The 49,792-nt window shown below is 39.9% G+C and carries 41 protein-coding genes; 15 read left to right on the top strand and 26 right to left on the bottom strand.

Annotated features, from left to right (window positions below; translation table 11 throughout):
- The 16 genes from VGE44_RS11105 to VGE44_RS11030 all read right to left on the bottom strand — a co-directional run.
- A partial coding sequence (locus VGE44_RS11105; protein WP_331078966.1) for an STN domain-containing protein occupies positions 1–922 on the bottom strand: 922 nt, incomplete at its 3' end.
- 115 nt (positions 923–1,037) lie between these two features.
- The gene (locus VGE44_RS11100; protein ID WP_331078964.1) at positions 1,038–2,216 is read right to left on the bottom strand and encodes a FecR family protein; all 1,179 of its coding nucleotides are present in this window, start codon (positions 2,214–2,216) and stop codon (positions 1,038–1,040) included.
- 97 nt (positions 2,217–2,313) lie between these two features.
- Entirely contained in the window at positions 2,314–2,871 is a 558-nt protein-coding gene (locus tag VGE44_RS11095) for an RNA polymerase sigma-70 factor (protein ID WP_331078962.1), read from the bottom strand.
- 139 nt (positions 2,872–3,010) lie between these two features.
- Positions 3,011–4,675, bottom strand: a complete 1,665-nt coding sequence (locus VGE44_RS11090; RefSeq protein WP_331078960.1) for an aminotransferase class V-fold PLP-dependent enzyme — start codon at positions 4,673–4,675, stop codon at positions 3,011–3,013.
- Between the two features lie 54 nt (positions 4,676–4,729).
- On the bottom strand, positions 4,730–6,004 hold the full coding sequence (locus VGE44_RS11085; protein ID WP_331078958.1) for an amidohydrolase/deacetylase family metallohydrolase: 1,275 nt from the start codon (positions 6,002–6,004) through the stop codon (positions 4,730–4,732).
- Positions 6,005–6,359: 355 nt separating this feature from the next.
- Positions 6,360–6,821 carry a RidA family protein gene (locus VGE44_RS11080; RefSeq protein WP_331078956.1) on the bottom strand — a complete coding sequence of 154 codons (462 nt, stop codon included), beginning with the start codon at positions 6,819–6,821 and terminating at the stop codon, positions 6,360–6,362.
- A gap of 144 nt (positions 6,822–6,965) precedes the next feature.
- Entirely contained in the window at positions 6,966–8,618 is a 1,653-nt protein-coding gene (locus VGE44_RS11075; RefSeq protein WP_331078954.1) for a hypothetical protein, read from the bottom strand.
- 37 nt (positions 8,619–8,655) lie between these two features.
- The gene (locus tag VGE44_RS11070) at positions 8,656–9,933 is read right to left on the bottom strand and encodes an amidohydrolase/deacetylase family metallohydrolase (RefSeq protein ID WP_331078952.1); all 1,278 of its coding nucleotides are present in this window, start codon (positions 9,931–9,933) and stop codon (positions 8,656–8,658) included.
- Between the two features lie 31 nt (positions 9,934–9,964).
- Complete coding sequence (locus VGE44_RS11065; RefSeq protein ID WP_331078950.1) at positions 9,965–11,206, bottom strand: amidohydrolase/deacetylase family metallohydrolase; 1,242 nt, start codon at positions 11,204–11,206, stop codon at positions 9,965–9,967.
- Between the two features lie 9 nt (positions 11,207–11,215).
- Positions 11,216–12,250, bottom strand: a complete 1,035-nt coding sequence (locus VGE44_RS11060; RefSeq protein WP_331078948.1) for a PIG-L deacetylase family protein — start codon at positions 12,248–12,250, stop codon at positions 11,216–11,218.
- A gap of 71 nt (positions 12,251–12,321) precedes the next feature.
- Positions 12,322–13,869, bottom strand: coding sequence for a SusD/RagB family nutrient-binding outer membrane lipoprotein (locus VGE44_RS11055; protein ID WP_331078946.1), 1,548 nt, complete (start codon positions 13,867–13,869; stop codon positions 12,322–12,324).
- A gap of 18 nt (positions 13,870–13,887) precedes the next feature.
- Complete coding sequence (locus VGE44_RS11050) at positions 13,888–17,373, bottom strand: SusC/RagA family TonB-linked outer membrane protein (RefSeq protein ID WP_331078944.1); 3,486 nt, start codon at positions 17,371–17,373, stop codon at positions 13,888–13,890.
- A gap of 204 nt (positions 17,374–17,577) precedes the next feature.
- Positions 17,578–18,594, bottom strand: coding sequence for a FecR family protein (locus tag VGE44_RS11045; protein WP_331078942.1), 1,017 nt, complete (start codon positions 18,592–18,594; stop codon positions 17,578–17,580).
- A gap of 115 nt (positions 18,595–18,709) precedes the next feature.
- Positions 18,710–19,285, bottom strand: coding sequence for an RNA polymerase sigma-70 factor (locus tag VGE44_RS11040; protein WP_331078940.1), 576 nt, complete (start codon positions 19,283–19,285; stop codon positions 18,710–18,712).
- A gap of 139 nt (positions 19,286–19,424) precedes the next feature.
- Positions 19,425–19,892: a RidA family protein gene (locus tag VGE44_RS11035; RefSeq protein ID WP_331078938.1), complete on the bottom strand. Its 468-nt coding sequence runs from the start codon at positions 19,890–19,892 to the stop codon at positions 19,425–19,427.
- A gap of 43 nt (positions 19,893–19,935) precedes the next feature.
- Entirely contained in the window at positions 19,936–21,597 is a 1,662-nt protein-coding gene (locus VGE44_RS11030; protein WP_331078936.1) for an aminotransferase class V-fold PLP-dependent enzyme, read from the bottom strand.
- A gap of 353 nt (positions 21,598–21,950) precedes the next feature.
- Here VGE44_RS11030 and VGE44_RS11025 point away from each other — a divergent pair, with 353 nt between their 5' ends.
- A complete protein-coding gene (locus tag VGE44_RS11025; RefSeq protein WP_331078934.1) occupies positions 21,951–23,819 on the top strand; it encodes a DEAD/DEAH box helicase in 1,869 nt (622 codons plus the stop codon).
- 141 nt (positions 23,820–23,960) lie between these two features.
- On the opposite strand, the gene VGE44_RS11020 is transcribed toward VGE44_RS11025, so the two are convergent.
- From VGE44_RS11020 to VGE44_RS11010, 3 genes are all read right to left on the bottom strand, one after another.
- A complete protein-coding gene (locus VGE44_RS11020; protein ID WP_331078932.1) occupies positions 23,961–24,968 on the bottom strand; it encodes an NAD(P)H-dependent glycerol-3-phosphate dehydrogenase in 1,008 nt (335 codons plus the stop codon).
- A 70-nt stretch (positions 24,969–25,038) separates the two neighbouring features.
- Positions 25,039–26,409, bottom strand: a complete 1,371-nt coding sequence (locus tag VGE44_RS11015; RefSeq protein ID WP_331078930.1) for an efflux RND transporter periplasmic adaptor subunit — start codon at positions 26,407–26,409, stop codon at positions 25,039–25,041.
- Positions 26,410–26,438: 29 nt separating this feature from the next.
- Positions 26,439–27,788, bottom strand: coding sequence for a TolC family protein (locus VGE44_RS11010; protein WP_331078928.1), 1,350 nt, complete (start codon positions 27,786–27,788; stop codon positions 26,439–26,441).
- Between the two features lie 100 nt (positions 27,789–27,888).
- Here VGE44_RS11010 and VGE44_RS11005 point away from each other — a divergent pair, with 100 nt between their 5' ends.
- The 6 genes from VGE44_RS11005 (at position 27,889) to queD (ending at position 33,988) form a co-directional block, all read left to right on the top strand.
- Positions 27,889–28,506, top strand: coding sequence for a polysaccharide deacetylase family protein (locus VGE44_RS11005; protein WP_331078926.1), 618 nt, complete (start codon positions 27,889–27,891; stop codon positions 28,504–28,506).
- A 221-nt stretch (positions 28,507–28,727) separates the two neighbouring features.
- Entirely contained in the window at positions 28,728–29,096 is a 369-nt protein-coding gene (locus tag VGE44_RS11000) for a hypothetical protein (protein ID WP_331078924.1), read from the top strand.
- A gap of 174 nt (positions 29,097–29,270) precedes the next feature.
- Positions 29,271–30,092: a FixH family protein gene (locus VGE44_RS10995; protein WP_331078922.1), complete on the top strand. Its 822-nt coding sequence runs from the start codon at positions 29,271–29,273 to the stop codon at positions 30,090–30,092.
- Positions 30,093–30,096: 4 nt separating this feature from the next.
- Positions 30,097–32,121 carry a TonB-dependent receptor domain-containing protein gene (locus VGE44_RS10990; protein WP_331078920.1) on the top strand — a complete coding sequence of 675 codons (2,025 nt, stop codon included), beginning with the start codon at positions 30,097–30,099 and terminating at the stop codon, positions 32,119–32,121.
- A 297-nt stretch (positions 32,122–32,418) separates the two neighbouring features.
- Positions 32,419–33,588 (top strand): beta-ketoacyl synthase N-terminal-like domain-containing protein, encoded by a 1,170-nt coding sequence (locus VGE44_RS10985; protein ID WP_331078918.1) that lies wholly within the window; start codon positions 32,419–32,421, stop codon positions 33,586–33,588.
- Positions 33,589–33,631: 43 nt separating this feature from the next.
- Complete coding sequence (gene queD, locus VGE44_RS10980; protein ID WP_331078916.1) at positions 33,632–33,988, top strand: 6-carboxytetrahydropterin synthase QueD; 357 nt, start codon at positions 33,632–33,634, stop codon at positions 33,986–33,988.
- On the opposite strand, the gene VGE44_RS10975 is transcribed toward queD, so the two are convergent.
- Positions 33,962–34,357, bottom strand: coding sequence for a putative zinc-binding protein (locus VGE44_RS10975; RefSeq protein ID WP_331078914.1), 396 nt, complete (start codon positions 34,355–34,357; stop codon positions 33,962–33,964). The genes queD and VGE44_RS10975 overlap by 27 nt on opposite strands.
- Before the next feature lie 206 nt (positions 34,358–34,563).
- Here VGE44_RS10975 and VGE44_RS10970 point away from each other — a divergent pair, with 206 nt between their 5' ends.
- From VGE44_RS10970 to rlmH, 6 genes are all read left to right on the top strand, one after another.
- Positions 34,564–34,950 (top strand): DUF302 domain-containing protein, encoded by a 387-nt coding sequence (locus VGE44_RS10970; protein WP_331078912.1) that lies wholly within the window; start codon positions 34,564–34,566, stop codon positions 34,948–34,950.
- Between the two features lie 12 nt (positions 34,951–34,962).
- Complete coding sequence (locus VGE44_RS10965) at positions 34,963–35,424, top strand: OsmC family protein (protein WP_331078910.1); 462 nt, start codon at positions 34,963–34,965, stop codon at positions 35,422–35,424.
- A 586-nt stretch (positions 35,425–36,010) separates the two neighbouring features.
- A complete protein-coding gene (locus VGE44_RS10960) occupies positions 36,011–38,278 on the top strand; it encodes an aconitate hydratase (protein ID WP_331078908.1) in 2,268 nt (755 codons plus the stop codon).
- Positions 38,279–38,367: 89 nt separating this feature from the next.
- Positions 38,368–39,234 carry an SDR family oxidoreductase gene (locus tag VGE44_RS10955; protein ID WP_331078906.1) on the top strand — a complete coding sequence of 289 codons (867 nt, stop codon included), beginning with the start codon at positions 38,368–38,370 and terminating at the stop codon, positions 39,232–39,234.
- 47 nt (positions 39,235–39,281) lie between these two features.
- Positions 39,282–41,930: a gliding motility-associated C-terminal domain-containing protein gene (locus VGE44_RS10950; RefSeq protein WP_331078904.1), complete on the top strand. Its 2,649-nt coding sequence runs from the start codon at positions 39,282–39,284 to the stop codon at positions 41,928–41,930.
- A gap of 40 nt (positions 41,931–41,970) precedes the next feature.
- Positions 41,971–42,444 (top strand): 23S rRNA (pseudouridine(1915)-N(3))-methyltransferase RlmH, encoded by a 474-nt coding sequence (gene rlmH, locus VGE44_RS10945; RefSeq protein ID WP_331078902.1) that lies wholly within the window; start codon positions 41,971–41,973, stop codon positions 42,442–42,444.
- 230 nt (positions 42,445–42,674) lie between these two features.
- Here the strand turns inward: rlmH and VGE44_RS10940 are convergent, their stop codons facing one another.
- Positions 42,675–43,202 (bottom strand): DUF5606 domain-containing protein, encoded by a 528-nt coding sequence (locus VGE44_RS10940; RefSeq protein WP_331078900.1) that lies wholly within the window; start codon positions 43,200–43,202, stop codon positions 42,675–42,677.
- 92 nt (positions 43,203–43,294) lie between these two features.
- Positions 43,295–43,732 (bottom strand): peptidylprolyl isomerase, encoded by a 438-nt coding sequence (locus tag VGE44_RS10935; RefSeq protein WP_324486520.1) that lies wholly within the window; start codon positions 43,730–43,732, stop codon positions 43,295–43,297.
- A gap of 189 nt (positions 43,733–43,921) precedes the next feature.
- On the opposite strand from VGE44_RS10935, the gene VGE44_RS10930 reads away from it, so the two are divergent.
- A complete protein-coding gene (locus tag VGE44_RS10930; RefSeq protein ID WP_414649325.1) occupies positions 43,922–45,109 on the top strand; it encodes an asparagine synthetase B in 1,188 nt (395 codons plus the stop codon).
- Positions 45,110–45,144: 35 nt separating this feature from the next.
- A complete protein-coding gene (locus tag VGE44_RS18440; protein WP_414649324.1) occupies positions 45,145–45,474 on the top strand; it encodes a four helix bundle protein in 330 nt (109 codons plus the stop codon).
- A gap of 86 nt (positions 45,475–45,560) precedes the next feature.
- On the opposite strand, the gene VGE44_RS10925 is transcribed toward VGE44_RS18440, so the two are convergent.
- From VGE44_RS10925 to VGE44_RS10910, 4 genes are all read right to left on the bottom strand, one after another.
- Positions 45,561–47,567: a putative porin gene (locus VGE44_RS10925; protein ID WP_331078896.1), complete on the bottom strand. Its 2,007-nt coding sequence runs from the start codon at positions 47,565–47,567 to the stop codon at positions 45,561–45,563.
- Positions 47,567–48,382 carry a purine-nucleoside phosphorylase gene (locus VGE44_RS10920; RefSeq protein WP_331078894.1) on the bottom strand — a complete coding sequence of 272 codons (816 nt, stop codon included), beginning with the start codon at positions 48,380–48,382 and terminating at the stop codon, positions 47,567–47,569. The genes VGE44_RS10925 and VGE44_RS10920 overlap by 1 nt, the downstream gene beginning before the upstream one ends.
- Positions 48,354–49,409: a tetraacyldisaccharide 4'-kinase gene (lpxK, locus tag VGE44_RS10915; RefSeq protein WP_331078892.1), complete on the bottom strand. Its 1,056-nt coding sequence runs from the start codon at positions 49,407–49,409 to the stop codon at positions 48,354–48,356. Before lpxK ends, VGE44_RS10920 begins: the two co-directional genes overlap by 29 nt.
- 171 nt (positions 49,410–49,580) lie before the next feature.
- A partial coding sequence (locus tag VGE44_RS10910) for a hypothetical protein (protein ID WP_331078890.1) occupies positions 49,581–49,792 on the bottom strand: 212 nt, incomplete at its 5' end.

Here is a 49,792-nt window from a genome sequence, read left to right as displayed (position 1 = left end):
CCCTGATAATAACGCGACTGGAACCACCCGGACCAGATGACATACCGGTTACGTTTACACCAGCAATCTTACCGCTGAATGCGTTTGCCACGTTGTTCTCTCTTGCCTGGGTAAATTCTTCCCCTTTTACTTCAGTTACTGCATAAGCAAGCGCCTTTTTCTCTCTTGAAATACCCAATGCGGTTACTACTACTTCAGTAAGTGCTGTATTGGCTGCCACAAGTTTAACATTTAAGTTAGTTCTGTTACCTACTGTAACTTCCTGAGTCTGATAACCGATATAGGTAAAGACTAGTACACTATTATTATCGGGCACATTAATGGTAAACCGACCGTCAACATCTGTAGTTGCACCAACAGTAGTACCCTTTAGTTTGATACTCACCCCTGGTAAAGTTTCACCCTGAGCATCAGTAATCTGCCCTTTTACAACAATATCCTTCTCTTCCAACAAGTTTGAAATATCAATCAGATTACTTTCCGGAATCATAACTGACACTGTCTTTTTCAATACCAGTATTGTTTTATTCTTAATACTGAACTCTAAAGGCTGGTCTTTAAATAAGGCAATCAAAACATCAGAAAGATCCTCATTAACAGCATTAATGGTTACTGGCTTTGCTAAACTGATAAGTTCCTTCTGAAAGAAAAATCCATAACCCGTTTGCTTCTTAATTGTTGAAAACACCTTTTCAATCGGAACATTTTCGCCACTGTAAGTAACTTTTTGAGAGTACCCCTCTGCGCGAACATTTAAGATCAAGGCTAAAAGAAAAATGAATGTCAGCTTCATGACAAGGAGAATTGAATTAAATGAAATCAACTGGCTCTTACTATGCGTAATACCGCCAGTGTTTGTCGGCTTTAAGTCTAAAGTGGTGACACGACTTAGATAGCCATCTGTTTTAGTAAATAAATTCATAAATTTGCTTGGTTTGGTGATCAATAATCTATCTCAATATTTTTTATTCGAAGGCCAGACTTTAGCCAGGAGTGCGTCAACACTTCTGGTTTTTTTCTGCCTTCTACATTTCAGTTTAAGGCATAACAACAACCTCCTTCCCTTCAAGTCTAAAGTGAATATTACTTTTCTGAAGTATTTCCAACACTTCTAAAAGTGTCAGATTTGTGGCTATAGCACCTTCAAAATGATGCTCGGGCAATGCCGCCTCATATCTGGCAGTTATACCATACCACCTGCCTAACTGGCGCATGACTGTTTCTATACTCGCATTTTCAAAATAGAAGTATCCATCTTTCCAGGCTACTTCAGCCTGAGTATCCTTTTTTTGTATTTTGATATCCCAGTTAACTTTTGATTGTTCGCCTGGTTTGAGTATTTGAGATTTCTTTGAGTTTAATTCTATTACCCGGACAGCTCCCTCAATCAGGGTAGTGGTAATTGATGGTTCATCAGAGTATGCATTGATATTAAAATGAGTACCAAGCACTTCAACAGTCTGATTTCCGGACCGAACAGAGAATTTTTTATCATCATGTTTCGAAACCTCAAAATAGGCCTCTCCTTTTAACTCAACTTCACGTGAGTTTCCGGAAAAGAACACCGGAAAACGCAGGGAAGAGGCCGAATTCAGCCATACTTTACTCCCATCAGCCAGATTTAATTGAAACTTTCCACCAACAGGTGTTTGAATGGTGTTATAAACTGTTTGAATTTCTCTTCTCTCGCTTACAGTTTGCTCATTTGCAGACTCAGAAAGTGTATATTCAATAATACCTTTCGAATTCTTGTGAATCTTAATTCCTCCCTGATTAATCACAACCCCGTTTTGCGAATCATCCAGGACAATCTTCTTCCCATCAGAAAGCGTAAGAATTGCTTTAATTCCACCTGGCTGAATATCTTTTACTTTTTGCTTTACAGCTACTTTTACAGAAACGGGAGCGGTTTGAATCTGATCCTTCTTAAAATAGAAATACAAGCCACTTACCATAAAAAGGAGAACAGTGGCAGCTGCTGTCAGGAAATAATATCTGCGATAGACCGGTATTTGCCTTTCTGCCAGGTCAGGTAGATCAATTTTTGAAAAAATAAATGATTTCAGATTTTCTTCATCCTCCTGTGGGTCAAAATTCCATTCCGAATCCGCTTTCATTTCAGTTCGATACCACTGAAACAACTTTTCAGTTTCATCGGCTGAAGCAGTGTTATGAAGATACTTTTCAACTAATTTTTGGACTTCTTCTTGTTGCATAGATCACCGATTTAGGCTCATATACTATATAGTGCCATAAGTCGACAAGTACCCTTGCAAAAAATGAAAAAAGATTTAACAGAAAATTTACATGAACTTAAAACAGGAACAAATTCATTGCATTCTTGAGATTCAGACGAATGATCTTCAAGCCTTTTGTGAGATAGCCTTCTACAGTTTTCTTGGAAACACCAAGCTCCATTGAGATTTCAGTAGTAGATAGGCCATAATTACGACTGTAGTTAAATACCATTCTGCAGTTCTCAGGCAGGTCTTCAACCACTTTATTAATATACTCCTGAATAAACCGGGTATCAATTTGCTCCTCAGTGAGAGTGGACAATTCATCCGCAACATTCTGAGATTCTATTTCAAGTCTTCTTTTCTGTTTATAAATTAGCTTAAAAACCGAAAACCTGACAGCGGAACCAAGATAGGTATTGAGGTATTCAATATTCAGTTCGGATTGTCTGGCCCATAATTTGGCAAATATTTCCTGAACAATATCCTGTGATACAGATTTATCCTTACTAAAAGTATAGGCTATTGCGAGCATCTGTTTCCAGTATCTATTATAGATTTCTGTAAATGCTCCCTGGCTACCTTCTTTTAAATACTCGAGTAATTCTTTATCAGATAAGGACTTATAGTTCAAGATACCTTCAATTATATAAGACCAATATAGGAATATTCAATTACATAATGCTCCAAAAAAAAATGACGATTTTAATAAAAATCATCATTTTTTATGTAAAAACATCGTGAATCCTGGCAATTAGGCTTCAAAAAACAGGCTAAATCAAAAAATTACCCCCTTGCGGTCTTCCTTTTGGATAAACAACAGGTTTTCTGACAATTTCAGATTTAGTTCTTTTGGCATTGAATTTTGCCGAGAGAAATTCATGCATATCAATATCTCCTGAAACTATTTCAGCACTAACTATACCTTTAAATGTGGTTTGAATCCTGTCACCGGGAATAACCCAGGTACTTTGCATTTTAATCTCATTTCCTTCAATTGTCCCATTTATTTCGCGCTCCGAAAAATCAGATATGTGCACTCCTGAAAAATAATTCCCATCCTGCTGATCAATAAATAAATGTTGCTTGTCAAGACTGTTATAAAACTGGACTTCCATATCCCATCGTCCCAGCATATTTACGGATGGAGCCTTCATTGGCACAGCGGGTTTCGGACTTCTTTTCCTTGCAATAACCTCCTTTATCCGGGAGGCGGCGGTCTTATCATCTCCGGGAACCATCATGTATCCTACCAAACTGATTCCTGTCAAACCAGGCTCATCCCGATAAATGGCAACCCCAACCCGTGGAAAGGTATTTCCCAATTCTTCAGAAACCTCCTGACCTGTTACATGAAGTTCATCAGGATTCCAGGTTATAAATAAATAAGGAGTTACATGGTGAATCAATTTAGGGTCGGGCATTCTGATACGATAACTAACCCCCTTCACTGTTGCAGCCTGCTTCCCAATATTTTCAAGCCAGCTTACCCAGGTTTGCATCTCCTTTTTATGATCCATCTCTACCCAGGTTTCCACTGCTGCAAGCATGCCGATATGCTCTTCACGGGCCACTTTGTTATCGCGACCAGGACCATGATGCGGGGCTGCAGCCTGCCAGGTAGACATCAAGAGGTCTTTTCTTCCCAAAAGGAGACCGCAACTACCAGGAGCCTTAAGGCCCTTTCCCCCGCTAAAAGCGACAACATCAGCACCTCTCGACAAATGTGCATTGGGAAATGTAAGTATGTGTGCCGCAGCATCCACAAAAACAGGAACATTTAATGGTTTAGCGATTTTTGAAATGATCTCAAGCGGTAAAAATGATTCCTTTTCAGCATCTATATAAATCATGGCTGTCTTCGGACCAATCTTTTTCCGGAGATCTTCTTCATTATCAACTGTAATAATTGTAGCCCCTGTACTTCTGATTGCCTGATCATAAACCGTACGCGAAGCTTTTGGAATAATCACTTCTGTTTTTTCGAATCCCCTTAAATCGGGCATGCGGACTAGCTTCTCTGGATTACCGCCGGATAAGCAGGCAAAAGTACAGAGCTTTATTCCGGCCGCTGCACCAGAAGTTACGAGTCCCCACTCTGCACCCGTCAACTCTGCAAGGCGCTTACCTACTCCCTCTACCAACTCATCCATCTGCACATTGAGGGTTGAAACAGCCTCCATTGCCAGTCGAACTTCCGGTCTGGCTACCGAACCACCCATGATCGTATTCGTACCTTTGCAATTGATAAAAGGTTCAACCCCAATAGACTTTAGAATTTTGTGTCCTCTTTCGGCAAGTTCAGCATCCGGAGTTTTCGAAACTCCGGATAAAAAAGCAAATCCATTTTTACTCTGAGATGCTTCAGTGTCCAATACTGATGCATTTGCTGCAAAAGGGAGCAGGGTCAGACCCTTAATTATATCTCTGCGTTTCATAAATTAAGAATTTTGTCTAAATATTTTCCTGACTAATCAGCATTTACAATAAATCTATTTTGATTCTATTTTTGTGGCTCCGCGTCCATTTAAATCCCATACAATTTTTCCTGCCCGGATGGTAAGCTCTGTTTCCAGTTTTTGACTGCCTTTCAAAACAAAACCATGTGAATCAATAAATCCAAAATCCCCATTTCTAAGATTTAAAACCGCAATGTCGGCTTCCACTCCAATGCTTAAATGTCCCAGTTCAGGTCTTTGAATATACTGTGCAGGATTCCAGGTAGACTTTAAAATAACATCGTTTAGAGACATCCCCATATTGAGGAATTTTGACATGATGTTATTCATATCTTTCATACCTGCATTCATATTTCCAATATGAAGATCGGAACTGATTGAATTCGGATACAGTCCCTGTTTAAGGGAAGGCATCGCCTGAGAGAATACGAAACCGTTACCACCGTGGCCAACATCAAATATCACGCCTCTGTTTTGCGCATTAAAAATATATTGTTTGACCTTTCCATTTTGATCAACCAGCGCTTCCTTGTAGAATGGTGCTGTAGGCGAACGGGTTCCTGCATGGTACATATGGGTTAAAATATCCCCAGGCCTCAGGTGTTTCATCAAAAGTTTCTCAAAAGAGTTTGATGGAGGCATCCCTCTCCAATCGATCATTACAGGTCTTTTTGAAAGCTTTCCGGCCATAACCGCACTATCAACCGGAATTGACTGCAGTCCATTGTAATGAGCTACCTTGAAACCTACAATATCGTCTTTATAGTATTCAGCAAAACGGGCAGCCATCACCGGACTCATGTCTGTTGAATCCTGTTCGTTGGCACCCATCCCATCGCCCACTATATTTAAAAAAGCAAGAACCCGCGTTTTAGACTGATCTATAATATTCTTTTTGAACAGGGGGAATGACCTCCATCCCGAACTTCCTGCATCTACAACTGTAGTAACACCTGCCCTTAAAGTAAATCCATCAGGAGGAAGCGAGTTCGGACCATCCATATAATGCTGCTCCTTATTGGTTCCGGCAAAAACATGAACGTGGATGTCAATCAACCCGGGAGTAACATATAAGCCCTTAACATCTATTACTTTTTTAGCAGAAGAAGCAGCAATATCCGCAGCAACACGAACTACTTTGCCCTGATTAATGGCAAGATCCATTTTCTCATTGATCTTGTTCTTCGGATCGACCAGATGGCCGCCCTTTAGTAAAATATCATAAGTCTGGGCATGCAATACAGTACTAATGCTCAGTAAAATTCCTGTCAGAAAGGGGATGGAAATGCGAACTAATTTTGAATTCATAGATTGATTTTAAGATTATTAAGGTAATTATTTTATAATTCAATCTTTAGCTAGAAATGTAATGAATCAGGTAAGTTACAATTCAAATATCGCTTAAAGGGTTCGGCCTGCTGAAACATTCCAGGCTAAGCATTTAAACAATAATGTTAAGTCATGAAATTTAATTACAATCAACTAATAAACCATCAGCATATAAATCTAAAAAATCACATAGATAAAATTGATTGTTTATTAAAATAACATAGTTAAATCTTATACTAAAGCACCCTATATAAAAACAAATGAACTTTTTAACAAAATAAAATCAGGGCATAATCATTGAGCATTGCCCCCTAATTATGCCCTAATAAATGAATTAGATATAAGCAATTGCATCTATTTCAACTATTGTGTCTCCCGGAATACCGCCTTTTGCAACAGCAACTGTAGTACGAGCGGGAGGCTTACTTCCGAAACGGCCTTTATATACTTCATTCATGCCCTGGTAATCTGCAAAATCATTTAAATAAACATTTACTTTTAAAACCTTCTCCATAGAAGAACCCGCTTTAATAAGCTCATCCTCAATTCGTTTTAATACAATCTCTGTATGATTTTTGATCTCAAATGGGGCTGTGTGTGCTCCTTTTCCGGAAACATAAACCATGTTACCATGCTTTGTATAACTTGAAAATAAGGGTACATCCTGAAACTCAGTTATGCTTCCAACCTCCTTTTCAGGTGATGGGATAGCAGCATTTGCGGCTATACCAAATCCTGTAACACCTACAATAGAGGCAAATAATTTCTTTAATACTGATCTTCTTTCTGTTTTCATTTTTTTAGTTTTGAATGGTTTATAAATCTATTTTAACTTACTCCCTTGCAATAGGAATTTTCTATAAAAGGATGAAAAATTAATTTAAAGCTTTCCGGCAGATTCTTTAGCAATCAAAAATCAAAACAGACTGGCTATCAAGTATTAACTCGACTGTGGACGATGCTTTGGATATTCTATCGGTTTTTTATTCAGGTTTGATTTATGTCTTTTTGCACTAAATTTTGCAGTATTAAACTCATGAAAATCCATTTCCCCGGTCAAAACCCCTGCATTGATATTGCCCTGCATGGTAGTGAGTATTCTATCTCCCGGAATACTATAATTACATAGAATTTTTACCTCGTTACCATCAATACTTCCTGTAAAAGGACGACTTGACAGGTCTGTCTTAAACACCCCGGTAATCCAGTTACCCTCCTGACTATCTATAAATAAATGCTGGGTAACTTTACTGCTGAAATATTCAACTTCCATGTCCCAAAGTCCAACCATATTCATCACCGGGTTTTTCATTTCGGGGATAGCTTTTGGCTGTCTTTTTCTTGAAAGTACCTCATGAATACGATTTGCTGCCACTTTATCATTCCCCGGAATCATCATGTAACCAACAAGAGTAATTCCAGTGAGTCCCGCTTCATCCCTGCCAACCTGAACTGCAATTCTTGGAGCAATTGTACCAAGTTCTTCGGCAACCTCCTCACCAGTAACATGAAGTTGTTCCGGATTCCATCTGATGTGCAGGTATGGAGTAACGTGGTGAATCAGTTCCGGATCAGGCCTGGTGATTGTTGTTTTAACTCCGTTGATAGCTGAGACCTCATTTCCAATGGTTTCAAGCCATGAAACCCAGGTATTCATTTCTTTTACATGATCGAGCGTAACCCATGCTTCCACAGCGGCCAGCATCCCTATATGTTCTTCACGTCCAACCTTATTATCACGTCCAAAACCATGATGCGGAGAATTTACCTGGTGGGCAGACATCAGGAGATCTTTCCTGCCTAAAATTAATCCCGAACAACTTGGTGCTTTGATTCCTTTTCCACCACTATAACCCACCACATCAGCACCCTGAGCCAAATGAACATCAGGAATGGTAAGAATATGTGCTGCTGCATCAACAAATACCGGAACATTTAAAGGTTTCGCAATTTTTGAAACATTTGAGATTGTAAATTCACCTTCAGAGGGTGTCATATAAATCATTGCAGTCCGGGAATTAATACTTCTTTTTAATTCATCAAGACTTTCAACATTGATTACCCTTACGCCGGCATTCCTGACTGCATGGTCATATACATTACGAGAAGACAGGGGAATGATCACTTCAGATTTTGCAAATCCGGTCAGATCAGGAATTCTAAGTAATTTTTCCGGGTCACCACCTGTCAGACAGGCTGCAGTAACCATCTTGATCCCGGCAGCACAGCCCGCGGTTACAATTCCCCACTGGGCACCGGTTAGTTCTCCTAATCTCTTACCTATTCCAAAAGCCAGCTCATCCATCTGGACATTTAACGTAGTTACCGACTCCATCGCTAATTTTACCTCGGGGCGAACTACTGCACCTCCCATAATTGTGTTGGTGCCTTTGCAATTTACAAAAGGCTCAACACCAATAGATTTTAGCAGGCTCTCACCCTTTCTCACCAGCTCTTCATCAATTACTCCGTAAAGATCAGCATGCTCCTGAATTCCGTTTGAACCGAAAGAAAGGTTGTTCAATGGCGAAGCAGCAGCACTTCCGGCAAAAGGCAATAAGGTTAAGCCTTTAATTATTTCTCTTCGTTTCATTCGTTTATTTTTTTGTTTTAAATCGTTAGATTAAATTTTATTTATTAGCCCATCCCCTATTAGCAATCCCGTTTAAATCCCATTCAATTTTACCTGCTCTGAGTGTCAACTCTGTTTCTAGTTTTTGTGTTCCTCTGATGGTGAAGCCATGAGAGTCTATAAATCCAAAATCACCATTTCTTATCTTAAAAACTGCAATATCAGCTTCCGAACCAACACTTAAATGACCAAGCTCTGTTCTTTTAATGTACATAGCGGGATTCCAGGTGGATAGTTTGATCACATCCTTAAGAGAAATTCCCATGTTTAAGAACTTTGACATAATATTTGACATGTCCTTCATGCCGGCATTCATATTTCCAATATGCAAATCTGAACTAATCGAGTTCGGGATAAATCCCTGCTTAAGTGCAGGTATGGCCTGACTGAATACAAAACCATTACCGCCATGGCCAACATCCATCACAATTCCACGTTGCTGTGCACGAAAAACATATGGTCTAACCTTACCATTAGGATCAACAATTGCTTCTTTATACATTGCTGCTGTAGCTCCTGCACCTTTTCCGGCATGGAAATTATGTGTTAAAATATCACCCGGACGAAGATGTTTCATAAACAGTTCCTCGAGAGAGTTTTCTGGTGGCAAACCTCTCCAATCTACCATAACCGGCATATTTGCAAGATTTCCAGCAGCAACTGCACTATCCACAGGAATTGATTGAGGTCCGCCGAAATGCGCTACTTTAAAACCGACAATATCGTTTTTGTAATATTTAGCAAAGGTGGCAGCCATTTTAGGATCCATATCATTCCTGTCCTGCTGGTGTTCACCCATTCCATCGCCAACTATATTCAAAAATGCAAGAACCCTGGTCTTAGACTGGTCGATGATATTCTTCTTGAATAAGGGAAAAGATTTCCATCCTGAACTGCCAGCATCAACAACAGTAGTAACCCCCGCCCTGAATGTAAAACCATCTGGAGGCAGGGAATTCGGCCCGTCCATATATTGCTGCTTCTTATTTGTTCCCGCAAAAACATGAACGTGAATATCAATAAGTCCGGGAGAGATAACCATGCCTCTCACATCCACGACCTTTTTTGCCCTGGCTCCAGGAATATCAGCAGCTACCTGGGAAATCTTCCCATTGCTAATGCCAACATCCATTTTTGCATCAATATTATTTTTGGGATCAATTAATTGACCGCCCTTTAACAGGATATCAATTTCCTGTGCAAATGCAGAATTATAATAACAAGGTAAAATAATAAGAAGAAGTAGAGCTATCGCAAAAATCCTTTTAAAGTTCATATGTGTTTATGTTAAATTTTATTAAAATGTTTTACCATCGGAATTGATTTCCTTCACGAAAGAAATTATTCAAAGGAGTTGCAATTCCATTCAAATCATAGACAATCCTGCCTCCCTTGATGGTCATTTCGCATTCAATTTTTTTATTTCCAGTCATTTTATAACCAGCGGTTTCATAAAAACCAAACTTTCCTTCTCTCAGGCTGAATACAACCAGATCAGCAGTTGCTCCTGGAGAGAGGTGGCCAAGTTCTTCCCGTTTAATTGCCTTTGCCGGACTCCATGTGCTTGCTTTTATAACCTCTTTCAAACTCATTCCCATAGTCAGGAATTTAGACATTACATTCATCATATCCTTCATGAATGCGTTTGTACTTCCTGCTGAAAGATCTGTGCTGATTGTGTTTGGGAAAAACCCGGCCTTCATAGCGGGGATTGCATTTGAATACCTGAATGCAGAACCATGACCAACATCGAAAATTATACCCCGCTTTTGTGCTTCGGGGAAAGATGGTTTAATCAAAGCAGTTTGTTGATCAACAATCATATCCCTGGCATTGATATCTTCAATAATTGTGTAGGTATGCGTATAGATATCACCTGGCCTCATGTGTTTTGTAAATAAGTCTTTAAGGGATGGGTATGGATGATTACGACCACCATCCAGCATGATTGGCATTTTGGCAATATTTCCGGCCTCAACTCCCCGGTCGACCGGCGACCAGTCGGGGCCGACGAAATCAACTTTAAAACCAACGATCTCTTTATTAGCCATTGCAAGCTTTGCAGATTCGGATGCTATTTTATCACCTGTACCCTTTTCGTTTGCACCACCCTTATAATCACCCCCTTTAATATTCAGAAAAGACAGAACACGGGTAGTTGATTTTTCAATAATCTGCTTTTTGAAATTGGCAAAGGATTCATAATCAGAATCTCCTGCATCAACAATGGTTGTAACCCCAACGCGGAAAGTATAGCCATCGGGAAGAGTATAGCCCAGGCGCGAATGAATATCAATTAAGCCCGGTGCTACATACATTCCTGCAGCATCTACAACCTGAGTGGCCTGATCAGCATTAATATTTTTTGCAATTAATGCTACCCTGCCATCATTGAGGGCAACATCCAGCACTTCATCAATATTATTTTTGGGATCAATTACATGAGCGCCCTTGATAATTATACCATAGACTTTACTGCTTTGCTGAGCAGATAATGAAAAAGTGCATAGAAGCAAGGCCAGAACCGAAAGATGTTTTAGTTTAAACATTGTCTGAAATCATTTTTTAAGCGGAACAGCATTTTTAGTTATATAATCATCCTGATTTGAATGAAGAGGGCCTATGTAATGGAATCGTTCAGCCCATTCAAGACCATACTTTTCACCGATTTTTTTATCAGAAGGAGCAAATCTCAATCTGGGAGATTCGATATCCAGCACGAAATGCTTGATATAATTAAAATCAGCAGTCCTGTCGTCATCCCCAAGAATAGGCAGGCTCTTACCCTGTGCAGCCAGCTTTTTCCTGAGTATTGATCCGTTATTTCCGGCCGGACCCTGAGTGACATTTACCATGTTTGATTCAACCTTTTTATCAATATATTTTGAGATATCTACAATTCTATTGACATATTGCGGACCTCTTCTGGTAAAGAAATATCTTTCAGCAACACTATGTGGCTTTACAAGATCCAACTGCTCAGGATAATCGAGATGACTGGCTGCAGGAGTAATAGCAGCTTCGACTGCACGACCAGTTATATAATGATCCGGATTATTTTCATAGGGTGCCCAGGGGTCATAACAAATCACTGTATCGATCTTCAGCATTCTGATTAAGAAGATCATTCTGGCTTTGATTTCCTGAATGTTGTTCTCATCCATATTATGATTCCGGTAATTCAGGTGATAGGTTTTCTTTAAACCCAGGACTCTTGCAACCGCCTCAGTATCAGCTTCATTATTCGCTACTACTTCTCCATAATTTTTTCCGCTTCCGGCGGCATCATCATTGGTGGTTCTGATCAGGTATCCGGTATAACCTTCATCAATTAATTTAGCTACTGTACCTCCTGCAAAAATTGGAATATCATCACAATGCGGCTGAATTACTGCCAAAACCTTACCCTGGTGCGGTTTGCCACTAAGTGGTCTCTCGATTATCACCTCGTCAAAAACCGTTTCATTGTCATTTTTATCAACTGGCTCTTCGCTTATTACTGAATTGCTGTTAATAGCTGCAACAGTAGCTCCCGGGACCAGTAAAGCGCCACTTGTAGCTAGTGTTTTCTCTAAGAAATTTCTTCTTTTCATTAGCTTATTTTTATTGTATTGCATTAAACAATTTCGACAAAATAATATTGATTTCTAATTTATTTTTCGCCCTATTTAACGTCCCACCAAACCCGGTTTGTTAAAATATTATAGTTAGCTCCACCCTGACGTGTCATTGCAGCTATAAAATTTTCACTGTTTGAATTTTGCTCATTTGGACCGATGACCATGCGTCTTGGAATTGTCCCACCTGAGAGGTTACCTGGATAATTCGTTGGAATCAAAGCCGGATATCCGGTACGACGCCAGGTTGAGAACACCTCATATTCATCAATAAAGCAAAGACCTACCCATTTTTGGGTGGATATCTGCTCCAGCTTTTCATTAAATGTACCAGCAGCCTTAAAGGCATTCAATTTTAAATAAGCATCTATCCTGTTATTTGCGATCACACCTGCTGGACCATATAATCCCCATTGTTGTATTCCCGATCTTACACCTCTGTTAAATGAATCTTCAGCACTTCCGGAATACCATCCTCTGATAGCTGCTTCAGCTAGGAGTAAATTACTCTCAGATGCAGTAAACATGAACATAGGTGCATTGTAGCGCAGTAATGTATTAGGATTAGGCTCTGAATAAGTCCCAAAATTTGCGGGTGCAGCATCCCAAACCCCATTTTGCATTCCCGATTGCAAAGCAGTAGCAGTATCTGCCACAAATGCTGTTGTAGGAGAAGCCCGAACCCATACAACTGCCAGAGCATTAAGTCGAGGATCTTTCGTATTCTTCAAATGATCAATCAGTGTCTTTGACAATTTTCCACCTAGCCTGTTATCTACTGCCTGAGGTGTATTATAATCAGCTTCCATTAAGCCTTGTGCAATTGGATTACGATTTGAGATCTGACCTCCTTCAACGTATTGAATTGTGGCCATATCACTGTCATTGATTATAACTCCGCCGGCAATTGCCTTTTTTACCCAGGATTCTGACATTGCAGGATCTATTTTGCTTAACCGCATCGCTAATCTCAACATCAGGGAGTATGCAAATTTCTGCCATTTTGGAATATTACCTGAATAAACCAAATCAGCAGATCCAAATGTGGGTTTAGTTGTATTAAAACTTTTTGCGGCTTCGTCCAATTCCTTTAGCATATCTGAATAAATATCAGATTGCTTGTCATATTTAGGCTTATAAATCTTATCCGATGAACCTTTTCCAGCTTCCTTATAGGGAATATCTCCATACATATCAGTTATACGATGATAAACGAAAGCACGCCATATCCGGGCAACCGCAAGTTTATTGACTAAGTCTCCATTGCCAGAAACCGAACGAATAACTTCCTCAATTTCAAGCCCTTCGTTAATGTAAAAATTCTCAAATAGATTTGATTGCCAACCCAGGTTACCTACATATTTGTCGCCTTGTGCCTGACCAATGTTATAGTTAGCCATGTGCTGCATTGCACCGCCGAGCATAAAATAGTCATATCTGGCTGAGGACAATTGAGCCTTTGTTAATAAAAACTCAGGAACTACACTAGTAGCCGCATTTGGATTCACGTTTAGCTCCTCAAAACCCTTATCACAGGAAATTCCAAATAGCATTATTAAAACAATTGCCGTATTTCTGAAAAAATGATTTTTCATATCCATAAGATTAAATGATTAAAACTTTACCTGTAGATTCAAACCAATACTTCTTGTCCTTGGCAGACCAAAGGCCTCCAAACCCTGAGCATTGTCACTGGTATTACTTGATTCAGGATCGAAATTTTCGGTTTTGCTATATAAAATAAATAAATTTCTTCCCACTGCTGATATGGTGGCAGATTGAAATTTCAATGCACCTATTTTTGAAACTGGAAGCCTGTACCCCAGAATTACCTGACGCAATTTGACAAAGCTTCCGTCATATGCAAACAGACCGGTATAACTCTGCTGAGAATTATAATAATTATCAATCTGAGCAACAGGTACTGTATAAGAATATGGTGCACCTGACGTAGTGACTCCATTCAAAGGAAGTCCACTCTCGCGACCAGGAAGAGTTGATTTAGGTAATCCGAACCGCGATGCATACCAATTTGTATTTGACCAAATTGTATTCCCGAATTTTCCATCCAGGAGAACGCTTAAGGACAGGTTTTTGTATCCAAAGTTATTTGTTAATCCCATAGTGTAGGGCGGTACTCCTACTCCAAGATCAGTCAGAGGACTCACAACTTGAAGATTACTCACGGTATTGAATACTGTTTGACCACTGGCATTTTTCAAATGCAGAAATCCTCTAACCATTCCAAAAGGTTTTCCAACACGATTTTGGATTACGCCACCTGCAACACCTGTACCAACAGTTACCTCAGTTAGTCCTTCAGCAAGTTTCACAATTTCACTGCGGTTATAGGCAAAATTATAACTCACGTCCCAACTAAAATTTTTGCTCTTAATTGGTTTACCGCTAATCAAAAATTCTATCCCCTTATTACTAACTTCTCCAACATTGAGAAGTGCCTCTGTGTAACCACTGGTATTAGGGATAGTTGTTCTTACGATATCATCGGTAGTTTTTCTATTGTAGACTGTAAAATCAAGTCCAAGTCTGTTATTCAAAAGTTGAACATCTAAACCTGCTTCGTAAGTAGTAGAGGTCAGAGGCCTTAAATCGGGGTTGGTCACTAATCTTGAAGAGAATCCCTGTACAGGTCTTCCGTTATGTCCACCCTGTATCATGTTAAATGTTTGATTAAGAATATAGGGACTCGGGGTTGCTCCTCCTACCTGTGCCCAGGATGATCTTAATTTCATGAAATTGATGAATGATGGCATTTTTAAGGCTTCAGATAAGATCAAACTACCTCCAATGGAAGGATATAGGATTGTATTATTCTGAGGGCTCAAAGTGGAGAACCAGTCTTGTCTTGCAGATACTGTAAGAAATGCAACTCTTTTATAGTCCAGATCGGCAGAACCAAAAACTGAGTTAATCTTTGATTGCTCATAAAGTGGCGAAGTATTCAAAGCTGCAACATTGGTATAACTATAAAAGAAGGGAATAGTAAACTCTGTACCCCTTATATTGGTCTGGTCATAAACACTTTGCTGCTGATTTCCTCCAACCATGGCCATAAAACTAAAATCCTTGAAAAACTTGGTATTATAGTTTAGGCTGAGCATCGAATTTGTTTCAGAAACACTTGCCTGAATATTTTCGAATTCACCTTTAGGTGCTGCTGCAGTGCCTGTTGGTATTATATTCTCTGCATTGAATTTATAGAAGTCTTTACTAACACTCGTTTTGACAAACAAATTCTTTAGAATATCATACTTCACGCTGAACTGACCTAAAAAACGATTTTTATCATCCCCATTTCTATATCTGTTTATTACAAAATATGGGTTTGTGGCAGCACTGGAAGCATTCCATAGCGTTTCATTAAAGTCAGCATCATAACCGGGAGCCAGGGTTCTGATATCCATCGTATTTGCGACAAGATAAGTTGCCCAGGAAGCATTATGATCTGCATAACCTACTTTAGGTCTGTTGACACCCTTTTCCAGATTATATTGACCGATTGCTTCAACTGTAATCTTCTTGCCAAGAGCAGCGTTAACATTTAGATTGGCAATTTTTCTATTTATAGAAGACTTTTGCATGATGGCATTAGCATCAACATTTGCTACTGAAAACCGGAAATTGAGATCTGAATTCCCTCCGGTAAATGCTACAGTATTCGAATAGGTGGAGCCCATTCTATAGAAATTATTAAAATTATCTTTCACAAAAACCGGAGAATATGGACGCATCTGCCCATCTAACTGAATCGATGGCTGACCATCCATCTTCGCACCAAATGATAAACGCCCCGAACTTCTTGCTGCATTTGCTGTAGCAGGTTTAACCCCATCAATTCCCTGTCCATATTCATATTGCCAATCCGGATAAACGGATATAGTTTCAAAAGTAGAGGTTGAATTTAACTCCACTCCAATACCCCTTGTAGCTACACCCTTTTTCGTAGTTATAAGAATTACACCATTAGATGCTCTCGAACCATACAAAGCTGCTGCAGGACCACCCTTCAATACACTTATAGATTCAATATCATCCGGATTAATACCGGCAATTCCATCACCCCGGTCAACATTTATACCACCTCCGGTTGATTGGGTTCCCCCTCCTGGAATGGAATTGTCCATAGGCATACCATTTACTACATAAAGCGGTTGATTATTCCCTGCTAATGACCCATTTCCTCTGATGATAACCCTGCTTGACCCTCCGGGCCCTGTTGCATTACCACTCACATTCACCCCGGCAACCTTTCCACTAAGTGCATTGGCAACATTAGTTTCTCGAGCCTGAGTTAATTCATCTCCCTTTACTTCGGATACTGAATATGCTAAAGCCTTTTTCTCTCTCGATATACCTAATGCGGTAACAACTACCTCTGTAAGTGCTGTATTGGCCGCCTCAAGCTTAATATTCAAGGTTATTCTGTCGCCCACGACAAGTTCCTGAGAGATGTAACCTATATAGGTAAACGTCAAGACACTATTCCTGTCAGGCACATTTATTGTGAAACGGCCATCCATATCTGTGGTTGCTCCGATAGTCGTACCTTTTAGTTTAATACTAACCCCGGGTAGGGTTTCTCCATTTGCGTCTGTTACCTGCCCCCGAATAGTAATGTCAGCCAATACTTGTTTAACAGCTCCAGATATAGAAGCTGATCCAAGATTCATACCAGACTGAATTAATACATTATTGTCTACCTGTTTATAAAAAAGATCAGTGCCTTCCAACAATATATTCAAGGCTTGTTCTACAGTATATGTAGATGCCATGATATTTTTTGACGGAAGTGTAATCAATTCGCCCTTTCTATATACAAAACGAAATGGCGTTTGCTGTTCAATTTTTTTGAATGCGGCTAGTAAAGTCTCGTTTCTTAGTTCTAGTTTGACTTCAACTGCGCTAATCTTTTGACTTTTGACAGGAAAGGCTAATAACAGCTGTAAAGAGGTAACCATTAAGGCTGTATATAGGAAGCCAATACGCATAATCTGTTTTATTAGATTCTTATTATTAGATTGTTTTGCAGTAAAATCGGCACGGGTAGCCCCACCTGCACTTTTTGTAAAATATTTCATATTTTTACAAGGTTTTAAGTTCATTAATATCCATTTACAGGGATGAAATTTAATTTAAAACTGCCCCTTCGTTAAACGATTTGGGCATTGAGCCCTCTGGACCTCTTCATTGCCGTGAAGAAGTTTAGAGGGTTCTAATTTTAGGGTGGTATTTTTGTATACATTTCCTTCTTTTTATAAATTCCAAATTTTAATTAGTCATTATCACTTACATCCTAACCCACTCATTATAATAGTCTTATCATCCTTAAACTGATATTTTATCTGATTGAACTCTCCAATAATATTGAGAATCTGCTTTAAACTCTGACTCTTTAAAAATGTAGCACTGAACTTGCATGATTTTATCTGCTCATTTGAAAATATAATCGAAACTTGAAAACGTTCCTGCAGTTGTTTTGCCACGTCCCTAATACTTACATCATCAAAATAAATATCTCCATTGGTCCATTCTATAAACTTCTCTGCCTTAACCGGTTTTTTAATGGGCCTATTGATTGATTCATCGAAAACAACCTGCTCATCAGGAACGATCACATTATAGGTCTTTTGATTATCCCCAACCTTTACTTTACCTCTGGTTACTGTGATTATTACTTTTTTATCACCAGGACTTGATTTAATATTAAAAGCAGTACCCAGAACTGTTGTCTTTATTTTACCAGTATAAACTATGAACGGCCTGCTATGATCATAAGCAATATCAAAATATGCCTCACCAGACAAATAGACTTGCCTTTTACTATTAGTCCCAAAAGAATCTGAAATTTCAAGCCGACTGTTCTCATTCAGAATCACTGAACTACCATCCGGAAGGTTAATAAAGCGCCGTACAAGCTTATTAGTTGTTTTAGATTTCTCAAAAACCAACTTTGCTTGTTGAGATTCAGGGATTCCTGATCTCATAAGATAAAACATTGCAGACAGACCAACTATGAAAATAGCAGCAACAGACCTATACCAAAAGGTCTTGCTATTGAATATGCTTAAGGGCTCTTTTTCTATTGAGGAAGCCATTATTGAATTAAAGATTCGCTCAGCTTTTTCTTCAGGAATTGGAGCGTCTGAAGCTACCTGATTCCAGAATTCCTCCAATAGTATCTTCACTTCATCATCATAATCTTCACGCTTCATCATTATAAGAAATTCCTCAATTTCATCAGATGAAGCTATTTTTTTGATATACTGTTGAAAAAGGTATCTGAACCTGTGAATTGACATAATCTAAAAATTTAAATAAAGGTGTAAATTTCCTCTATCCACATATATAAGACAGACAAGAAACAAAAGAGGGTTAGTTCAAAAAAAAAATAGCTTGAAAGTCTTCCGTTCAGAACTAAGAAAAGAAAATACAAATAATTAGAAACAAATAATTAGAAATAACCAGCCGGAGGGTACTTAAAGCCTTTTTCAAATGAGCTTTAACAGTATTTTTGGAAAGTTTTAGGTGATTAGCTATCTCCTCGTACTTCATACCTTCATCCCGGCTCATGCTAAAAACAATTCGCTGCTGAGGAGGTAATTGGTCAACAGCCTGACTTAAGATATGCTGATATTCATTATAGATCACAGTTTCTTCTGTGGTATCGTGATACTCAGAGTTAATTAGGCTGAGTTTACTTATTATATCAGCTTCGTGGGCTCTTCGCTTGATCGCATTGAATGCCCTGTTTCTAACTAATGTATATAAATATGAATCAAAGTGATTTACCTCAATAAGATTCTGACGATTACACCAAACCTTCAGAAATGCATCCATTACAATCTCCTCTGAAAGCTCTTCATCATCTGATATTCTGAAAGCGTAGTTATATAGCCTGCTGTTATAATGGTTATAGATTTTACGAAAAGCCAGTTCACTACCCTCGGAAACAAGGCGCAAAATTTCTGACTCGTTTTGTAAAATTTTCATCAAAGTACCCAGTAAGTTGAATATTTAACTCCAATATAAAATTTTACATTTTAAATACAAACTATAAATATTTGTACATCACAAATACTGGTTTAGGCATCTACTAAATTAATGCACTTGCTAAGAGTCCTATTCACAGCTATACATATCCTATACAATCAATCTCAATGATCGAACGACCCGGAATTCCACCTTTAGCAACCGCAACAGTTGAACGAACAGGTGCTTTTGAACCAAATCTTCCTCTGTAAACTTCATTCATCCCTTCAAAATCAGCCATATCACTTAAAAATACGGTGACTTTCAACACCTTTTCCATTGAGGAACCTGCAGCAAGCAATCTCTTCTCCATTTTTTTCAATACAAAATCGGTATCGGCTTTAATTTCAAAAACAGATTCCGCATCAGCGCCGGTCCCGGATACAAAGACCAGATTTCCATATCTTATAGATCCGGGATACAAGGTAACATCGGGGGATGCTCCCGTACTCAAAAACGGGGCATCGTTGTTTTGTGGAGTCTGGGATCGGGCTACCAGGCTAAATCCGGCCATTCCGGCAATGGTTGAAAGAAGGCTGGTTATAACTGATCTACGTGTTGATTTCATGTTGGGTCATTGTTTTTAAATTATGAATGGGATTACGAACTACTTAGGTTGCCAAAGGCGGACCAGCAGGAATATTCACTTTTCTTCTTGGTGCTTTCTGCACATTTCGTTTGGCTGTGAATTTGGCTGTACGGTACTCACCGAGATGGATATCACCCGACATGGTATCTCCATTTACAATTCCTGAAAACTGATAGGAAAGATCATCACCCACAATTCTCATTGCGCTTTGCATCATGACCCGATTTCCCTCAATTGTCCCACTCATGCTTCCTGATTGGAAATCAGTCTGATGTGTTCCACTCAACCAACTGCCATCCTGTAATATATTTAATGAATGCTGACTGACACTGCTGAAAAACTGAATGCTTAAGTCCCATCGTCCGCTAAGGTTAGCTACCGGTGCCATCATACTTTCAGGTTTATGACTACGCTTCTTCGAGAAAATTGCAAATACTCTTTCTGCTACAATCTTTTCTTCGCCGGCCTGCATTTGTCCGGTAGTGATATTGAAAAAACTCTCACCGCTGCTATCGTCTTCAGCCCATACCGCAATTCTGGGTTTATTTCTTCCCAATTCTTCAGCCAGTTCAAATCCGCTGATATGAAGTTTTTGAGGATCCCAACTGACTTTTAAGACCGGCGTTTTATTATCCAATAAGGTACGTTCAATCACCTCCAGTTTCAAACCCGCAATCGGACTTAATCTTTTTGAAATAGTATCCAGCCATCCAAGCCACTTTTTCCAGTCGGCGTCATGGTCACGCTTCACCCAATCTTCTACTGCCGCCATCATCCCGATCATCTCTTCCCTGCCAACTTTATTATCGCGGCCCGGACCATGGTGCGGAGAACTTGCCTGCCATGCAGACATTAAAATAGACTTATCACCCAGCATTAAACCGGCACACTGGGGTCCGCAAATTGCCTTCCCGCCACTGTAGGCAACAATTGTGGCACCTCTTTTCAAATGGACCGGTGGCAAAGTAAGATTCTCAGCAGCCGCATCAACCAATACCGGCACCTGGTGTGGTTTAGCTATCTGTGAAATCACTTCAAGGGATAATGGCTGTCCCGTAAATGTATCTGTATCGGTCGAGCGGATATAGATCATTGCAGTACGTGGATTAATTGCCTTCCGAAGTTCATCCGGTGTTTTCACACTCACAATTTTAACCCCAATGTTTCGTATGGCATGATCATAGGCATTTCTTGAAAAATCAGGTATAATGACTTCATTCTTATCAAAACCAGTCAGATCAGGAATGCGGATTAGCTTCTCAGGATTCCCGCCTGTAACGCAGGCAGCTGTGATATGTTTAAGTCCGGCAGCGCATCCCGCCGATACCATACCCCATTCAGCACCTGTAAGATCGGCCAGTCTCTGGCCAATCCCGTCAGCCAGTTCATCATACTGCACGAAATTATGTGCAGCGGCCTCCATGGCTGCCCGAACAGCAGGACGCTCTAATGAACCTCCAATGATCGTAAAAGTACCCATACAGTTGATGACGGGTTCTACACCGAGGGAACGAAAAATATTTGTCTCGGCCATGAAAGCAGATGCAGCTGAATCTGATGGCAATGTTTCTATAATAGCATTACTGCCGGCAATTTGAGTGTTTGCCTGTGCAGATTGATTTCTAAGCACGGTTCCTGCGAATGGAAGCAGTGCTAAGCCTTTAATTGCGTTTCTTCGTTTCATCTTATTATTGATTATTACTTTTTTTTCTAAATGCTGAGAGTTTGTTCAAAAGAGATAATTACGTTTGAATTAATTTATTTTCATGCAGATTTTCTGGTTGTCAAAATCAGGATCAAGACCGAAATGCCGGAATTCAAGAACATTTGAAAATACAAAATAAACATTGATGCAAATGGAATTATGAATTTATTAATTCATGGGGCTAAGAACCGATGATTCCCAAATTCCTTCACCCTGCATATCCTGTCATGCTGATCATAAAACCCCATCTTCAGCTTTATAAAAAAATACCAAATTAAAACCTTACCTTTGCGGCGCTTTCAGCAATATAGCTGACAGCTATAAAAATTATCATGAACCCATTTAGTACCTTGGGTATCCGTCATGATATTGTTAATGCCATTACTGAACTGGGATTCGAAAATCCCACACCAATCCAGGAGCAATCTATCCCGGTATTACTTTCAGGCAGCAACGATTTTGTCGGATTAGCTCAAACAGGAACCGGTAAAACGGCAGCCTTCGGCCTCCCCTTATTAGAATTACTGGATTTTGAAGAAAATTATCCACAAGCGCTAATTTTATGTCCTACACGTGAACTCTGCCTGCAGATCACCAACGATATAAAAAACTACGCCAAAAACATGAAAAACGTTCAAGTCGTTGCTGTTTATGGCGGAGCAAACATTTCAGATCAGTTACGCCAGATCAAACGCGGCGTTCAGATCGTAGTGGCCACTCCGGGCCGTATGCTTGACATCATCAATCGTAAAGCAATTGATTTTACTCAGGTACAATTCGTAGTACTCGACGAAGCAGATGAGATGCTTAACATGGGTTTTCAGGAAGATATAGACAGTATTTTGTCGACTACTCCTGATGACAAAAAAACCTGGTTATTCTCTGCAACCATGCCAAACGAAGTTCGTCGCATTGCAAAAAAATACATGACTGATCCTTTCGAGTTGACTATGGGTACCAAAAATACCGGAAATGTCAATATCGAACATGAGTATTATATTGTAAAGGCAAGAGATAAATACGCAGCATTTAAGCGTATCGTTGATTTCAACCCCGAGATCTTCGGGATCGTATTCTGCCGTACAAAAATTGAAACCCAGGAAATTGCTGAGTCATTAATGAAGGATGGTTATAATGCCGATGCCTTACATGGTGACCTGTCACAACAGCAGCGCGATAAAGTAATGAAGCGTTACCGCGAACGCAGCCTTCAGTTACTGATTGCTACCGATGTTGCAGCCAGAGGAATTGATGTGAATGATGTTACTCACGTAATCAATTATTCATTGCCTGATGAAATCGAAAATTATACCCACCGTAGTGGCCGTACCGGTCGTGCAGGTAAAACAGGTATTTCTATCGCGATCATCAATTCCAAAGAACTTGGAAAAATTCGTCATATTGAAAGAACGATAGGTAAGCAGTTTACAAAAGCTGAGATCCCAACCGGATTTGACGTTTGCGAAAAACAATTATTTGCCCTTGTGCATAAAGTTCATAATGTAGAAGTTAACCAGGAACAGATCGAACAATACATCCCTCGTATTATGGATGAATTTAAAGATCTGGATAAGGAAGAAATCATTAAGCGATTTGCTTCCCTTGAGTTTAACCGTTTCCTTGAATATTATTCCAAAGCCCCTGATCTGAATATTTCTTCTGACGACAGAGGATTTGAGCGTTCGGAAAGAGGAGAGCGTTCTGAACGTCCGATGAGATCAGGCACAAGTGCCGGATACACCCGATTGTTTATGAATCTGGGTTCAGTTGATGATTTTACCCGCGGAGATATGCTGGGATTCATTTGCAACAATACCAAGATCAGCGGAAAAAGTGTAGGAAAGATTGACCTGAAAGGTGTATTTACATTCTTTGAAGTTGAAGATTCTGCAGTTAATCAGGTTGTTGAAGGTTTCAAATCTGTTGATTTTCAGGGAAGAAGTGTCCGTATTGAATTAGCTGGCGACCGTGATGGCGGAAGCAGCGAACGTGGTGGATACCGTGGCGCAGGTGGCGGTGGACGCAGAGAAGGTGGAAGTGGTGGCGGATATCGTGGCGGAAGCGGCGGTGGCGGCAGACGCGAAGGTGGAAGTGGAGGCGGTGGTTTCCGTGATTTTTCTGGCAAACGCCGTGAAGATCGTAGCGGAAGCAATGCTGGTGGTGCCCGCCGTGAAGGTGGCGACAGACGCAGGCGCATCTAAGAGAATAAAGATCAAAGTATAAGGAGCAAAGACTGGGGTAAAACCTGAGTTTTTGCTCCTTTTTTTGTTTGGAACAATGATTAAGGCGCAAGGAATAAGGACTGGAATGGCCTTAATCTTTGATCCTTGTTCCTTGATCAATCACGTCAGCTGCTCCGACAGTAATTTCATCTCAATCTGAGGAGAATGTCTTTCATAAAGAATTGCGTAAACGGCACGGCAAATAGGCATATTTACTTTATAGGCTTTATTGATCTGATGAAGGCAGTTAACGGCGTAATAACCCTCTGCAATCATATTCATCTCCAGTTGGGCAGATGTTACCGTATAACCCTTACCTACCATAAAACCAAAAGTACGGTTACGGCTAAACTGCGAATATGCGGTTACCAGGAGGTCTCCCAGGTAAGCCGATTCTTTAATATCCCTTTGTATTGGATGTATGGCCTCCACAAAACGGGAAGTTTCGCGAATCGCATTCGAAATAAGCACTGCCTGAAAATTATCCCCATAACCTATACCACGGCAAATACCGCTGGCAATAGCATAAATATTTTTCAGAACCGCAGAATACTCAGTACCATAAATATCATCGGAAACATTTGTTTTAATATAACGGGTATTAAGCATTGCTGCAAAATCAACTGCCAGGCTCGCATCCTGAGAAGCAATGGTCAGATAGGATAATTTCTCCAGTGCCACCTCTTCCGCATGGCAGGGTCCGCTGATTACAATAATGTCACTGAAAGGTATCTGATAGTGCTTATTAAGGAACTCTCCGATGATCATGTTTTCATCGGGGACTATGCCTTTTATTGCAGAAATTATCTTTTTGCCTTTCAGATCCTCCGGACTAATCCCGGTCAATGCATCTTTTAAAAAGGCTGCAGGTACATTCAGAACAATCAATTCGCATGGTGCTATTAATTCCTTCAGGTTTGTACTCAGGTTCTCGTCCGGGATCCGTATTTCGACTGAACTCAGATAATGCGGGTTGTGGTTATAATGACGGATATGTTCGATCGCTTCCTGATTTCTCATCCACCAATAAATCTCCTTACCGATCAGATTATCGGACAGGATCTTTACAATCGCGGTTGCCCAGCTGCCTCCACCAACCACAGCTATCTTTTTCTGAATTTGTACCATAAAAATAATCCCGCTTAATGAGCTATAAATATCAGCACATTAAGCGGGCAATTTAGGTATTTCTGGTAAATTACTCCTTACCGTCGGCTTTAAAAAGCTTTTCTTTATCAACTTTCTCAACAACTGAGCCGTCTTTCAGTGTTTTTGAGATTGCTGTAAATGGAAGTGAAACAACTTCTTCAGAGCCTTTTAACCCTGTTTTTACTAAAATATAAGTATCATCCTGAATCCCGGTTGTAACCTGTACCTGCTTAACCTTTCCGGCACTATAAACAAATACATACTCTTTGGCCGGTTCTGCATTCTTTTCCTTTTCTTTCCCATTCGCAGTTGAAGCAGGAGCTGGTTTTGCAGCCTTTTCACCTTCCTTTGCTTCTTTCTTCTCATCACGAATAGTTACCGACTGAATCGGAACAGCAATGCCATTAAACTGTTCGGTCTGAATATCTACCGTAGCAGATAGCCCCGGACGGAATGGAGATGGATTTGCACTATCAGAACGAAGTAACTTAGCATAGGATTCCGGTAAAATCCGAACCTTTACAGTAAAATTAGTAACCTGATCAGTTGAAGTTCCAACTACACTCGATGAACTGGCAATCTCGGTTACTTCTCCTTTAAACTTCTGATTCTGGAAAGCATCTACCTCAATATCAGCAAGGTCACCAATAGAAACACGGTTAATATCACTCTCATTAACATCCACACTTACTTCCATTGAACTCAGATTGGATATCCTCATAATCTCTGTTCCGGCCATCTGTGAAGTACCAAGGATACGATCTCCCAATTCAACAGAAAGCTTTGAAATTACCCCGTCAACCGGAGCATAGATTGTAGTTTTGGCCAGATTTGCTCCTGCTTCTTTTACAACAGCACTTGACTGATCAACACCGAAACGAGCTCCTACAACATTCTGACGAACTGATTCAAGACTCGCCTTTGCACTCATATACTCGGCTTTTACCGCATCAAATTCTGCAGCTGAGATTACCTTTTTGGAAAAAAGTTCCTGGTTACGCTTGTACTTTGCCTCGGTATTGGCAAAATTCGCTTCAGATTGCTTAAGCTGTTGCTGGGTGCTTGCAAGTGCGGCCCTCTGACTGTTCAGCGATGCGACTGCACGGTCATAACCCGACTGAAGTACGTCAGGACGAACCTTACACAATAATTGCCCCTTTTTAACCACATCACCTTCCTTAACATGCAATTCCACAACTTCCCCGGATACTTCAGCACTTAACTTTACCTCAACCTCCGGCTGTACCTTACCACTGGCAGAAACTGTTTCGATGACAGTTCGCTTTTCAACCTTATCAACCGCCACTTTTATAACGTCGCTTTTGCCAAACCAGCCGAGTTTATTACCCGCAACTGCCACAACCACGAGTACTCCTGCTCCAATGAGCACATATTTTAACGTATTACTTTTCTTTGCCATTTTTTTGATATAAGGGGAAATTTTTCTGATTAAAAGGTGATTGGATTGCCCAGATAATAATCAATTACTTTACTTCTGAAAATAAGGTCATACTGCGCCTGAATCTGATCAAACTGTGCTTTATTTAAATTTGTCTGTGCCTGATTAAAATCAAGAGAATTAACCAAGCCAACTGCATAGCGCTGCTGTATTACATTAAACGCTTCCTTTGACGATTCATAAGCAGTCTGTGCAGAATAATAACGTTTTTCTGCCGCTCTGAGATCATAAACAGCCTGATTTATCACTTTATTCAGGTTATTTTTTGCAAGCTGCTCAGACAACATTGCATTTTGAAAATTAATATTTGCCCTGCGCACATTAGACTTGGCTGTTAGTCCATTAAAAATTGGAATAGTCAATCCGAAACCAATGAACTGGTTGAAGTTATCTTTTACCTGTGAAGCAAAAGAATTATTTGCAAATGCTCCATTCGAATACCGGGTACCAAAACCACTCTGAAGATTGAGGGATGGAAAATACCCTCCTCTTGCGATGTCTATTTCTTTCTCAAGTACCTGTTTTCTATATTCAGCAAGCTTTATATCAGGAAAATTCAATGAAGCTGTTTTGAAAACATCTACAGCAGAATAGGCTGCATTAACATTATTAATATTATCAATTTGAGGTTTTTCAACTTCAAATGGTACTGATGGATCACGTTCCAATAATTGTGCGAGATTCAAAAAAGACAGATCAACCTGATTCTTTGCATTGGTGACATTTAGTTCTGCAGTTGCAACCTGCGATTTTGCCTGTGAAAGATCAGCAAGTGTTTTATTACCTACATCAAAGAATTTTTGTTCAATATCCAGTTGCTGTTTCGCTATATCCAGCTGTTGCTGTGATGCAATCAAAAGATCCTGAGCATTGAGTACCGACAAATAATTGGTTACAACGGCTAAAATCAGATCATTCTTAACCTTTTGGGTATTGCTTTTATCAGCTTCAAGCTGGAGTTTGTTTTGGGATATTTCGTTCATCCTTCTAAATCCCTGAAACAAAGCTGTATTGGAAGTAACGTTCCCACTGGTTGATGTAATTGCCTGATTGATAAACTGGTTGGTCAATGGGTCAATACTTCGTCCAAAGTTAAAATTAAGACCTGTATTAGCGTTTAGTGAGGGATAAAGGGCAAGCTTTGACTGACTCAGGTTCTCTTCAGATATGGCCTCAGAAAACTGAGCCTGCTTGATTTGAAGGTTATTCTCAATGACCAGTTCAGTAGCCCTTTTCAGGGTGATTCGCTCCTGTGCGAAAAGCGGATTCACAATAGAACCGGCCAGCAATAAGGCAAAAACACTATATCTGTAAAAGACCTTAGGGTTTGGATGTTTCATATATTATTCAACAAGATTGGTTAGGATGTAAATCCACTCTAAAAATACTATCATTTAATTAATAACATATTTATCTTCGTGATAAATTATTAGAAGGCAATTGTATTTAGCTTATTCTCCCTTTTGGCTCAGATGGTTATACCCCACCCTAACCTGGCATAAAAGCCGCAAAAAGAAATATGTATATCTCACTTTTGACGACGGACCCATACCAGTTGTTACACCCTATGTATTAAATACTCTTAAAAAATACAATTGCAAAGCCACGTTCTTTTGTATCGGCGATAACATAGATAAGAATCCATCTATTTTATCCGATATAATCACTGAAGGACACACAGTTGGAAATCACACACATAATCACCTCAGGGGCTGGAAAACATCAGACAGCGATTATTTGGACAATGTAAGAAAGGCTTCTGTACTTACAGGAACACGTCTGTTCAGACCCCCTTATGGCAGGATAAAAAAATCACAGATAACCGCAATCAGGAAATGTTTTCCTGAAACTGAAATCGTGATGTGGGATGTACTTAGTGGTGATTTTGATGAGCGTATTACGAAAGAGCAATGTGTCGAAAATGTCTTAAAGCATCACAAAAATGGATCAATTATAGTTTTCCATGACAGTCAGAAAGCATTCGAACGTTTGGAATATGCTCTGCCAGTTATCCTTGAAAAACTAACTGAACAGGGATTCCAGTTTAGAACCCTTTAAACAGCAAATTTTATCTGGTCAATTCCCTTTTTTATTGCCCTTAGCTAAAAAAAGGCTATTTTTGCAATGCAGTAAACCCTTAGGGTTTCTGTCAGAAGAATAGCTATAATTTATGTTCAGAATCTATAAAAGATGACTAATCTCATTTTTTCTTCCGACACCTGTCATTTCATGACATATCATTCCTTATTAATTTTATCCCGATAGCCAGGATATTTTGTATGAAGTATAAATTCATAAGTCTGATTTTAATAATGGCACTGAGTTTTCAATGCCTTATTAAAATAGGTCTTATAAGTTATTACACTCTTAACATAGAATACATCATCGCTGAACTATGCGAGAATAAAGACAAACCGGAGTTGAATTGTAAAGGAAAATGTTATTTAAAAAAGAAAATGGGAGAGGCCGACAAGGCTGAAAAACAAAGTGCAGAAATTTTTAAACAGATCGAATTTCCGGTATTTATTCCCCATGTACACCTTTCAATTGACCCCGAATACATTCTTATTGAGAATACCATACCTGAATTGAAAAACCTTTATTCACATACATTAAACAATAAGATATTTCATCCCCCTCTGGTCTAAAACCAACAAATTTCACCTGGAAATAATGTCCGGAAATTATCGTCGGACAAGGACCTTAAATTTAATAAAAAACGGGTAAAAAAGACCTTTTAATAATTACAGGATAGATTTCTATGCCTCGCTGAAAAGCTATGTGCATCAGGATCTCCATACCATAATCTTATTGTATACAAAATGAAAAAGATACTATTCTTAGCACTTGCCCTTGCAGGTACAATTCTCAGCTCTTGCCAAAAAGATTCAGACATAATAATTGAAGACCCCAAAAAAAACCTGATTAAAATTGCTGACGCTTTTGCTATTGGTTCTGCTGCCAAAGTAGAACTATGGTCTGGTACAGAATTAAATACCGGTTACCAGAAACTATATATTTCTTTGTCCGATTCGGCTTCAGGTAAGGCACTAAACAGATCTTCTGTACAGATTCTCCCTATTATGGATATGGATCTGAACGGCGCTAAAATGAGCCACTCCGCCCCTCTTGAAAACCCGGAAAGCATGGATGCTGATAACTCACTTTTCTCTTGTGCAGCAGTATTTACCATGCCTAGCTCCGGTGAAAGCGGTAAGTGGAGAATGATAGTGATGGTTAAAAAAGAAGGCCAGACTAAATATGGAAAAGCTGAAATGGCCATACAGGTAAAACAATCACAGCCTGAACGGGTAAAAACTATTACCGCTGCCGATGGATCAAAACTCACCATCGCCTATATCAATCCTGCAAGTCCGAAAGTCGGTGTTAATGATTTCGAGATCGCAGTATTTAAAAAGCAGGATATGATGACTTTCCCGGCCGAGGATAATTACAGCATCACTATGACTCCCGAAATGCCAAGCATGGGGCACGGTTCACCAAATAATGTCAATCCAACACTGACTAAAAATGGCCATTATAAAGGCAAGGTGAACTTTACAATGACCGGCGACTGGAGGATAAACCTGGTTTTGAATAAGGATGGCAAATCAACAACAACCTTCTTTGATCTTTTATTCTGAGAATATGAAACCTTTCTTAAATATTCTTCTCTTTTTTAGTAGCCTGATTATTTCAGGCTACTCTGAAGCAGCGGAGACTGCTCAGGATACCATTTACAAACGTCTGGAACTAAAAGAGGTTCATATTCAAGGACATACACAGAGCAAACATCCGGGCTCGGCATTTTACCAGTCCTCAAGTCTTTCGAGTACCGAAGATATCCTCTCAAAAATCGAGGGTGTGAGTCTGATCAGAAGAGGTCCGATTGGAATGGAACCCGTACTTCGCGCTTTCAGTGCAGGCCAGGTCAATGTAGTGATTGATGGGATGAAGTTTTTTGGTGCATGTACTGACAAAATGGATCCTGTGACTATTTACACAGAGCCCGTTAACCTGAAAAGCATTGATATAAAATATGCGGGTGACGGGATGGCAATGGGAGCATCCATCGGCGGAAGCCTTAACCTGAAACTTGCAGAAGCAATGCTTAACCCTGAGAAAAAACTTTCGGGCACTCTGGCCTCCGGTTATTATTCTGCAGCCGCTGCAGTTCAGAATATTATGGCCTTCGATTACGGCACATCAAAATGGGCAATGCGGGTAAGCGGAGTTTATCGCAGAGCAGACAATTACCGGGATGGTCTGAACAGAAAAGTGGATTTTTCGCAATATGAGAAGGCCAATGCGAGTATTTCAGGCAAATATCAATTGAGCGAAAACAGTATCCTGAAAGCTGATGTACTTATCGACGACGGCTGGAACATAGGCTATCCTGCATTGCCAATGGACGTAGGAAATGCCCGTGCAAGAGTTGGAGCAATCACCTTCAGAAATAATCCAAAAGATGGCTTGATCAGTAATTTGGAAGCAAAATTTTATGTAAACAGCATCAAACATGCTATGGATGATACCAAACGTCCTTCAGTACCCATGCATATGGATATGCCTGGCTGGAGTAATACCCAGGGCGCTTACCTTGAGACTCAATTAAGGAATCGCGGCAAACACTCAATCAGCATGAAACTGGATACATATCATAATCGGGTAAAAGCAGACATGACCATGTATCCCGCCAACAGTGCCCCGATGTATATGCTGACATGGCCTGTCAATCATCAAACTGTGACGGGCTTATACATTCAGGATCTGATCTCAGTGAACGAAAAAAGCAGAATCGACTTCAAAGTCAGAATGGATGCCGCTTTCTCAAAACTTACCGACAAAATGGGACAAGACCAGTTTGCAGTATTGGGATACGACGTATCGAAGCCGGCAAACAGGCTGCTGAAAAATTTCAGCACAGGTTACACCCGATATCTGAATTCCGAATTTACACTATATGCAAGCGCCGGCTACAGTGAACGTTTACCGACTACATCAGAACGCTATGGCTTCTATCTTTTTAACCGCATGGATAACCATGATTATATCGGAAATCCGGATTTAAAAAATGAGAGTGCATTAAATGCAGGGTTAAATATTATCTATTCATTAAATAATATTTCTCTGAAATTAAGTGGATTTACAAGCTATTTGCAGAATTATATATTGGGACAAACTAAATCCGGTTTAAGTGTGATGACTATTGGTGCAGATGGTGTTCGCGGATATAGCAATATTCCATCAGCCAGAATCAGCGGAGCAGAAAGCAGCCTGAACTATCAGTTTGCAAACCATCATTTCACTCTCAACAATACCATCAAATGGGTTCATGGCAGGGATAATTCAGGAAATCCTCTCCCCCTAATCTCCCCTTTAAAATCAATTACCGGGCTGAGATTTAACCATGAAAAACTATTCGTTCAGGCAGAAAGTGAATTAAGTTCGGGACAGAACAGAGTAAGTACGGCATTCGGTGAAAAAACCAGTCCGGGCTTTTCAATCTTTAACCTGCGGACCAGCTATACCTTCAGTCTGAAGAAATACAATCTTGAATTTTCTGCAGGAATCGAAAACATTCTGGACGAGGCCTATTATGAACACCTCGACTGGGGTAAAATGCTTCGTCCTGGAAGAAATATATATTCAATGATATCTCTGAAATTTTAGGATTGAATTTATGATTATTCTGGATGATAAAAACTATCTGACATTGTAATAGAGAAAAACAGCATATAGTATAACCAATGAGAGCAACAAATCGCTTCGGATTGTTTTCATTGGTTTTTTCTTTGATAAAAAATTCCGTTATTTTTTAAATCAGCGATATCTGCCTTACATTCGAAGCGGATTAGAAAAACATAGCATACAGTTTTAATGAAACCATCATGATTTTGCCGAAACCCGCAGGGGTATAATTGTCAAATCATGATCTCTTCATCGCCGTTAAAAACAAAAAACAAACAGATGAAAAACCTGAAAATAGCGATAAGTGGTTACGGAAGTATTTCGGCTTTGGGTACAAACAGTGAATCTGTCTGGAACCAATACCTGAATAAACAGCATTGCTTTCTGAGGGAAAATATAATTAACAAACCTGAATGGGTTGCAAGACTTTCAATTGAGGCAAAAGAACTAATTACCGGACTGATTAAGGAAAAGAAATACCAGCAGCTTGACCCCAGTGTACTTTATGCTATTGCAGCATCAAGAATCGCCGTAAAGCAGGCAGGATGGAACACAGCTGAAGGATTTGCTATTAATATGGGTTCATCCAGAGGAGCAACTGCATGCTTTGAAAAATATCACAGTGAATTTATTGAGAGCGGTAACCAAAAAGTAAATCCACTGACCTCTCCTGGCACTACATTGGGAAATATTGCCAGTTGGGTTGCCTGCGACCAGAATATAAGCGGGCCAGCCATTTCGCATTCTGCTACCTGTTCAACGGCTTTACAGTCGATTGCCAATGCCGCTGCATGGCTCCAGGCAGGCTTTTGCACGCGCTTTCTGGCCGGAGGCAGCGAGGCTCCCTTAACGCCTTTTACAATTGCCCAGATGAAGGCACTCAAAATATATTCGGCACTTGATCAGGATTATCCCTGCAGGAGTATGGATCTTAAAAAAGAGCAGAATACCCTGATTCTGGGGGAAGCTGCGGCCTGTTTTTGTCTGGAGCTTAATTCTGAGAACGCAATTGGATTTATTACAGGTATAGGTTTTGGAACAGAGATCATCAGCCATGGGGCATCTTTATCTGAAAATGCCCTCTGCCTGCAAAAATCAATGCAAATGGCTCTTGAAGGTCATCAACCCGGAAGTGTTGACGCAGTAATCATGCATTCACCGGGCACTATGTTGGGCGACAGCTCTGAAATGACAGCAATTGAAATCATCTTTGGTAAAAATAAGCCCCTTTTAACCGGAAATAAATGGAAAATCGGACATACTTTCGGTGCTTCTGGTGCTATGAGTCTTGAAATGGCTCTTTTAATGATGCAACACGATCAATTTATTCAGGTGCCATATCTTCCCCTGCAAAAACAGTCGAAATCGCTGCAAAAAATCCTCATCAATGCTGCAGGTTTCGGCGGAACAGCTTTCAGCATTCTGGTTGAAAATAATCCTCAAAACTGATCAGGATCATTTTTATCTTTAATTTAGAACCTAATTTTGCCGCATGTTAATTTACAAGCAATTCACTTTCGATTCAGCACATTTTCTTCCCAATGTACCCGAAGGGCATAAATGTGCCAATATGCATGGCCATACTTATGCACTTAGTGTTTTCGTGGAGGGTAAACCCGATGAAAAAACCGGATGGATCATTGATTATGGAGATCTTAAAATGCATATCAAACCCATTATTGAAATTCTGGACCATCATTTATTGAACGAAATACCCGGACTCGAAAACCCAACCAGCGAAATCCTGGCCATCTGGTTATGGAACAAATTAAAGCCCCTGATCCCTGAATTAAAAAGGATTGAGTTAAAAGAAACCCCTACTTCAGGGGTGATTTACGAGGGAAGCTAAATCCAGATTTTCTGCAGCACTGATCTTTACTAAAAGTTGCCCGATGATTTCGTCGGCCTCAGCCTGATTAAAATCTTCATGTTCCTTCTTCGAAACACCCAGAGTACTAAGATCTATATGTATATCAGGTACGATCCCATGCTGACTCAGGCAAGCTTTGGAGCAAGCAAGCGGACACCCGTCAAGTACTATTATTTTTCTTCCTGAAAGTGCTGTTCTTACAAGTTTCTTTACTCCACCCCCAACTCCGGCAATACACGACATATCTGCAATACCCTGACGATCTAATCTTACAGCAATATAATTAGCCATTTGAGCGGCACTCGAACATCCCGAGCAGGAATAGATCAGTGGTTTTCTTAAATTCATTTTTTTAAGATTGTTTAAAACAAATAAAGGATAAATTTATCTTTTATTAAAATCTTAGCATATATTTGAGCAGGTTTTAAATAAAATCTGATAAAAGAATGATAAAGTATCCGATATAATTCAAAGAGTATTGTAACAGATGTAACAGTTGAAGAGGTGAACGAAGCGGATATTTGATTATCATTTAAACCTTAAAGTATAAGATCATGAGCTATTATTTTTCTAAAACATTAAACACAGATTTTGATACAGCTATCTCCAGAGTTACCGAAGAACTGAAGAAAGAGGGATTCGGCATACTTACTGAAATTGATGTCAAAGAAACCTTTAAAAAGAAACTTGACGTAGATTTCCGCAAATACCGTATCCTGGGTGCCTGTAATCCAAACTTCGCATTTGAGGCGATTAAGTCTGAGGACAAGGTCGGTACAATGCTGCCCTGCAATGTAGTTGTCCAGGAACATGAGGATGGCAAAATTGAAGTTTCGGCAATTGATCCGATTGCATCAATGATGGCAATAAAAAATGATTCGCTTGGAGATGTCGCTTCTTCAGTAAGTGGAAAATTACGCAGGGTAATCGAAAATCTCTAGAAATCAGCAATCATGATACATGAAATTGAGACCCAATGGATGGGTAAAATGCAGTTCAATACCTTAGTGAACGGGCATACCGTTATTATGGATGCACCCGAAAAAGTTGGCGGAGAAGATAATGGACCTATTCCCAAGCCATTCGTACTGACAGCCCTATCGGGTTGTACAGGGATGGATGTTGTATCACTGCTCAGAAAATTTGGACAGCCGGTAGATGATTTTGATATCAAAGCAATCGGAGAAATAAGCAAACAAGCTCCAATTGAATACATTGCTATACACTTAATCTATAATTTTAAAGGCTCTGACGCTGCAAAAGATGCAGCAATTAAAGCAGTTACAGATTCACAGGAAAAATACTGCGGGGTCAGCAGCATGCTAAAGAAGGCGCTTCCGGTTACATGGGAAGTAAATTATAATGATATTCAAATATTCACGAATAAAAATGAGGAACTAAGCCTGAGCTTATAATTCCTCATTTTTTCTATTCCAATGTGAGTTCGATAGAAAATCCCATGCCTCGATTCCAGCGGAGGCTGGAATCTCCCCCATCCCCACCAACAATGTTGTCATCCGATAGCTATCGGATCCAGCGAAAGCTGGAACCTCTTTAAATGTTTAAATGAACTTGCGCACAGCAGCAGCTCCCGGCTGCCCGTCCCAATGAAATACAAACCCGGGTAAAATAAACCTTGCCGAAGGAGGTAACTTCCGGCCATTCGTAATTTGACATAGAACGCGATTTCTTGCCGGAAATACTCCGGAGGAAAGGGCTGAACCAGCCTGTAACACACAGGCATTGGTTTCAAAAAACAAATTATTGTTGCTCCAGAACCTTATCTGATGTATTCTTACCGTATTGTTTTACCCTTCCTTATATCGAAACAGGTTATTCAAAGCTTCTCTCCACCTTCATTTTCGGGAAATTGTGTATTATTTTTCAGATAATACATATTTTTTTGCGTTTTCAATGCTCTTATCTATTCATTTTTAAGGTCGTTTTATGTAACTTCGCTGGCAATTAGAATTGGAAATAAATTAAAATCAAGCAAATAAGATGGCATTTGATTTAGACATGATCAAAAAGGTTTACGACAACTACGGTCCGCGTCTTGCGGCAGCGCGTAAAGTTGTTGGTAAGCCACTTACATTAACAGAGAAAATTTTATACGCCCACTTATGGGATGGTAACGCAACTGAAGCTCATGAGCGCGGAGTCACTTATGTTGACTTTGCCCCTGACCGTGTTGCGATGCAGGACGCAACTGCTCAAATGGCATTATTGCAGTTTATGCAAGCCGGCAGACCAACAGTAGCTGTACCTTCAACTGTACACTGCGATCACCTGATTCAGGCGAAAATTGGTGCTGACGAGGATCTGGCAACTGCCAATACTCAAAATAAAGAAGTCTATGATTTCCTTGCATCTGTATCAAATAAATATGGAATTGGTTTCTGGAAACCGGGTGCGGGTATTATCCACCAGGTAGTTTTAGAAAATTATGCCTTCCCAGGTGGTATGATGATCGGTACCGACTCTCATACACCAAATGCAGGTGGTTTAGGTATGATTGCCATTGGCGTTGGTGGTGCTGATGCCTGTGATGTAATGGCAGGTTTGGCATGGGAGTTAAAGTTCCCTAAGCTGATCGGTGTAAAACTAACAGGTAAACTTTCAGGTTGGGCTTCTGCAAAAGATGTAATTCTTAAAGTTGCCGGTATCCTGACTGTAAAAGGTGGTACAGGATATATTGTTGAGTATTTCGGAGAAGGAGCAAGATCACTTTCTGCAACCGGAAAAGGGACAATCTGTAACATGGGTGCTGAAATTGGTGCAACCACTTCAGTATTCGGATACGATGATAAAATTGCAACTTATTTAAAAGGCACTGAAAGAGAAGAGATTGCAAAACTTGCTGATCAGGTTAAAGAACACTTAACAGGAGATGATGAAGTTTACGCTAATCCTCAGAATTACTTTGATCAGGTGATTGAGATTGATCTGTCAACTCTTGAACCTCATATAAACGGTCCTTTTACACCAGATATGGCATGGCCAATATCAAAATTTGCTGAAGCAGTACGCGATAACGGATGGCCGCAAACTTTAGAAGTTGGTTTGATCGGTTCATGTACCAATTCTTCTTACGAAGATATTTCGAGAGCAGCATCTCTGGCTAAACAGGCAGTTGATAAGAAACTGGTAGCAAAGGCTGAATTCACAATTACACCTGGCTCAGAGCTTGTACGTTATACTGTAGAGCGCGATGGCTACCTGAATACTTTCGAGAAAATGGGTGGTGTGGTTCTTGCAAATGCATGCGGACCATGTATAGGACAATGGGCTCGTCATAGCGATGATCCTACCCGTAAAAACTCGATCATTACTTCATTTAACAGAAACTTTAAGTCGCGTAACGACGGAAACCCGAATACCCATGCATTCGTAGCATCTCCTGAGATTGTTACTGCAATGACCATTGCGGGTGATTTAGCTTTCAATCCATTGACCGACACACTTACTAATTCAGAGGGCGTACAGGTTAAACTTGATGAGCCACAAGGTCTCGAAATGCCGACCAAAGGATTTGCAGTAGAAGATGCAGGATACCAGGCTCCGGCAGAAGACGGAACTAAAGTAAGTGTGATCGTAGATCCAAATTCTGCACGTCTTCAATTGCTTGATCCATTCAAAGCATGGGAAGGAACAGACATTACAGGATTAAAACTTCTGATCAAAGCAAAAGGAAAATGTACTACTGATCATATTTCTATGGCTGGTCCATGGTTGAAGTTCCGTGGACACCTTGATAATATCTCTAATAATATGCTCATCGGAGCAACGAATTTCTTCAACGAAAAAGCAGATAATGTAAAAAATCAGCTTGATGGAGCATACGGATCAGTACCTGCTACTGCCCGTGCATACAAGGCGGCTGGTGTAGGTAGCATTGTTGTTGGAGATGAAAATTACGGAGAAGGATCATCACGTGAACATGCTGCAATGGAGCCAAGACACCTTGGTGTACGTGCCATTCTGGTAAAATCGTTTGCACGTATTCACGAAACCAACCTCAAGAAACAAGGAATGCTTGCATTGACATTCGAAGATGTAAATGATTATGACCGTATTCTTGAAGATGATACGATTGATATCTGCGGATTAAATGATTTCACTCCCGGCAAACCATTGAGCATTGTGCTTCATCATGCGGATGGAAATACTGAATCATTCAGTGTTAACCATACCTATAATGAGCAGCAAATCGAATGGTTCAAAGCAGGTGGTGCATTAAATATCATCAGAATGAATCAAAAGGGTTAATAAAATAACCTGCTAAATATTAAAAAGCCAAAAGTTCAATACTTTTGGCTTTTTGCTTTTAATCAAATCTGTTTTCTAAATATTGCATCATGTCAAAAGTAATTCTAATTACCGGGGCTTCAACCGGCATCGGACTCGAAACTGCGGTTCAGCTTTCTGAACAGGGCCATCAGGTTTACGCAAGCATGCGCAACCTGAGTAAAAGAGCTTTGCTGGATCAGGAAATTGATAAAAGAAAAGTTAAACTCCGGGTTCTGCAACTGGATGTCCAGGATGAAAAAAGCATAGCGGCATGCATTTCAGAGATCATTTCAGCCGAACAAAGAATTGATGTACTGATCAATAATGCAGGTGCCGGATTTATCAAACCGATGGAACAGGCAAGCATGGAAGAAATTCAGCAGGTAATGGATGTTAACTTCTACGGGCCTATCCGCTGCAGCAAAGCCGTAATGCCGTTTATGCGCAAGCAAAAAAGCGGACATATCATCAATGTTTCTTCGGTTGGGGGAATTGTAGGTTCTCCGGTAAACGAGATTTATTGCGCCGCAAAATTTGCACTTGAAGGTTTAACAGAAAGCCTTGCAACATACCTGGAGCCCTATTTCGGGATCAATGTATCACTAATTGAGCCGGGAGGCACGATCACAGAGTTTGGCAATAGCCTGACTGAATACTTCGAGTCAACTGGTGGTATTCTGAATGATGACTATAAACCTTTGATGGAAGATTATATGGCTTACCGCTCTACTTTCACTGAAGAATTTAAGGAAAAGGCCTTTCAGAAGCCGGCAGATATCGCATCGGTAATCATCAGATGCCTCAATGATCCGAATCCTAAAGTCCGTTACCTCACTTCTGAGGGTACATTAGCCTTCACAAAATTAAAAACAAGCCTCGACCCAGATGGTGAACTGATGAAAGCTCAGGTTAGAAAGGGGATTTTGAATAAGTAATTTTTCCATTTGTCTGAACCATGATTCAGGTGATTTATCTGATTAATATGATAGTACGAATCATATTAATCGCACGGATCATAAAAATCACTGTTCAAACAATGAACCAACCAGGACGGTTTTTCCGTATTTTCGTAAAAGCCTATATCAGAAAATTGAGATACATTTCACTTTTTTTCCTTCTTTTCATTTCAGTGTTAACTGCATTTGCTCAACCTGCAAACGATGAGTGCGCTAATGCTATTGAAATTACTGACGCCCGTGAATATTGTTCAGGCAATGGACAATACACCAATATAAACGCAAGCCCTTCTTTCATTGGCACTGGGAATGATGTATGGTTTAAGTTTACTGCAAGAAATTTTGAGGTTAAGGTGACTGTTAGTGGTCCTCCGGGTAGTGGTACTTTACAATCACCTGAAATTCGTTTGTACAATGGTTGTGATGGCACACAAAGGACTGTACAAACATTAAAAGATGGCAATACAACTATTATAACCGGTGCAGGATTAGTTCCTGGCATTACCTATTTCATTGGAATTAGCGGGGCTAATAATAGTACAGGCACTTTCAAACTTTGTATTGAGAATTATCAGTCTGAAATTAAAGCAGGCCAGGATTTCTCAGGAGCATCGTTAATCTGCTCAATTGAGAGCATAATAAGAGAAGTTAATATAGCAGGGGCAGGTTTAAATCCCAATGAAGCAGTAGGAACTTGCCTGGATGTTCAACCCGGCATTGCATTTTCAGAAACAAATTCTGCATGGTATAAATGGACAGCTGCCAACGATGGAACACTTGTCTTTACAATTACACCAAGCAAAAGGGACGATATTGACTGGGTATTATATGAATTAGGACCTGAAGGTAATACACAGAATCCTTTAGCCTCTAATGCAATCAGATGTGCCGCTGGGGAAGGTATCAATCAACGTTGCGCGAATGAAGCAACGTATGTACAAACAGGATTAGACTTTAACGCAACTGATTTAAAGGAGGCAAGCGGCTGTGGGACCGGCCAAGATGGTGTTGTTCAGTTCATCACCATGAAAAAGGGTTATGTCTACGCACTCCTTGTAAATAACGCCTCAGCTGGTAATAATGGATTTGAAATTGCCTTCACCGACAAAGCCGGCAAAGCCGGAACTGGTTTATTTAAAGGTCCTTCAGCAAAAATTAAGAAAGTAGATAATAATCTGTGTACTTCGAGCCCTTCTTATACATTTAGTAGTGAAGCGTTTGATTTCACAACTATCCAATGGTATTTTGGAGAAGGTGCAAGTATTGCCGGAAGCACTAACCAAAATCCTGGCACTGTGACCTACAGTACAAGCGGATTGAAAACAGTTGTTTTACAGGTTAAGAACAATGATGGTTGCTCGATTGTTCAAACTGAAACTTTCATGCACGTCATAAAGCCCGATGCACCAAAAATAAGTGGACTACAAACAAGATACTGTGTTGGCGAAGCAATAAGCCTGAAGGCTGATTTGGTGGATGGTGGAAGCTATTCCTGGACCGGTCCGGGAGGCTTTAGCGCAAGCACTACAGAGATCAAAGTGCCGGTTGATGGTGCTGGCAAGGCGGGTATATATTCTGTCACTGTTAGCCTGAATGGTTGTACAAGTGACCCTGCCCAGGTTACAGTAGCTTCTATCGGTCAAACACCAACAGCTTCATTTGTTATAACCAATAATAATCCCTGCACTGTCGGGCAAAGTTTTACTTTTACGAATAGCTCCAAAGACTTCCAGAAACTCCGATGGGATTTTGGAGCAGGTTCAAATATTCCTCCCGGCGGCAGTAATCCGGTAAATACGATTACTTATTCCAGCGGAGGAACCAAGACCATTCGCCTCGAAGCAGAAGGAAGCTCAGGCTGTATCAGCGTTTTCACACAAGAGATCATTGTGGCATTAAGTCCGGCGAAACCTGTAATCATTGTCAATAAACCTGATTTCTGCCTGACTGATGTAATCAGGCTCAGTACTGCCGCGCAAACTGATGTGACTTACAGTTGGACAGGTCCGAATAATTTCAGTTCCAATCTGCAATCGCCGGAAATACCGGTAACGAGTGAAGCAGTAGCAGGTACTTATACCCTGACTTTAAGCAGGGGTAATTGCAGCACCGAAACAGATAGCATTCGTGTGCCACCGATTTACAAGAATCCTATTGCCTCATTCCGTTCAGAGCCAAAGCCACCTGCAAAACTTTCATTCCCTATCCGTGTCCGATTTTTCAATGAATCGACAGATGCAGATGCTTTTTTATGGGATTTTGGGGATGGGAATACCTCTACTGATAAGGATCCCGAACATACCTACCTCAGTGCGGGTGATTTTGATGTAAGCCTGACAGTCTTTAAGAGCTCGGTTTGCAGTGCATCCACTGCACAAGGCAAGTTTATGATCAGTGCAAACAATATCCTGTTCATCCCCAACACATTTACGCCTAATAACGATGCTTTGAATGATGAATTTGTGATCAGCATGACCAATATTAAATCCTACAAAATACAGATCTTTAATAGATTCGGTGTTTCTATGTTTGTATCGGACAATCTTTTTAATCATTGGAAAGGAACCTTCAATAATGAACCCTTACCGGTTGGGACCTATTATTATTTGATTGATGCCGTCGATTTTAATGGAAATATGATCAAAAAAACAGGTCCGGTGACTATATTACGTTAACAATGCCCGCCGGCACAGATAATAAAACAATTGCTATCAGATGAAAATCACCCTTTTAACCATAGGCAAAACAGAAGATAAATATCTGATTGAAGGGATTGAAATCTATCTGAAACGCCTGAAACATTATATCCCATTCCGCATACTCGAAATCCCGGAATTAAAGAATACGAAAAGCCTTTCACAAGAACAACAAAAAAGCAAAGAAGCAGAACTTATCTTTAAAAATATTCAGAGTACAGACCATGTAATTCTGCTTGATGAGAATGGCAAAGAGTTCAGTTCCAGGGGCTTTTCAGTATATTTAAATAAAAAAATGGTAAGTGGACTACAACACACAGTGTTTATCATTGGAGGTCCGTATGGATTTAGTAATGAGGTCTATGAGCGAAGCAATGAAAAAATATCCCTTTCTAAAATGACACTTTCACACCAGATGATCCGTCTGTTTTTTGCTGAACAGCTCTATCGGGCATGCACCATTTTAAAAGGAGAACCTTATCATCATGATTAAGCTGTGAATTATGGCAGACTATAAAAGAAATTACAGATTTCGCTCCGGTAACCGATCGAAAGAAAGCAGGCTTTTTTGGATAATGATCTTAATTGCTATTGCAATTGGGTATGCGATTATTCGGTTCTTTTGAAGATGGGATTTCTGGAAATATGGAAATAGATAATGGGAAATTGGAAATGGACTATCAATCTTCCATTCCCTATTCCCTATTCCCTATTTCCTATTTCCTATTTAGATTTCTGCGACAAACGCGTAGCGCTCTTTCCTGCAGCCTTGGTAGCCTTAGGTTTTTCTTTCACAGGCTCTGGTTTTTTAACAACCGGAGTTTCTGCTGCAGCAACCGGAGATCCATCAGTTATTGGCTCGGGAGCTTCTTCATTGAATAAAGGCAGATCCTTAATGATGCTGAACCAGTTGATGATTTTCTTCATATCAGAAGCATAAACACGTTCCTGATCGTGATCTGGCGCTACTTCTGTAAAGTAGGCACGCAACGCATTTCCATCAGCAGTTTTTGCATCAGGTAAATTTTTGCTGTCTTTCATTTTCAGAAAAATATCGCTCAACTTCAAATCAGCCGAATCACCAAAAACGGTAATATCTTCTAAAGAGGCCATCTTTGCAGTACTGATGTTGACTACGATCTTATTCTTCTGCTCATCCAGTGTTTCCAGAATAAAGCCCGATTTATTCTGGCCAATCAGTTTAAACAATCCCGGTTTACCGGATACGGATACTAATCCTCTTAAATTCATATTTTTTTTAGATATGAGATGTGAGATGCGAGATATGAGATCTTAACGGACGCTTTACAGACGTCTCAAATCTCACATCTCAAATCTCACATCTATTCTTCAACAATCTCTATTCCTAATATTTTATCACCCTGACGGATATCATCAACAACATCTACGTTCTCAATAACCTTACCAAAACAGGTATGATTACGATCAAGATGAGAAGTATTTGTACGGCTATGGCAAATGAAAAACTGTGAACCACCTGTATTACGACCGGCGTGAGCCATAGAAAGGACACCTCTGTCATGGTATTGGTTCTCACCCTCAAGTTCGCAATCAATACTATATCCCGGGCCACCGGCACCTGTACCTGTCGGGTCTCCACCCTGGATCACAAAATCATTAATCACTCTGTGAAAAGTTACACCATCATAATAACCGGATTTGGCCAATTTCAAGAAATTTGCAACTGTATTTGGTGCATCTTTATCATAAAATTGAACGGTCATATCACCTTTCTCTGTTTTAATAATTGCTTTGCTCATATTTGTTTTCTTAACATTGGAAGACAAAGGTAATTATTTCGGTCAATTGATGAAATTCTTCAAATATCTTCTTCTTTTTATACCTTTAAATACTGTAGAACGTTATAATACCCGATGTTAAAAGCCAGATTAACCCTTCTTTTCCTCCTTTTAACTGCAGTTTGCAAGGCCGCCTCCATTCTTATTCCTATGGATGAAGACCAGAAAAATCATTTAAAAGCCTATGGTATCACTTACTGGGCTCTAAAGAATGGTCTGGAAACCGACTGGCTGCTAAATTACAGGGGTGGTAGTTTTCTGATGAAATACACCCAATCCATGGAATCGGAATGTAAGATCAGAGGAGTGTCTTACGAAGTGCTTGCTGATGGAAAGGTGAATGCGATTTTGAATGAAGTTACCGACCCTTCAGTAAACATGGAGATGGTTAAACTCGAGAAAGCCCCGAAAATTGCTGTTTACTCTCCCAAAAACAAGTTACCATGGGACGATGCTGTGACTATGGTACTTAGCTATGCCGAAATTCCTTACGATATTTTGTATGATGATGAAGTTTTAAAAGGCGAACTGCCGAAATACGACTGGCTGCATCTTCATCATGAAGATTTTACAGGGCAATACAACCGGTTCTGGAGTGCATTCAGAAATGCCTCCTGGTATATCGAAGATGTGAAATTGCAGGAAGCCACGGCAAAAAAAAATGGCTTTAGCAAAGTGTCGGAAATGAAACTGGAGGTAGCCAGAAACATCCGGAATTTCTGCTCAGGTGGGGGCTTCATGTTTGCGATGTGCTCCGGACCTGAAACCATTGATATTGCGCTGGCTGCTAATGGAACGGATATCGCAGAGCGTGTTTTTGATGGTGACACCTCCGACCCGAAAGCTCAGTCGAAACTTGATTTTAATCAAACCTTTGCATTTCAGAACTTCAAGCTGGATATGAATCCTGCAAACAATGAATTTTCGAATATAGATGCTACTCCAATCCGTTCGCAAGTATTAAATCGTACAAATGACTTTTTTACTCTGTTTGAATTCTCTGCAAAGTGGGATATAGTGCCTGCCATGCTTACCCAGAACCATGATAAAGTGGTGAAAGGATTTATGGGCCAGACGACTGCATTCAGGAAGAGTGTCATTAAGCCAAATGTACTTGTGATGGGTGAAACCAAAACAAGTGATGAAGCCCGTTACATCCATGGAGAGTATGGAAAAGGCCAGTGGACCTTTTATGGCGGGCATGATCCGGAAGATTATCAGCATATGGTTGGTGACCCTCCTACCGATCTGAATCTTCATCCCAACTCACCCGGCTACAGACTAATCCTTAATAATGTGTTATTCCCGGCAGCGAAGAAGAAGAAACAGAAAACCTGATTAATTGATAATTGACAGTTGACAGTTGACAATTAATCCAAACAATAAGGATTTACAAAGTTCTGTCTGAAGAGCGGAAAGAATTTGTTCTATCAAAACAACTATTAAAAAGCGGCACATCAATAGCTGCCCAAATCAGAGAGGCGGAACATGCCCAGTCATCTGCTGACTTTCTTCATAAAATGGATATCGCCCTGAATGAAGCTAATGAAACTGAATATTGGATAAGCCTTTTAAAAGATACTGGATTTATAAATCAGGATGAATATAGCACGATCAATAATGATTGTCCAGAAGTACTCAGACTCCTTATCAGTATCCTCAAAACCACAAAAACCAATTTGATTAAACCTAAAAATGCCTGATAATTTCATTAATTTATCAGCCATTTTCAACTGTCAACTGTCAACTGTCAACTGTCAACTGTCAACTGTCAACTGTCAACTGTCAACTAATTATAGAATTTCCAGCTAACCCCAAACTTTAATACTTTATCCTGCATCGGATAAGACCTCACGGTATAGTATCCTCTTGAAAGCCATCCCTGATTGACGTAATCATATTTCAGAAACAGATTAGCCCGCTTTAAGGTTGCCCTTACCCAAACATCCATTACCGGATAAGTAGAATATTCAAGGGGAGTATTGTCGTTGTAAAATTGGCTCACGTTGATTGCATAGGCCGGAGCTTTGAATGGGGTATTAAAACGAACATCGAACCCAACATTAGTGTAAAGTACCTTAAAAAGCCTGCTTGCATAGTAGAAACTGTTATAGGTATATATTTCAGGGGTTCTGATAATATCCTGAAAATCAGTCTTTTGATAAACTATATGGTTATCGAGATTAAACTTACCAAACTTAAAATCCTTGGAGAGGCTAAGCTTAAGCAGGTTAATATTAGTCCCAAACTGATCTGGTGTAATCTGTTTTGCACTCGCAGTTTCTTTAAAGTAGAGATAATTACTTACCAGAAAATACTCAGCTTTTGCAGCCAGTTTATATTTCAGATTCTGGTACAGAAAGGAAAGGTTACTGATCTTTGACTTATCAAAGTTTTTGTTCCAGCTATGGTACTGATAATCAACCCGCTCATACATCTGTTCAGGAGATTTATTTTGAACATATGCCCCAAGTACAATCCTGCCTATCGATTTGCTCAATAAGAAGCTGGTATTAGCCTCATACAAAAAGTCCCCTGCATTCTTACCCTGTACGATCTGATTCAAATCCGCATCAATATTTACTTTATCACTAAAACGGTATCCCAGACCTGCTTTGAGCATTGTATTCGAGAAATTCGTCTCATAAGCCAATTGTTCATAATGATACAAATCATTTTGAATACCCAGATCGAGTTTAAGTTCATTCTTTATGAAACTCAATGCCTTCCCCCTCAGGTAAAAACTATAGGTAAACTCGTTTCTAAGATTCGATACTTTGGTTGAATCGTTGGTCAATGTAAACGATTGAGAAGGAAGAGTAGGAAAAGCTCCATATAAATCCTCTTCATTCCTGAAAAACTTATATTGATCGCGGGTATAAGTCAGGGTATGGGATACACGCTGTGTGGGTAAAATCCGTGCTGAAGAATCAGGACCCTGGAGACTATCAATTCTGCCAATATAGTAAAGCTGTTTAATAAAGAATTGGGTCTGCCGCCAGGTCTGCATCGGGCGGTCTGACCCTGTTGCTTTCAAATACACAGGCTCAGCTTTTTTATCAAGGGAACTTTCCTTAAAAATAGTATCATTCCTGGTGGATCCGTTTTCACCTGCCTTTAAGGTATTAAAAATAACATCCCCGAGGATATTATATCGCTTCTTGGGTGATTCATACCAGGCAAAAAGTGCTGCATTCAAATGATCAGCTTTTTGATTGACATAAAAACCATCCCCGGTCAGGCGGTTATAGTGCGCCCCAACATTAAAATTGGGTTTTACGTTCTGTGAATGAGTTACTTTAAACATTTGCTCATGAATTTTCCCATTCACATAATACAATTCGGTATAGGGTGATTTAGCCCGATAAAATTTAATCGAATCCTGTATCAGGCGGTAGAGGTCAAGACTGTGAAATCCTGCATCGAAACCAATAGTTTTTGACGGACTGAAAAGCATTTCACGATAAGCGATGCCGGCACTCCCAAGTCCGATAGTAGGCGTCTTAGGCTGATATAATGGACTGAAATTCTGAAAATTATGTACCGTTGTATCAATTCCTCTGGTCTGGGTACCTTCTTTCAGTAATCTGATAGTAGTGTACCGGATATCTTTGGCATAATAATAAACAGAATCCGCATCACTGGTTTTATTCAGGGAAGTGTCACGCTCTCCCGTCTGACCCATACGGCCTGAAGAACCCACACTACCTTCTGCCCGCATGGTTCTTTGAGCGAATGCATCCGAATTAAACAGATACAGCAATAAAAACAATCCTGAGGCTAAGCGTTTGATCATTAAATTTCCAGAATGAGGTCTTTTAATATTTTAGTCATTTTGGGTTCAGCTTCCTCTGCAGTTTTTAAGATCTCTTCTAATGATACCACTTTCAAAGTATCCGGAAAGCCCTCATCTGTCAGCACTGAAATAGCAAAAACAGGAAGAGCCATATGATTGGCAACAATTACCTCCGGTACAGTACTCATTCCAACCGAATCAGCTCCGATCAAACGTAAAAAGCGGTATTCAGCCCTTGTTTCAAGATTCGGTCCATTTACAGATACATAAACTCCTGAATGGCAGCGAATATTATTCTTATGGGCAATTTCCATGCCCTTTTCGATCATTGTTCTGTCGTAAGGTTCGCTCATATCCGGAAAACGTGGTCCCAGACTTGCAGTATTCCTGCCTCGAAGCGGATTATCACTCTGCATATTGATATGGTCGTGAATGATCATCAGATCGCCTTTGCGATATTCCGGATTCAGGGCACCACTTGCATTGGAAACAAACAATTTTTGAATCCCAAGCATTTTCATCACTCTGACAGGAAAAGTGATTTGCTTCATATCATAACCTTCATAATAATGAAGCCGGCCCTGCATGGCAACTACCTTTTTTCCACTGAGTGTTCCAAAAATTAATTTACCGGAATGAAATTCAAGCGTTGAAATCGGGAAATTTGGAATATTGGAGTACATTAAACTATGGAGAATTTCAATATCTTCTACCAATCCACCTAAACCGGTACCTAAAATAATTCCAATCTCTGGCTCAAAATCACCAATCTTTTTCTTGATGTAATCAGTTGTTGCCTGTAGATTTTGATGCATATTCTTCTATTAAATTATTAAATTTCTTGACTTCAGACTCATTAAACGCCGCTTCAACCGGCAGATAATAAATAGCCAGATCTTTTAGATGTTCAATGATGCCTGCCGTTCTTAGTCGTTGAGCATCTTTTTCAGTGGTGATGATCAAATTGTCATCTCCAGTAAGCTCATTGAATTCGTTTACAAGTTTAGCGATATTTTTGTCGCTGAACTGATGATGATCAGGATATTGATGATGAATCAGTTCAGGACCATAGGAAGCCAGTTCTGCTAACAAGGGTGATGCTTTGGCAATACCCGTTAATAAAATGACCTTACTTTTTTCATTTATCGAATTAAGACTCCGCCCGGGAGTATCTTGATTGAATGATTTTAAATCCCCATACTTAAGAAAAGAAAAAAACAAGGTATCAGCACGGAATTTACTACGTATCGCATTTTGCTGCTCGGAGTTCATCTTTTCCGGGCACTTGGATATAACCACGATATCGGCACGGTTGATCGCCCACAGAGGCTCCCTAAGGTCGCCAGTGGGAAGAAGCCATTGTTGTTTAAATAAAGTACCGTATTCAAAAAGCAGAATGTTTAATCCCGGCTTCACCGATCGGTGCTGAAAAGCATCGTCCAGAATAATCAGTTCATGATCCTTTTCAAGACGAAGAATACCTTCTGTTCTATTTTCACAAACAGCTACCGTAATATCCCTGAACTTACGCTTAAACTGAAGCGGTTCATCGCCAGATTCTGAACTCAGTGAATTTGTATCTACATACAGAAAACCTGAAGTTTTACGGCCATAGCCCCTGCTTAATGTTGCGATTTTATACTTATCCTTAAGTAAGCGGACAAGGTATTCGGTCATCGGGCTTTTACCGGAACCACCCACCGACAAATTCCCAACTGAAATTACAGGCAGCTCAAATTTCTGCGACTTAAGTATCCCGAAATCGTAGGCAAGGTTTCGAAGTATCACTCCGAGGCCATACAGGATTGAGAAGGGGAATAATAATAGTCGGACTAGTTTCATTCTTAAGCTTAGGGCAAAAATACATAATTGATCTTAAGCTTAGCGTCCTGAATTTATCAGGGTATTGAGAGGGATTAAAATTCAAGGATAATGAGAGTCATTATGATACTGAATTCAAAGTAAAAAAAGGCGGGTATTCCCGCCTTAAATATTCAATCCAGCTGCTTGCTGTTAATCACTAATAATCACTTTTATCGCTTTCTCTCTCGCAGCATTACCAAATACCTCGTAGGCCTCTAATATCTTGTCGAATGTAAAACGGTGTGTAATCAGCTTTTCCGGCTGAATCCTGTTACTCTGCATTGTTTTTAACAGCATAGGTGTGGTGTTTGTATTCACTAAACCAGTCGTAATTGTAATATTTTGTATCCAAAGTTTCTGCA

It is taken from the genome of Daejeonella sp. (genome assembly GCF_036405355.1).
Lineage (GTDB): Bacteria > Bacteroidota > Bacteroidia > Sphingobacteriales > Sphingobacteriaceae > Daejeonella.
Note: the sequence above shows the minus strand (reverse complement) of the source record. Positions and strands in the feature narration are given on the sequence as shown.

What these genes read in the sequence shown, in the direction of transcription:
- VGE44_RS11100 (WP_331078964.1), bottom strand. Translation starts at nt 2,216, where the DNA reads ATGCAACAAGAAGAAGTCCAAAAATTAGTTGAAAAGTATCTTCATAAC.
- VGE44_RS11090 (WP_331078960.1), bottom strand. Translation starts at nt 4,675, where the DNA reads ATGAAACGCAGAGATATAATTAAGGGTCTGACCCTGCTCCCTTTTGCA.
- VGE44_RS11085 (WP_331078958.1), bottom strand. Translation starts at nt 6,004, where the DNA reads ATGAATTCAAAATTAGTTCGCATTTCCATCCCCTTTCTGACAGGAATT.
- VGE44_RS11080 (WP_331078956.1), bottom strand. Translation starts at nt 6,821, where the DNA reads ATGAAAACAGAAAGAAGATCAGTATTAAAGAAATTATTTGCCTCTATT.
- VGE44_RS11075 (WP_331078954.1), bottom strand. Translation starts at nt 8,618, where the DNA reads ATGAAACGAAGAGAAATAATTAAAGGCTTAACCTTATTGCCTTTTGCC.
- VGE44_RS11070 (WP_331078952.1), bottom strand. Translation starts at nt 9,933, where the DNA reads ATGAACTTTAAAAGGATTTTTGCGATAGCTCTACTTCTTCTTATTATT.
- VGE44_RS11065 (WP_331078950.1), bottom strand. Translation starts at nt 11,206, where the DNA reads ATGTTTAAACTAAAACATCTTTCGGTTCTGGCCTTGCTTCTATGCACT.
- VGE44_RS11060 (WP_331078948.1), bottom strand. Translation starts at nt 12,250, where the DNA reads ATGAAAAGAAGAAATTTCTTAGAGAAAACACTAGCTACAAGTGGCGCT.
- VGE44_RS11055 (WP_331078946.1), bottom strand. Translation starts at nt 13,869, where the DNA reads ATGAAAAATCATTTTTTCAGAAATACGGCAATTGTTTTAATAATGCTA.
- VGE44_RS11050 (WP_331078944.1), bottom strand. Translation starts at nt 17,373, where the DNA reads ATGAAATATTTTACAAAAAGTGCAGGTGGGGCTACCCGTGCCGATTTT.
- VGE44_RS11045 (WP_331078942.1), bottom strand. Translation starts at nt 18,594, where the DNA reads ATGTCAATTCACAGGTTCAGATACCTTTTTCAACAGTATATCAAAAAA.
- VGE44_RS11040 (WP_331078940.1), bottom strand. Translation starts at nt 19,285, where the DNA reads ATGAAAATTTTACAAAACGAGTCAGAAATTTTGCGCCTTGTTTCCGAG.
- VGE44_RS11035 (WP_331078938.1), bottom strand. Translation starts at nt 19,892, where the DNA reads ATGAAATCAACACGTAGATCAGTTATAACCAGCCTTCTTTCAACCATT.
- VGE44_RS11030 (WP_331078936.1), bottom strand. Translation starts at nt 21,597, where the DNA reads ATGAAACGAAGAAACGCAATTAAAGGCTTAGCACTGCTTCCATTCGCA.
- VGE44_RS11025 (WP_331078934.1), top strand. Translation starts at nt 21,951, where the DNA reads ATGAACCCATTTAGTACCTTGGGTATCCGTCATGATATTGTTAATGCC.
- VGE44_RS11020 (WP_331078932.1), bottom strand. Translation starts at nt 24,968, where the DNA reads ATGGTACAAATTCAGAAAAAGATAGCTGTGGTTGGTGGAGGCAGCTGG.
- VGE44_RS11015 (WP_331078930.1), bottom strand. Translation starts at nt 26,409, where the DNA reads ATGGCAAAGAAAAGTAATACGTTAAAATATGTGCTCATTGGAGCAGGA.
- VGE44_RS11010 (WP_331078928.1), bottom strand. Translation starts at nt 27,788, where the DNA reads ATGAAACATCCAAACCCTAAGGTCTTTTACAGATATAGTGTTTTTGCC.
- VGE44_RS11000 (WP_331078924.1), top strand. Translation starts at nt 28,728, where the DNA reads ATGAAGTATAAATTCATAAGTCTGATTTTAATAATGGCACTGAGTTTT.
- VGE44_RS10995 (WP_331078922.1), top strand. Translation starts at nt 29,271, where the DNA reads ATGAAAAAGATACTATTCTTAGCACTTGCCCTTGCAGGTACAATTCTC.
- VGE44_RS10990 (WP_331078920.1), top strand. Translation starts at nt 30,097, where the DNA reads ATGAAACCTTTCTTAAATATTCTTCTCTTTTTTAGTAGCCTGATTATT.
- VGE44_RS10985 (WP_331078918.1), top strand. Translation starts at nt 32,419, where the DNA reads ATGAAAAACCTGAAAATAGCGATAAGTGGTTACGGAAGTATTTCGGCT.
- queD (WP_331078916.1), top strand. Translation starts at nt 33,632, where the DNA reads ATGTTAATTTACAAGCAATTCACTTTCGATTCAGCACATTTTCTTCCC.
- VGE44_RS10975 (WP_331078914.1), bottom strand. Translation starts at nt 34,357, where the DNA reads ATGAATTTAAGAAAACCACTGATCTATTCCTGCTCGGGATGTTCGAGT.
- VGE44_RS10970 (WP_331078912.1), top strand. Translation starts at nt 34,564, where the DNA reads ATGAGCTATTATTTTTCTAAAACATTAAACACAGATTTTGATACAGCT.
- VGE44_RS10965 (WP_331078910.1), top strand. Translation starts at nt 34,963, where the DNA reads ATGATACATGAAATTGAGACCCAATGGATGGGTAAAATGCAGTTCAAT.
- VGE44_RS10960 (WP_331078908.1), top strand. Translation starts at nt 36,011, where the DNA reads ATGGCATTTGATTTAGACATGATCAAAAAGGTTTACGACAACTACGGT.
- VGE44_RS10955 (WP_331078906.1), top strand. Translation starts at nt 38,368, where the DNA reads ATGTCAAAAGTAATTCTAATTACCGGGGCTTCAACCGGCATCGGACTC.
- VGE44_RS10950 (WP_331078904.1), top strand. Translation starts at nt 39,282, where the DNA reads ATGATAGTACGAATCATATTAATCGCACGGATCATAAAAATCACTGTT.
- rlmH (WP_331078902.1), top strand. Translation starts at nt 41,971, where the DNA reads ATGAAAATCACCCTTTTAACCATAGGCAAAACAGAAGATAAATATCTG.
- VGE44_RS10940 (WP_331078900.1), bottom strand. Translation starts at nt 43,202, where the DNA reads ATGAATTTAAGAGGATTAGTATCCGTATCCGGTAAACCGGGATTGTTT.
- VGE44_RS10935 (WP_324486520.1), bottom strand. Translation starts at nt 43,732, where the DNA reads ATGAGCAAAGCAATTATTAAAACAGAGAAAGGTGATATGACCGTTCAA.
- VGE44_RS10930 (WP_414649325.1), top strand. Translation starts at nt 43,922, where the DNA reads ATGGATGAAGACCAGAAAAATCATTTAAAAGCCTATGGTATCACTTAC.
- VGE44_RS10925 (WP_331078896.1), bottom strand. Translation starts at nt 47,567, where the DNA reads ATGATCAAACGCTTAGCCTCAGGATTGTTTTTATTGCTGTATCTGTTT.
- VGE44_RS10920 (WP_331078894.1), bottom strand. Translation starts at nt 48,382, where the DNA reads ATGCATCAAAATCTACAGGCAACAACTGATTACATCAAGAAAAAGATT.
- lpxK (WP_331078892.1), bottom strand. Translation starts at nt 49,409, where the DNA reads ATGAAACTAGTCCGACTATTATTATTCCCCTTCTCAATCCTGTATGGC.